This window comes from Saliniferula longa, assembly GCF_050789285.1.
GTDB lineage: Bacteria > Pseudomonadota > Alphaproteobacteria > Rhodobacterales > Rhodobacteraceae > CAVPWP01.
Window position 1 is genome coordinate 947,776 of the sequence record NZ_JBOUVX010000002.1, and the last position, 54,363, is coordinate 1,002,138.

General features: G+C 67.1%; 53 protein-coding genes (1 of these 53 only partly in view). 23 read left to right on the top strand and 30 right to left on the bottom strand.

Annotated elements, in window-relative coordinates; genetic code table 11:
- The 3 genes in view from ACRDNQ_RS11185 to ACRDNQ_RS11195 are tightly spaced (each overlapping or abutting the next) and all read right to left on the bottom strand, a layout consistent with a single transcriptional unit that may run on beyond the window.
- On the bottom strand, positions 1–699 hold the 5' portion of the coding sequence (locus tag ACRDNQ_RS11185) for an iron chelate uptake ABC transporter family permease subunit (protein ID WP_431828723.1). The gene continues 105 nt to the left of window position 1, outside the view; the window shows 699 of its 804 coding nt (coding positions 1–699); the start codon lies at positions 697–699; its stop codon lies off the left edge, out of view.
- Complete coding sequence (locus ACRDNQ_RS11190) at positions 696–1,550, bottom strand: metal ABC transporter ATP-binding protein (protein WP_431828724.1); 855 nt, start codon at positions 1,548–1,550, stop codon at positions 696–698. The genes ACRDNQ_RS11185 and ACRDNQ_RS11190 overlap by 4 nt, the downstream gene beginning before the upstream one ends.
- A complete protein-coding gene (locus ACRDNQ_RS11195; protein ID WP_431828725.1) occupies positions 1,547–2,032 on the bottom strand; it encodes a Fur family transcriptional regulator in 486 nt (161 codons plus the stop codon). Before ACRDNQ_RS11195 ends, ACRDNQ_RS11190 begins: the two co-directional genes overlap by 4 nt.
- A gap of 106 nt (positions 2,033–2,138) precedes the next feature.
- On the opposite strand from ACRDNQ_RS11195, the gene ACRDNQ_RS11200 reads away from it, so the two are divergent.
- Together ACRDNQ_RS11200 and ACRDNQ_RS11205 are read left to right on the top strand one after the other, a co-directional pair.
- A complete protein-coding gene (locus ACRDNQ_RS11200) occupies positions 2,139–3,098 on the top strand; it encodes a zinc ABC transporter substrate-binding protein (protein WP_431828726.1) in 960 nt (319 codons plus the stop codon).
- Positions 3,099–3,678: 580 nt separating this feature from the next.
- Positions 3,679–3,999 carry a hypothetical protein gene (locus ACRDNQ_RS11205; protein WP_431828727.1) on the top strand — a complete coding sequence of 107 codons (321 nt, stop codon included), beginning with the start codon at positions 3,679–3,681 and terminating at the stop codon, positions 3,997–3,999.
- Between the two features lie 118 nt (positions 4,000–4,117).
- Here the strand turns inward: ACRDNQ_RS11205 and ACRDNQ_RS11210 are convergent, their stop codons facing one another.
- Positions 4,118–4,888 carry a hypothetical protein gene (locus ACRDNQ_RS11210; RefSeq protein WP_431828728.1) on the bottom strand — a complete coding sequence of 257 codons (771 nt, stop codon included), beginning with the start codon at positions 4,886–4,888 and terminating at the stop codon, positions 4,118–4,120.
- Positions 4,889–5,133: 245 nt separating this feature from the next.
- Here ACRDNQ_RS11210 and ACRDNQ_RS11215 point away from each other — a divergent pair, with 245 nt between their 5' ends.
- Positions 5,134–6,540, top strand: a complete 1,407-nt coding sequence (locus ACRDNQ_RS11215) for an aldehyde dehydrogenase family protein (RefSeq protein ID WP_431828729.1) — start codon at positions 5,134–5,136, stop codon at positions 6,538–6,540.
- A gap of 27 nt (positions 6,541–6,567) precedes the next feature.
- Here the strand turns inward: ACRDNQ_RS11215 and ACRDNQ_RS11220 are convergent, their stop codons facing one another.
- From ACRDNQ_RS11220 to ACRDNQ_RS11230, 3 genes are read right to left on the bottom strand one after another with little or no spacing between them, the layout of a single operon-like run.
- Positions 6,568–7,569, bottom strand: a complete 1,002-nt coding sequence (locus ACRDNQ_RS11220) for a KpsF/GutQ family sugar-phosphate isomerase (protein ID WP_431828730.1) — start codon at positions 7,567–7,569, stop codon at positions 6,568–6,570.
- On the bottom strand, positions 7,566–8,387 hold the full coding sequence (kdsA, locus tag ACRDNQ_RS11225) for a 3-deoxy-8-phosphooctulonate synthase (protein ID WP_431828731.1): 822 nt from the start codon (positions 8,385–8,387) through the stop codon (positions 7,566–7,568). The genes ACRDNQ_RS11220 and kdsA overlap by 4 nt, the downstream gene beginning before the upstream one ends.
- Positions 8,384–9,199 (bottom strand): 3-deoxy-manno-octulosonate cytidylyltransferase, encoded by an 816-nt coding sequence (locus ACRDNQ_RS11230; RefSeq protein WP_431828732.1) that lies wholly within the window; start codon positions 9,197–9,199, stop codon positions 8,384–8,386. Before ACRDNQ_RS11230 ends, kdsA begins: the two co-directional genes overlap by 4 nt.
- Before the next feature lie 214 nt (positions 9,200–9,413).
- Between ACRDNQ_RS11230 and ACRDNQ_RS11235 the strand changes: the two genes are divergently transcribed.
- On the top strand, positions 9,414–10,091 hold the full coding sequence (locus tag ACRDNQ_RS11235) for an FkbM family methyltransferase (protein ID WP_431828733.1): 678 nt from the start codon (positions 9,414–9,416) through the stop codon (positions 10,089–10,091).
- A 98-nt stretch (positions 10,092–10,189) separates the two neighbouring features.
- Here the strand turns inward: ACRDNQ_RS11235 and ACRDNQ_RS11240 are convergent, their stop codons facing one another.
- The 9 genes from ACRDNQ_RS11240 to ACRDNQ_RS11280 form a co-directional block, all read right to left on the bottom strand.
- Positions 10,190–11,248: a glycosyltransferase family 2 protein gene (locus tag ACRDNQ_RS11240; protein WP_431828734.1), complete on the bottom strand. Its 1,059-nt coding sequence runs from the start codon at positions 11,246–11,248 to the stop codon at positions 10,190–10,192.
- The gene (gene asnB / locus ACRDNQ_RS11245; RefSeq protein ID WP_431828735.1) at positions 11,245–13,104 is read right to left on the bottom strand and encodes an asparagine synthase (glutamine-hydrolyzing); all 1,860 of its coding nucleotides are present in this window, start codon (positions 13,102–13,104) and stop codon (positions 11,245–11,247) included. The genes ACRDNQ_RS11240 and asnB overlap by 4 nt, the downstream gene beginning before the upstream one ends.
- 85 nt (positions 13,105–13,189) lie before the next feature.
- Complete coding sequence (locus ACRDNQ_RS11250; protein WP_431828736.1) at positions 13,190–13,792, bottom strand: hypothetical protein; 603 nt, start codon at positions 13,790–13,792, stop codon at positions 13,190–13,192.
- 467 nt (positions 13,793–14,259) lie between these two features.
- Entirely contained in the window at positions 14,260–14,805 is a 546-nt protein-coding gene (locus ACRDNQ_RS11255) for a GNAT family N-acetyltransferase (RefSeq protein ID WP_431828737.1), read from the bottom strand.
- Between the two features lie 7 nt (positions 14,806–14,812).
- The gene (locus ACRDNQ_RS11260) at positions 14,813–15,916 is read right to left on the bottom strand and encodes a DegT/DnrJ/EryC1/StrS family aminotransferase (RefSeq protein WP_431828738.1); all 1,104 of its coding nucleotides are present in this window, start codon (positions 15,914–15,916) and stop codon (positions 14,813–14,815) included.
- A complete protein-coding gene (locus ACRDNQ_RS11265; RefSeq protein WP_431828739.1) occupies positions 15,913–16,377 on the bottom strand; it encodes a sugar 3,4-ketoisomerase in 465 nt (154 codons plus the stop codon). Before ACRDNQ_RS11265 ends, ACRDNQ_RS11260 begins: the two co-directional genes overlap by 4 nt.
- 164 nt (positions 16,378–16,541) lie before the next feature.
- Entirely contained in the window at positions 16,542–16,784 is a 243-nt protein-coding gene (locus ACRDNQ_RS11270) for a hypothetical protein (RefSeq protein ID WP_431828740.1), read from the bottom strand.
- A 57-nt stretch (positions 16,785–16,841) separates the two neighbouring features.
- Positions 16,842–18,461 (bottom strand): hypothetical protein, encoded by a 1,620-nt coding sequence (locus tag ACRDNQ_RS11275; RefSeq protein WP_431828741.1) that lies wholly within the window; start codon positions 18,459–18,461, stop codon positions 16,842–16,844.
- Between the two features lie 110 nt (positions 18,462–18,571).
- Positions 18,572–19,462, bottom strand: coding sequence for a methyltransferase domain-containing protein (locus tag ACRDNQ_RS11280; protein ID WP_431828742.1), 891 nt, complete (start codon positions 19,460–19,462; stop codon positions 18,572–18,574).
- 246 nt (positions 19,463–19,708) lie between these two features.
- On the opposite strand from ACRDNQ_RS11280, the gene ACRDNQ_RS11285 reads away from it, so the two are divergent.
- Positions 19,709–20,737 (top strand): N-acetylneuraminate synthase family protein, encoded by a 1,029-nt coding sequence (locus ACRDNQ_RS11285; RefSeq protein WP_431828743.1) that lies wholly within the window; start codon positions 19,709–19,711, stop codon positions 20,735–20,737.
- 22 nt (positions 20,738–20,759) lie between these two features.
- A complete protein-coding gene (locus ACRDNQ_RS11290; RefSeq protein WP_431828744.1) occupies positions 20,760–21,527 on the top strand; it encodes a glycosyltransferase family 25 protein in 768 nt (255 codons plus the stop codon).
- Here the strand turns inward: ACRDNQ_RS11290 and ACRDNQ_RS11295 are convergent.
- Positions 21,524–22,276, bottom strand: coding sequence for a hypothetical protein (locus tag ACRDNQ_RS11295; RefSeq protein ID WP_431828745.1), 753 nt, complete (start codon positions 22,274–22,276; stop codon positions 21,524–21,526). The genes ACRDNQ_RS11290 and ACRDNQ_RS11295 overlap by 4 nt on opposite strands.
- 136 nt (positions 22,277–22,412) lie before the next feature.
- On the opposite strand from ACRDNQ_RS11295, the gene ACRDNQ_RS11300 reads away from it, so the two are divergent.
- The 4 genes from ACRDNQ_RS11300 (at position 22,413) to ACRDNQ_RS11315 (ending at position 27,371) form a co-directional block, all read left to right on the top strand.
- The gene (locus ACRDNQ_RS11300) at positions 22,413–23,570 is read left to right on the top strand and encodes a rhamnan synthesis F family protein (RefSeq protein WP_431828746.1); all 1,158 of its coding nucleotides are present in this window, start codon (positions 22,413–22,415) and stop codon (positions 23,568–23,570) included.
- A 93-nt stretch (positions 23,571–23,663) separates the two neighbouring features.
- Positions 23,664–24,794, top strand: a complete 1,131-nt coding sequence (neuC, locus tag ACRDNQ_RS11305) for a UDP-N-acetylglucosamine 2-epimerase (RefSeq protein ID WP_431828747.1) — start codon at positions 23,664–23,666, stop codon at positions 24,792–24,794.
- Entirely contained in the window at positions 24,778–26,058 is a 1,281-nt protein-coding gene (locus tag ACRDNQ_RS11310) for a 3-deoxy-D-manno-octulosonic acid transferase (RefSeq protein ID WP_431828748.1), read from the top strand. The genes neuC and ACRDNQ_RS11310 overlap by 17 nt, the downstream gene beginning before the upstream one ends.
- Complete coding sequence (locus tag ACRDNQ_RS11315) at positions 26,055–27,371, top strand: 3-deoxy-D-manno-octulosonic acid transferase (protein WP_431828749.1); 1,317 nt, start codon at positions 26,055–26,057, stop codon at positions 27,369–27,371. The genes ACRDNQ_RS11310 and ACRDNQ_RS11315 overlap by 4 nt, the downstream gene beginning before the upstream one ends.
- On the opposite strand, the gene ACRDNQ_RS11320 is transcribed toward ACRDNQ_RS11315, so the two are convergent.
- The 3 genes from ACRDNQ_RS11320 to ACRDNQ_RS11330 are packed head-to-tail and all read right to left on the bottom strand — an operon-like array spanning position 27,368 to position 29,806.
- Positions 27,368–28,309 carry a Gfo/Idh/MocA family protein gene (locus ACRDNQ_RS11320; RefSeq protein ID WP_431828750.1) on the bottom strand — a complete coding sequence of 314 codons (942 nt, stop codon included), beginning with the start codon at positions 28,307–28,309 and terminating at the stop codon, positions 27,368–27,370. The genes ACRDNQ_RS11315 and ACRDNQ_RS11320 overlap by 4 nt on opposite strands.
- Positions 28,303–29,094: an SDR family oxidoreductase gene (locus tag ACRDNQ_RS11325; protein ID WP_431828751.1), complete on the bottom strand. Its 792-nt coding sequence runs from the start codon at positions 29,092–29,094 to the stop codon at positions 28,303–28,305. Before ACRDNQ_RS11325 ends, ACRDNQ_RS11320 begins: the two co-directional genes overlap by 7 nt.
- A gap of 7 nt (positions 29,095–29,101) precedes the next feature.
- Positions 29,102–29,806, bottom strand: coding sequence for an acylneuraminate cytidylyltransferase family protein (locus ACRDNQ_RS11330; protein WP_431828752.1), 705 nt, complete (start codon positions 29,804–29,806; stop codon positions 29,102–29,104).
- 216 nt (positions 29,807–30,022) lie between these two features.
- Here ACRDNQ_RS11330 and ACRDNQ_RS11335 point away from each other — a divergent pair, with 216 nt between their 5' ends.
- Positions 30,023–31,258, top strand: coding sequence for a lytic murein transglycosylase (locus tag ACRDNQ_RS11335; protein ID WP_431828753.1), 1,236 nt, complete (start codon positions 30,023–30,025; stop codon positions 31,256–31,258).
- A 3-nt stretch (positions 31,259–31,261) separates the two neighbouring features.
- Here ACRDNQ_RS11335 and iolB read toward each other — a convergent pair whose 3' ends face one another.
- From iolB to ACRDNQ_RS11365, 6 genes are all read right to left on the bottom strand, one after another.
- Positions 31,262–32,074 carry a 5-deoxy-glucuronate isomerase gene (gene iolB, locus ACRDNQ_RS11340; RefSeq protein ID WP_431828754.1) on the bottom strand — a complete coding sequence of 271 codons (813 nt, stop codon included), beginning with the start codon at positions 32,072–32,074 and terminating at the stop codon, positions 31,262–31,264.
- Between the two features lie 15 nt (positions 32,075–32,089).
- On the bottom strand, positions 32,090–33,256 hold the full coding sequence (locus ACRDNQ_RS11345; protein WP_431828755.1) for a phytanoyl-CoA dioxygenase family protein: 1,167 nt from the start codon (positions 33,254–33,256) through the stop codon (positions 32,090–32,092).
- Positions 33,253–33,516: a hypothetical protein gene (locus tag ACRDNQ_RS11350; RefSeq protein WP_431828756.1), complete on the bottom strand. Its 264-nt coding sequence runs from the start codon at positions 33,514–33,516 to the stop codon at positions 33,253–33,255. The genes ACRDNQ_RS11345 and ACRDNQ_RS11350 overlap by 4 nt, the downstream gene beginning before the upstream one ends.
- A gap of 16 nt (positions 33,517–33,532) precedes the next feature.
- Positions 33,533–34,327, bottom strand: coding sequence for an ATP-binding cassette domain-containing protein (locus ACRDNQ_RS11355; protein WP_431828757.1), 795 nt, complete (start codon positions 34,325–34,327; stop codon positions 33,533–33,535).
- A gap of 1 nt (position 34,328) precedes the next feature.
- Positions 34,329–35,453 carry an ABC transporter permease gene (locus ACRDNQ_RS11360; RefSeq protein ID WP_431828758.1) on the bottom strand — a complete coding sequence of 375 codons (1,125 nt, stop codon included), beginning with the start codon at positions 35,451–35,453 and terminating at the stop codon, positions 34,329–34,331.
- Positions 35,454–35,530: 77 nt separating this feature from the next.
- Positions 35,531–36,478, bottom strand: a complete 948-nt coding sequence (locus tag ACRDNQ_RS11365; protein ID WP_431828759.1) for a sugar ABC transporter substrate-binding protein — start codon at positions 36,476–36,478, stop codon at positions 35,531–35,533.
- A 142-nt stretch (positions 36,479–36,620) separates the two neighbouring features.
- On the opposite strand from ACRDNQ_RS11365, the gene ACRDNQ_RS11370 reads away from it, so the two are divergent.
- The gene (locus tag ACRDNQ_RS11370; protein WP_431828760.1) at positions 36,621–37,622 is read left to right on the top strand and encodes a LacI family DNA-binding transcriptional regulator; all 1,002 of its coding nucleotides are present in this window, start codon (positions 36,621–36,623) and stop codon (positions 37,620–37,622) included.
- Between the two features lie 37 nt (positions 37,623–37,659).
- On the opposite strand, the gene ACRDNQ_RS11375 is transcribed toward ACRDNQ_RS11370, so the two are convergent.
- From ACRDNQ_RS11375 to ACRDNQ_RS11385, 3 genes are read right to left on the bottom strand one after another with little or no spacing between them, the layout of a single operon-like run.
- A complete protein-coding gene (locus ACRDNQ_RS11375; RefSeq protein WP_431828761.1) occupies positions 37,660–38,796 on the bottom strand; it encodes a Gfo/Idh/MocA family protein in 1,137 nt (378 codons plus the stop codon).
- Between the two features lie 10 nt (positions 38,797–38,806).
- On the bottom strand, positions 38,807–39,700 hold the full coding sequence (locus ACRDNQ_RS11380) for a sugar phosphate isomerase/epimerase family protein (protein ID WP_431828762.1): 894 nt from the start codon (positions 39,698–39,700) through the stop codon (positions 38,807–38,809).
- Between the two features lie 2 nt (positions 39,701–39,702).
- Entirely contained in the window at positions 39,703–40,812 is a 1,110-nt protein-coding gene (locus tag ACRDNQ_RS11385; protein ID WP_431828763.1) for a Gfo/Idh/MocA family protein, read from the bottom strand.
- A gap of 119 nt (positions 40,813–40,931) precedes the next feature.
- On the opposite strand from ACRDNQ_RS11385, the gene iolD reads away from it, so the two are divergent.
- Genes iolD through iolG form a run of 6 tightly spaced genes read left to right on the top strand, consistent with a single transcriptional unit; the run spans position 40,932 to position 47,597 of the window.
- Positions 40,932–42,797 (top strand): 3D-(3,5/4)-trihydroxycyclohexane-1,2-dione acylhydrolase (decyclizing), encoded by a 1,866-nt coding sequence (gene iolD, locus ACRDNQ_RS11390; protein ID WP_431828764.1) that lies wholly within the window; start codon positions 40,932–40,934, stop codon positions 42,795–42,797.
- The gene (gene iolC / locus ACRDNQ_RS11395) at positions 42,794–43,777 is read left to right on the top strand and encodes a 5-dehydro-2-deoxygluconokinase (RefSeq protein ID WP_431828765.1); all 984 of its coding nucleotides are present in this window, start codon (positions 42,794–42,796) and stop codon (positions 43,775–43,777) included. Before iolD ends, iolC begins: the two co-directional genes overlap by 4 nt.
- Positions 43,778–43,787: 10 nt before the next feature.
- Positions 43,788–44,630 (top strand): 5-deoxy-glucuronate isomerase, encoded by an 843-nt coding sequence (locus tag ACRDNQ_RS11400; protein WP_431828766.1) that lies wholly within the window; start codon positions 43,788–43,790, stop codon positions 44,628–44,630.
- Positions 44,627–45,472, top strand: coding sequence for a class II fructose-bisphosphate aldolase (locus tag ACRDNQ_RS11405; protein ID WP_431828767.1), 846 nt, complete (start codon positions 44,627–44,629; stop codon positions 45,470–45,472). The genes ACRDNQ_RS11400 and ACRDNQ_RS11405 overlap by 4 nt, the downstream gene beginning before the upstream one ends.
- Positions 45,469–46,611 carry a Gfo/Idh/MocA family protein gene (locus ACRDNQ_RS11410; protein WP_431828768.1) on the top strand — a complete coding sequence of 381 codons (1,143 nt, stop codon included), beginning with the start codon at positions 45,469–45,471 and terminating at the stop codon, positions 46,609–46,611. The genes ACRDNQ_RS11405 and ACRDNQ_RS11410 overlap by 4 nt, the downstream gene beginning before the upstream one ends.
- On the top strand, positions 46,608–47,597 hold the full coding sequence (gene iolG, locus ACRDNQ_RS11415) for an inositol 2-dehydrogenase (protein ID WP_431828769.1): 990 nt from the start codon (positions 46,608–46,610) through the stop codon (positions 47,595–47,597). Before ACRDNQ_RS11410 ends, iolG begins: the two co-directional genes overlap by 4 nt.
- 7 nt (positions 47,598–47,604) lie before the next feature.
- On the opposite strand, the gene ACRDNQ_RS11420 is transcribed toward iolG, so the two are convergent.
- On the bottom strand, positions 47,605–49,224 hold the full coding sequence (locus ACRDNQ_RS11420; RefSeq protein ID WP_431828770.1) for an alpha-amylase family glycosyl hydrolase: 1,620 nt from the start codon (positions 49,222–49,224) through the stop codon (positions 47,605–47,607).
- 197 nt (positions 49,225–49,421) lie between these two features.
- Here ACRDNQ_RS11420 and ACRDNQ_RS11425 point away from each other — a divergent pair, with 197 nt between their 5' ends.
- From ACRDNQ_RS11425 to uvrC, 5 genes are all read left to right on the top strand, one after another.
- A complete protein-coding gene (locus ACRDNQ_RS11425) occupies positions 49,422–50,219 on the top strand; it encodes a S49 family peptidase (RefSeq protein WP_431828771.1) in 798 nt (265 codons plus the stop codon).
- Between the two features lie 3 nt (positions 50,220–50,222).
- The gene (locus tag ACRDNQ_RS11430; RefSeq protein WP_431828772.1) at positions 50,223–50,381 is read left to right on the top strand and encodes a hypothetical protein; all 159 of its coding nucleotides are present in this window, start codon (positions 50,223–50,225) and stop codon (positions 50,379–50,381) included.
- A 4-nt stretch (positions 50,382–50,385) separates the two neighbouring features.
- Positions 50,386–51,354: a calcium/sodium antiporter gene (locus ACRDNQ_RS11435; protein ID WP_431828773.1), complete on the top strand. Its 969-nt coding sequence runs from the start codon at positions 50,386–50,388 to the stop codon at positions 51,352–51,354.
- Positions 51,351–52,139, top strand: a complete 789-nt coding sequence (locus ACRDNQ_RS11440; RefSeq protein ID WP_431828774.1) for an SDR family oxidoreductase — start codon at positions 51,351–51,353, stop codon at positions 52,137–52,139. Before ACRDNQ_RS11435 ends, ACRDNQ_RS11440 begins: the two co-directional genes overlap by 4 nt.
- A gap of 305 nt (positions 52,140–52,444) precedes the next feature.
- Positions 52,445–54,361 carry an excinuclease ABC subunit UvrC gene (gene uvrC, locus ACRDNQ_RS11445; protein WP_431828775.1) on the top strand — a complete coding sequence of 639 codons (1,917 nt, stop codon included), beginning with the start codon at positions 52,445–52,447 and terminating at the stop codon, positions 54,359–54,361.
- Positions 54,362–54,363 lie beyond the last annotated feature (2 nt).

Genomic DNA, 54,363 nt, shown 5'->3' on the forward strand with positions numbered 1-54,363 from the left:
AAGCCACAGCCCGCCCAGCGCCGAGGTCGCGCCGATCAGGGCGGCCATGGCGGCCATGCGTTCGGGCGTGTCGGCGAAGGGCCGCGCGGCGGCGGCGGGGATGATCAGCAGGGCCGCGATCAGCAGAACGCCCACCACCTTGATCGCGACGGCGACGACGATCGCCAGCGATACCGTCAGAACCAGTTGCTCGCGCCGCGGGTCGATCCCGGCGGCATGGGCGATCTCGGGGTTGAGCGTCGCGGTCAGAAGCGGCGCCCAGCGCCACCACAGCAGCGCCAGAACCAGGGCCGCCCCGGCCCAGATCACGGCAAGGTCCATGCGGCTGACCGCAAGGATGTCGCCAAAGAGATAGGCCATGAGATCAAGTCGAACGCCTTCTAGGAAGGACACCGCCACAAGTCCGAAGGCCAGGGCCGAATGGGCAAGGACGCCCAGAAGCGTGTCCATGGAATAGCCGCGCCCGCTTAGCGTCGAGACGGTCACAGCCATCAGCAGGGCCACCACCAGAGCGCCCGCGAAGATCGGCACCGACAGCGCCAGCGACAGCGCCACGCCAAGAATCGCGGCGTGCGCGGTCGCGTCGCCGAAATAGGCCATGCGCCGCCAGACGACGAAACAGCCCATCGGAGCCGCAGCAAGCGCGACACCCACGCCCGCGAGCGCCGCGCGCAGAAGGAAGCTGTCGAGAAACGTCATCGTAAAGCCTCGTGCCGCAGCGTCGGAGCATCCGCATGATCATGCGGATGCCCATGCCCATGCCCATGCCCATGCCCATGCGCGTGATCGTGCGCGTGGTCGTGAGAGTGCCCATGCTCATGCCGGTAAAGCGCCAGCGCCCCCTTGGTGCCGGTCCCGAACAGCGCGCGGTATTCCGGCGCCGAGGCGACGTGCTCGGGCTCGCCCTGGCAGCAGATGTGTCCGTTCAGGCAGATCACCCGGTCGCTCGCCGCCATGACGACGTGCAACTCGTGGCTGACCATGACGACCGCGCAGCCAAGCTCGCGCCGCACCTTCTCGATCTGGCGGTAGAAGGCTGCGGATCCCGGCTGGTCGAGGCCCTGTGTCGCCTCGTCGAGGATCAGCAGCTCGGGCCGGCTCAGAAGCGCCCGCGCCAGCAGGACCCGCTGGAACTGCCCGCCCGAAAGCTCGGACATCTGCCGTCTGCCCAGATCGCCCGCTCCGGCTTGGTGCAGGGCGTCCTGCGCGTCGGTATCGCTTACCCGCTGAGGCAGGCTGAGGAACCGCCGCACCGTCATCGGCAGGGTCGGGTCGATGTGCAACTTCTGCGGCACATAGCCGATGCGAAGCCCGGGCTTTTCGACGATCGTGCCCCGCGTTGGCTGCACCGCTCCGATGATGGCCCGCAGCAGCGTCGACTTGCCCGACCCGTTCGGCCCGACGATCGTCACGATTTCGCCCGGCGCGACCCGGAAGTCGACGTCCGCGATGGCGGTGCTGCCGCCATAGGCCACCGTGAGCCCCCGGATGTCGACAAGGGGCTTCAGGGCGATGCCGGGTGCGTGCGCCGGCGTGGTCGCGTGGGTCATGTCCGTGCCGCCTTCTTTCGGCAATTGGGGCAAAGCCCTTCGGCCTCGACAACGGTCCGCTCGATCTCGAAGCCGGCGTCGTCGGCCAGTTGCGCCAGCGTGCCGCGACCGGGCGGTGCCTCGGCCTCGGCGACCGATTCGCAGGTGCGGCAGATCAGGAAGGCGGGGTCATGCGTCTCGGTGGGGTGGGTGCAGGCGATGAAGGCGTTCAGGCGCTCGATCTTGTGGGCGAAGCCGTTCTTCACAAGGAAGTCCAGCGCGCGGTAGGCCACCGGCGGCTGCGAGCCGAAGCCTTCGTCGCGCAGCCGGTCGAGGATCTCGTAAGCGCCAAGGGCGTGGTGCTGCTCAAGCAGGATTTCCAGAACGCGGCGGCGCACGGGCGTGAACTGCAGTCCTTCGGCACGGCAATAGGCTTCGACCGTGGCGACGCTGTCGGCGATGCAGGCGCCGTGATCGTGGTTACGAAATCCGATGCTGTCCATCCGAGGCCTTCCCGGCGCAGACGGCCCTCCGCAGATGGGGCCGTCTATTGCCTCTTGATATGTAATACCATCCGCCATATCAAGCCGGGCAATGTTATAAAATTACATGAGGGTCCCCGTGCGTCATTCGCTACTTGCCGCAATTCCCGCAGCTCTTCTTTGCTCGGCCGCCTGGGCCGAGGTTCCAGCCGTCGCAGCCGATATCGCCCCGATTCACGGCCTTGTGGCACGCGTGATGCAAGGGGTGGGAACACCCGACCTCGTGATCCGCCATGGGGCCTCGCCGCACGACTACAGCCTGCGCCCGTCGGAAGCCGCCGCGCTTGAGCAGGCCGATCTCGTGTTCTGGGTCGGTGCGCCGCTGACGCCATGGCTTGCCGACACGATTGCGACGCTTGCCGGCGATGCGCGCGTCGTCGCGCTGCTCGAGGCGCCGGGCACGATCACCCTGACCTATCGCGAAGGCGCGACCTTCGAAGACCACGATCACGCAGACCACGCGGATCACGGTGGTCACGACGACCACGGGCACGGCGACCACGCCCATGATCATCTGGGCGTCGATCCTCATGCCTGGCTCGATCCCGAGAACGCGCGGATCTGGCTGGACGTGATTGCGGCGGAACTTTCATCGCGCGACCCGGACAACGCCGCGATCTATGCGGCGAACGCCGCCGCCGGCCATGCCGAGATCGACGCGGCCGCCGCCGAGGTCGCCGCCGCCGTCGCCCCTCTGGCGGAGGCGGGCTTCGTCGTCTTCCACGATGCCTACCACTATTTCGAGGCCCGCTTCGGACTTGCCGCCGCCGGGGCCATCACGCTCGGCGATGCCACCGATCCCAGTCCGGCCCGCGTCGCCGAAATTCGTGACGCCATTGCTGAAACTGGGGTGGCTTGTGTCTTTTCCGAGCCGCAGTTCGATCCGGGACTTGTTGCCGCCGTCCTCGAAGGGGCCTCTGCGAAGACGGCGGTCATCGATCCGCTGGGCGCAGAACTGACCCCGGGGCCTGGTTTCTATCCCGCTCTTCTGACGGCGCTTGGCGCCAGCATGGCGGGCTGCCTCTGAGGCGCCGAGGCATCGCTGTGTTCCGGCACACCCCCGACGGACACGGGCCTGACTGTTTCCAGCTTGTTCATCCTCTGTTTCCCGCCATGCGCGCGGTCTTGTGCTGCACCGCAGAGCGCGGCGAAATTTTGAAACCAATACAGTCGACTAGAAGTTCTTTTCTTGTTTCTGCGCCGCCGCATCCTGGCAGACGAGGCTTCCGCCGCATCCGACGGCGTGCTTGACAGAAAGAATTAAGATCGGCTTAAGTTGTATTAGGACGAGTGATCTTGGTTTTTGTCATGTGTTCGTGACGTTGTAGTGGGTGTTCTGGTACTGATCACGTCCTCCTCGGTAGGGTCCAAGCGCGGGCCAACGATCTAGGGTGGGGGACTAGGGGGCCGCTCGGGGAGCGGCCCCTTTGCCGTTTCTGGCGGCCTTCGATCGTCGTGCAGATCGGTCGGTGCCCGCTGGCGCGGCCCACGCCGGCGCCGAGAACCGGGGAAACGGCGCTGGGCCTTCCGGGTTTATCGCCGGTTCACGTCAGATCGGGCAGGCTGTGTGTGTGGACGGCCGGCGCCCGGGTGAAGCGCCCATGTAAATGGTGAAGGTGGACGGAGACGATCCGTTCAATGTCGGTATGAGTGCGAATGTCGTCTATCTGGAGGGGCGTGGCCGCCTTCACGAACCGGCGGATGGCCGGGGCGGAAGCAGATCGCGCAGGCGCAGCGCCGCCGCCTTTCCCGAGCTTCTTGCGCAGAAGGACATCGACGCGGACGGCCGCAGGCGGCAGACATGGTTGGCAGCCCGCATTGAGGCAGGATCCCGGGTTCTGGCCGGGACTGCCCGCCGGCACGCGGTTCTTCTTCAGATGATCGGCACGATTGTGGCCGTGCTGGTGCTTGTTCTGACGATCTATTGACGGTCCACATGGCGACGCATGCCGCCGCACAAGCGTCCGGCATGGTCCCTGCGTCTTCGTCAGGAACCACCGCCGCCCGACGTCGACGCGGCCGTTGGCGCAGCCTGCCGCGCCCCGGTCAGAAGCGCGCGGTGATCCCGACCAGCGGGCCGAACTGGTCCAATTCGATGGTCGCGTTCTCAAGGTCCTTGTCGATCGACAAGTAGCGGTACCCGAACTCGACCGCCCAGGTCGAATTGATCAGGTACCCCGCGCCGGCATAAAGTTGCCAGCTGAGGTTCGAGGCATCGCCGATGCCGAAACCGCCGACATCGGCGTACCCCTTGGCGAACCAGCGGTCGGAGATCGGCCCGGCCAGGCGAACCCCGACAAGCGGATCGACCCAGTTTTCGGACGTGGAATTGTTCTGGTCGGGCACGCCGACGGTACTTCCCGTCAGCGACGTGTCGATGCTCAGGTCGTAATACCTCAGGCCGCCCCCCAAATCGACCCGCAGTTCGGGGCGGTCGACCACGGCATAGCCGCCAAAGGCCGACAGGATGGTCAGCGTCGTGTCGACCTGGGCCGCCGCAAAGACCGGCCCGGGGGTGGCGAGGGTCGTCTGCAGGTCGGAATAGTTGATGTCGCCAAGAAGGACCCATGGCCCGTTTTCCGCCTCGAACTTGGCGAAGAACGCGAATTCGAGGTCGTCGAGGACATCACCGAACGACAACTCGGTCTCGACGCGGCCGAACGGAGTGTCGAGCGCGGTAGCAAGCCCGCTCATCCACATATAGACCGACGCGCTGTAGTCCCACGACTGGGCCTGCGCCGCCATCGGAACGGCGGCCGCGAAGACGAGGCCGGCCAGGGCCGTGCCACATCTCGAGACAGGTGATCTGGCTGCCATGTCATCGCTCCTTTGCTGCGCGACCCGGTCACGTCCGTGGCCGGTTCGAAACATCATGATGCCACGGCGCCGCACCCTTGAACAGTCTGGTGCTGTTCCACGGATGTCTTGGCGGTTCGGGCCAGTGCGGACCACGTCAAATGACCGGAAGTCGTGCCGCCCGGTCTGACGCGACGTTCGCCTGCGCGCCTCTGGCAAAGCGGGCCGATCTGCCCTAGGTCGCGCGCCGGACGGAGGATGGGCCAATGGACGGCGGCGTCGACACCCTTGCGATCGAACGGGCCTTCGCCGTGCAGAAGGCCGGAGTCGAGGCGCGGCGCACGGGGTTCGGGGTGCCCGAACGGCGCGCGGCGCTGTCCCGTCTTGCCCGGGCGATCAGACGCGAAGAGGCGGCGATCGTCGCAGCGCTTCGGGCCGACTTCGGCAAGCCCGAGGTCGAGACGATCCTGACCGAGATCCTGCCCGTGCAGGAAGAGATCCGCCATGCCCGCCGCCACCTGCGCCGCTGGGCGCGGACGCGCCGGGTCGCGCCGACGCTGGCCACCTTCGGCACATCGGCCCGTATCCGGCCCGAGGCGCGCGGCGTCTGCCTGATCATCTCGCCGTGGAACTACCCGCTGAACCTTGCGCTTGCGCCGCTCGTGTCCTGCCTTGCAGCCGGCAACAGCGCGATCCTCAAACCTTCGGAACTGACGCCCGCTACCTCGGGCCTGATCGCACGGATGATCGCCGAGACCTTCCCGCCCGAGCTTGTGACCGTCGTCGAGGGCGGCAAGGAAACGGCCCAGACGCTTCTGGCGCTGCCCTTCGATCACATCTTCTTCACCGGCAGCCCCGAGGTCGGTCGTGTGGTGATGGCTGCGGCGGCGCGGACCCTGGCCTCTGTCACGCTCGAGCTTGGGGGCAAGTCGCCCAGCATCATCGCCGCCGACGCGGACATCGAGAATGCCGCGCGCTGGATCGCCTTCGGGAAGTTCGCGAACGCCGGCCAGACCTGCATCGCACCCGACCACGTCTTCGTCCACGCCTCGGTCCGTGACCGGTTCCTTCAGGCGCTCCGCGCGCGGATCGCCGCGACCTGTACGGCCGGCGCACGCGACCCGCGCCTTGCCCGGATCGTCAGCGATCACCACGCGGCGCGGCTGAAGAGCCTGACCGCCGACGCCCTGTCGAAAGGCGCGCGGCTGGTCCATGATGGTGGGGCAGAGGGCCGTGCGCACGGACCCAGCCTGATCGAGGCAGTGACGCCCGAGATGGCGATCGACCGGGAAGAGATTTTCGGGCCGATCCTGCCGATCATCCCCTACGAGGACGAGGCCGAGGTCATCGCCCGGATCAACGCCCGGCCGAAGCCGCTTGCGCTTTACATCTTCGGCCGCGACCGCGCGCGGACCGACCGGATCATCGCCGCGACAAGTTCGGGCGGGGTTTGCGTGAACCTCACCATGCTGCACTATTCCCACGCGGGCCTGCCGTTCGGCGGCGTGAACGGCTCGGGGATGGGCGCGGCGCATGGCGAACATGGCTTTCGCGCCTTCAGCCACGACCGCGCGATCCTGACCAACCGCTTCTCTCCGCTTCCGCTGGTCTTTCCGCCCTACGAGGGGCGCCCGCAGCGCCTGGTCGCATTGCTGCGACGCATCTTCGGCTGATCTCCGGGCGGGGATGCGCCCCGGGGCTCAGCCGACGCCGGCCTGCAGAAGCTGAAGCGTGGTGATAACGCCCGCGGGCTTGCTGTCGTCCAGGATGAACGCGGCCGAGATCCGACGGTTCTGCAGGATGTTCAGCGCCTGCGCGGCCAGGATGCCCGGGGCAAGCGCGACGGGGTCGCGGGTCATGATCGCCTCGGCCCGCGTCTCGTGCAGGGCCTCGCGCATCGATCGGTCCGAGCTGCGCCCGAGATAGCGGCGGATATCGCCGTCGGTGATGACGCCGGCCAGCCGGCCGCCCGCATCGACCACGCCCACGATGCCCAGGCTTTTGGCCGAGAGTTCGTCGACGACGCCGCTGACCGAGGTGTCGCCCGCCACGATCGGCATCGCCGTGCCCGTCGCCATGATCCGGTCGATCGAGGTCAGGCCCGCGCCCAGCCTCCCGCCCGGATGGAAATCGCGGAACGAAGTCTCCGAGAAGCCGCGCAGGTGCAGAAGCGTGACCGCGATCGCGTCGCCCACCGCCATCTGCATCAGGGTCGAGGTCGTGGGCGCAAGGTTCAGCGGGCAGGCCTCTCGCACCTTGGGCAGTTCAAGACAGATGTCCGCCTCGCGCGCGACCCGGCCCGCGCCATTCCCGGTGATCGCGATCAGTGGGATGCCGAACCGGCGCGTATAGCCGACGATGTCAGTCATCTCCTGCGTGGTGCCCGACCACGTCAGGATCAGCACCACGTCGCCGTCCTGGATCACGCCAAGGTCGCCGTGGCTCGCTTCGGCGCCGTGGACGAAGTAGCTGGGCGTTCCGGTGGAGGCAAAGGTGGCGGCCAGCTTGCGCCCGACATGCCCGCTCTTGCCGAGACCCGACACGACAAGGCGGCCCTTCAGCCCCAGCAGAAGCTCGACCGTTCGCGCCAGCGCGTCGCGCAGCGGAGGCTCGGCCATCGCCGCGCGCAGGGCGGAAAGCCCTTCGACGTCGATCGACAGCGCCCGGTCCAGGTGGGCGGCGATATCGCGGGCCTCGCTCATGGCGCTTTCGCGACCGTGTCCAGCGCCTTCAGCTTCGCCAGAAGCGCGCCCATCGCGTCAAGCCGCACCATGTTGGGCCCGTCGCTGGGCGAGCGTGCGGGGTCTTCATGCGTTTCGATGAAGACGGCGGCCACCCCAGTCGCCACTGCGGCGCGGGCAAGCGGCGGCACGAATTCGGCTTGCCCCCCAGACGAGGATCCAAGTCCACCCGGAAGCTGGACCGAATGGGTCGCGTCGAACACCACCGGATAGCCGGTGCGCGCCATGATCGGCAGGCTGCGCATGTCCGAGACCAGCATGTTGTAGCCGAAGGTCGCCCCGCGCTCGGTCAGAAGGATGCGCCGGTTGCCGGTGCTTTCGATCTTTGCGGCCACGTTCTGCATGTCCCACGGCGCAAGGAACTGCCCCTTCTTGACGTTGACCGCGCGCCCCGTCTCGCCCGCGGCCAGCAGAAGGTCGGTCTGCCGGCACAGGAATGCGGGGATCTGAAGGATGTCCACGGCCTCGGCCACGCGGGCGCATTGGTCGGGCCCGTGGACGTCGGTCAGCACGGGGCAACCTACGCGGTCGCGGACCGTGGCAAGGATCTCAAGACCCTTCTCCATCCCCAGACCGCGCACGCCTGTCAGGCTGGACCGGTTCGCCTTGTCATAGCTGGCCTTGAACACGTAGCCGATCCCGAGATCGGCGCAGAGGCCGGCCAGCGTCTCGGCCAGCATCAGCGCATGGTCCAGACTTTCAAGCTGGCAGGGCCCCGAGATCAGGCACAGCGGGCCATCGTTGACGAAGGTGACGGGTCCGATTGCGACGGGCGTCATTCGATCCCCTCCCTGCGCATGATCTCTTCGATGATCGGGATATCGCCGGGGTTGTTCAACTCCCAGAAGGCACGGCCTTTCGGGGCGACCTCGACACAGCGCACCGGGATGCCGGCCTCGAGGAACCGCAGCTGTTCAAGCCCCTCGAGCGCCTCGAGCGTGCCCACGGGCAGCGCGGCGTATCGCGCCAAGGCCGCGGGCGTGTAGGCGTAGACACCGACATGGTGCAGGACCGGGGTGATCTCGTCGGGGGCATGGTCCCGGCCGGTGAAGGGGATCACCTCTTTCGAGAAATAAAGGGCGTTGCCGTCGGCCGCGCGCACCGCCGTCGTCCCGCCCACCCGCCCTTGCGCCCGATCCGCCCGAAGCCGGGCAAGATGCGCCCCCGAGGTTTCCAGCACCGGCGTCGCCACAGCCACGCCGTCGGGCGCGTCCATGCCCGCGATTCCCCCGATCAGCGCTTCGACATAGTCAGGCGGCGTCAGCGGTGCGTCGCCCTGGACGTTGACGACGATGCCGGGTTCGGAGGGCAGAAGCTTCAGGGCCTCGGCGCAGCGTTCGGTACCGTTCCGGCACTCGGTCGAGGTCATCAGAACCTCGGCCCCGAACCCCCGCGCCGCGTCGGCGATGCGGTCGTCATCGGTCGCGACATAGACGGCATCGACCCCGCGCACCCGGCAGGCGGCGGCCCAGCTGCGATGGATGAGCGAACGCGCGATGCCCGTCGCACCGGTCAGCACCGCGAGCGGCTTGCCCGGAAACCGCACCGACGGATAGCGCGCGGGGACGATGATCACGGTGGGTCTGGTCATGCGCCTATGCATTTGCGTTTTTGCGGTCCGCCGCAACCGGTTTTCGCCGGAGGGGGCGGCGAGGGCTGTCATGCCGGCGCGGGTATCGCAGGCCCCCTGATCCATCGGGCGTTCGTCGCCGAGGGAGTGCCCGCGGACTGCCAGAGTTGATACCGGCCGGCGAACACGGGTATAGCGGGGCGGAACGCAGGGCAGAATTCGGGGCGGGCCGACGATGAGTGCATGGAAACGCTTCAAGTACAGGACCCTGCGCCATCTTCCAGGACGCGTTGGACGCAAGTACGAGACCAAGTACGCCGCGCGCTCGACGCCCTGGCGGTTCGAGGACGCGCTTCTTGCCACGCGAGGCATGGTAGCCATCGATCTTGGCGCCAACATTGGCGAGTACTCGCAAAAGCTCGCGAAGAGCGCCGGACGTGTCTATGCGTTCGAGCCCGACCCATGGGCGCTTGAGCAGCTGCGCGCGAACACGCGCCACCTGTCGAACGTCGAGATCATCGAAGCCGCCGCCGGCCCGAGGCCAGGAAAGGTCAGGCTCTATCGGCACCCCGGTTTCGAGGACGATCCGATCCTGAACTCGCAATCCAGCTCCATCATGGAGACCAAGAACAACATCTCGACGGACGACTACTTCGAAGTCGAACAGGTAGACGTCATTCAGTTCATCCGCGATCTCGACGAACCCGTGGGTATCCTCAAGGTCGATATCGAGGGCGCCGAGGTGGACCTGTTCGAGGCGCTCTTCGACCAGCCGGATGTCCTGAATAAGATCCACTTCATCTTCGCCGAGACGCATGAAACCAAGATCCCGGGGCACGAACCGCGCGTGGCCGCGCTGCGCGAACGGGCAAAACGCATCGCACGGCCCGAGATCGACCTGAACTGGCACTAGCCGTTAGCCCGCGCGTCGGGATGGAACGTGGCTGCGATCCCGCGTCCCCCCGCGCTGCGCGTGGGTCACGACGACGTCCGTCGGGGTCCCAAGACGGCTCAAAGCCCGATCGCGACACCGGCCTTTCTCAGATCGTCGAAACCATTGAGAAGACGGGAATTCCGATAGAGGAACGTTGCGTCCGGCTGCGCCTGCATCTGCTGAAGCAGATCCGACAGCAGGTGGTGATCGCGCGACCCGGCGCTGTAGGAGTTTTCGCGGATCGCCATGTCGATCTTGGCGTAAAGCGCCCCCGTGAAGCGGTAATGCTGAAACGGCAGGAGAAACCGGTCGCTCGCGTCAATCGAGGTGTTGTGGGAACTGGTGAAATAGGCGCCGTCGGGCCACTTCGCCATGACCGGCTTGTGGATGGTGTTGTAGGCCGGGATCTTGGTGCCGAACCGGGTGCGTCGCATCCGCTTGAGCCAGGTCCGATACACCGGCACGGGAACGCCCAGTTTCTGGTAAAGGCGCGTCGTTCCGAAGGTCTTGTACAGCCGGGCGCGCGCCCCGGGGTGAAGCGTCCTGGGCAATTCGCCCGCCCTCAGTTCCAGATGCGGCTCGGCGTCGAAGTACCACTTCGCGCCCGGATCGATCTGCTTCTGATCCGCCATCGCTGCCAGATCGGACAGGGTTTCGGGATAGACATCCAGCATGACGCCATAGGCGACACTGGCCCCGCTGTCGTCCAGTCTGCGGGCGACGTCCTGAAAGGAAGCGCCCGGGGGAAGATGAATGAATTCGTCGAGATCGGTCTGCACCGCCCACCGCGTCTTGGCGAAGCGGGCGTAGAAGATCGTTCTCCAGATGTAGAGGATCCGACCATTGGGCATCTTGTCGACCATGTCGGCGGGCAGGTCGACCTCGTCGCCATAGCGATACCTGCTTTCAAACACCACGACATCGGGCTGCGCGAGCAGGTATTCGGTCGTGCCATCGGTCGACCGGTCGTTCAGGATGGCGAACTGCTCGATCCCGAGTTTCCGGTAATGCTCCAGAAAGGCGGGCAGGAAATACATTTCGTTGCGCCCCACGGCGCATAATGTCATCGCCTCGGGGTCGGGCTGGCGGGACGAGACGACCTTGAGATCGTCGAGTGCGGTGAAGGGATGGGTCATGTCTTCAGAAGGCCCGGAAGAGGTGCGGTCCCTTGCGCCTGCCAAAGCGCCAGAAACAGCAAGGTATCCAGTTTGTATACCCGTTTCTCGACCTGTTCGTGAACGATCGCTTCCCAGTCGGGCCTCAGGCCAAGCGGTTGCATGGCGCCGGAAATCGTATCGCGGACCTGTCTGGCGTCAGGTCCGGTGCCCAGCTTCAGGCTGAAGCCGCGCTTGGGCTCGTCCAGCAGGAAGCCCAGGCCCCGGTCGCGCAGGATTGCGCGCAGCGGGGCTTTCGGGACGCCATCGAAGTCGTCGGTGACCGGATGCGAAAGCCCCCATTCGATCACCCGGTGGTCCAGAAGCGGTGGGCGGGCCTCTACGCTGTAGGCCATCCCGGCGCGATCGACCTTGGGCAGCACGACGTCCTGGCAGAAGGTGTAAAGATCGATCCGTTGCATCCGCCGCTTCCAGTCCAGACGCGGCGCATCGTGCCGGGACAGCGCATCCTGCAATAGTTCCGTGCATCGCGCCTCGGTGAGATCGCCCATCAAGGCGGCGACATGATCGGGACGCAGGGCGGGGAACAGGCGGAAGGCGTGCAGCGTGAGGTCGGATATCCCGCGGAAGGCCTGCCCGCGCGCGGCGTCGCGGAATGCCCTTTTCTTGCGGGGACTGAACGATTTGAGGTAGCCCCGCAGACCTGCCGCCCGCTGCGGGGCGAAATCGGCCAGGTCAGCGGGGTCGTACCAGCGGTATCCGCCGAACACCTCGTCTCCGCCATCACCGCTGATGACGCATTTCAGACCGGTTTGCGCCGCTAGCTGGGAAATGGCCGACTGGCTGACGATGGCGTTGTAGGCCAAGGGTTCGTCAAGGCTGGCTGACGCCATGTCGTATCCGTGATCCGACGCAGAGGTCAGCGGCAGTTCGGTCAGCCGCAGTCCCAGCGCCTCGGCGGTTCGTCGGGCCACCGGCGCCTCGTCGGAGGCGGCCTGGCCGGGGTAGGCCACGGTCAGCGCCGACACGTTCCGTGCAAGATCGGGGCCCAGTCCCGCGATCGAGGCGGCGATCACGCTGCTGTCGATCCCCCCCGACAGGAAAAGCCCCAGCGGCACGTCGGACAGTAGGTGCTCCTCGACCACGGTATCGACAAGATCGGCAAGGGGCACGCGCGCGCCCTCGTAATCGCTGTCCGTCGGTGCCGACCAGTAGGTGTGCTGCGACACCCGGCCATCTGCCGCCCAGCGCAATGTCGTGCCGGCGTCGAGTTTTTCGATGCCTGCGTGGATGGCGCGCGGGGCGGGAACGTAGCCCAGCATCAGGTAGAGGGCGAGCGCCTCGCGATCGATCCCGTTGCCGAACCCAAGCGCCCGGAGGGCGCGCGCATCCGAGGCGCAGGCCAGCACCCCGCCGACCTGCGCGACGTAGAGCGGCTTGACCCCGATCCTGTCGCGCGCCAGGAATGCCGTGTTGGCATGCCGGTCCCAGATCGCGAAGGCGAACATGCCATTCAGGCGGTCGACAACGGCAGGCCCCCAAAGCTCATAGCCTTCAAGGATCAATTCGGTGTCGGACGTGGTCCGGCAGTCCACCCCGTGTTGCCGTAGGGCCTGCCGAAGGGACGCGGTGTTGTAGACTTCGCCATTGTAGACGATGGAACAGCGCCCGGAGGCCGACGTCATCGGTTGATCCGCCGCCAGGCTGAGATCCTGGATCGACAGCCGTCGATGCGCCAGGAACAGGGTCCTTCCGGCTGCGTCGCGGTCCTCCAGCGTCGCCGACGCATCGGGCCCGCGCTGCGCCATAAGGTCCCTTGCCGCATCGACATGCCACGCCTTGATGGCGGCATCTTCCGGCAGTCCGAAAATGGCCAAGAGCCCGCACATTTCTCAACAAATCCATAGATCCGGGCGCACGCCAGTGCCGCCGACTTATGGCCCTTCCCGGCGCTGTCCGCAATCAGGCATTCGGCGACTGCGCGTTCCGCATGGCCAACAGCCGCCTGATCGTACGGCGCTCCTTCCGGTAGCGGAGGCCAGCGAGCGTCCAGGCCGGCGGCTTGCGCATGTCGCGGGTATGCGAAGAACTGGCTCGTTGTGACGGCTGAAAGACCGGCCAGTCCGCGACCTCGGACAAGGGGAACGAAAGCCGTGTAGCAGGCTGCCCGGAAAGATGCTCGGCCAGTTGGATGGTCAGTTGATCCCGCCTTGCGTGGACAAGGAACAACTCCCACCAAAGGTCCAGCATGGCTTCGGTGCGCGGGTTGCCAAGGCGATGGATCATCACCGCGTTGTGGGTCAGGTCCAGTGTCGCCGGTATCCCGGTATCGCGGTAGAGGTCGTGCAAGCGCCGCCATTGGTCCGTGTCGACATGTCCAAGCGCCAGACACACGTCAAGCTCGTCCGCCGGGCGGTCGCGTTCGGGGTGCCGGAAGACGTAAAGCCCGGGATCCGCTTCGGCTCCTGTCGCCGCGACGATTTGCGTCGGGTCCGTCGTCAGCCTTGCCCTGTTGTCCACGTAGATGGCCCAGTCGTAGTCGGCGAACCATTGATGGGGCCGCATCTTTGCGCGCCGCGATTCGAGGGCGGGGCCCAGTCCGCGACTGTCGCATCTCACGATCCGAAGGCCCGGTGCGGACACATCATCGCGGTCCGTGAACAAGACGCGGTCATAGCCCTCTCCTGCTCCTAGGGCGCTCGCGTTGTACGGTTCGGGATCGCCAAAGAAGCAGGAGTACGCGACGATGCGCGGCGTCGATGCGATCATTCTGGCCTGGCTGCAAAAACTCGTGGCCCTCGTGTTAACATTGACGATCGGATCTGTCACGCAACCGCCCGCCCACGTCGGCTGACGAGACCCGCGATCTTGCCAGCACCGCCCGCGTGGCCGGCGTGGCTGTGTGGTCAGCCTATGGTTAGTGCGTGGGCGCGGCAGATGACTCTGCGTTCGACAGGCACGCCACCGAAGATCCCCACGCCGATCGACCAGTGGCCTTGCCCGATCGGGCGCCCCCATCCCCGGGCAGGACTTCAGCCATCGAGGGATGCCGAAAGCGAGGGCGCAAGGCGCGCGAAGTCGGCGGCATCGAGCCGGAAGTAGCGGTTGACGTCATCGGCCCCCGTCTCGACGGCGCCAAAGCGTCGATAGAGCGCGAGCGCGTGCGAGTTCGCCTTGCGTACGTCGAACAGCGCCCGGGGCAGTCGGAGCGTCTCGAAGATGATCTCGTGAACCATCATTAGGGCCTCAAGCGCCGCCTTCTCGGGTTTGTTCGCGTCCAGGATGAAGCTGCCCCAGGTCGCGTCGCCGGGGCTGATATCGTAGATCCGCATGGTTCCGCACGCGGCGTCGTCATCGCGCCGCTCGATCAAGAAGTAGTATTCCTGTCCCGCGGCCTCGCGCGCCTTGTAGGCCTCGATCCAGGCGCGCTGGGCCGCGACCGATGGGGCAGGGGGCGACAGGAAGCGGCCGTAGTCGGGCGAGGTGCGCAGGCTCTGGATATAGGCGGCGTCGTCGGGGGTTAGGGGGCGAAAGCGCAGCCGCCTGCCCTCGATCGTGCCGGGATGCGGGCCGGACATGTCGCGGCTAAGCCCGCGTGGTCGCGCGCTCAAGCGCGCGGCGCACCGCCTCGGGCGCTTCAGGCGGCACCTGCGGCCCCATCGGCATGCTGAAGACCTCGACCGCGATCTGGCGGGACAGGGGAAAGTCCTCGGGCGCATAACCCAGACCGGCGTAGGTTCCCTGCATGTGCGGCGGGATGGGATAGTGGATCTGGCTGCCGATCCCGGCGTCGGCCAGAAGGCCCATCAGGCGGTCGCGTTCGGGGCTGCGCACGACGTAAAGATGCCAGACCGGCTGATTGCCCTCGGCCACCCGCGGCAGGATCAGGCCGCTGTCCTTCAGCGCGTCGCCATAGGCCGCGGCAAGGGCGCGACGCCGGTCGGCCCAGTCGTCGAGATGACGCAGCTTGACGCGCAGAACCGCCGCCTGGATCGGATCGAGGCGCGAGTTCACGCCGGCGACCTCGTGCACGTACTTGCGGCGCGAGCCGTAGTTGCGCAGCAGGCGCACCTTCTCGGCCAGATCGGCGCGATCCGTGGTGATCCCGCCCGCATCGCCCATCGCGCCAAGGTTCTTGCCGGGATAGAAGCTCCAGCAGACGATGTCGCCGTGCGCGCCGATGCGCCGGCCCTTGTAGCGCGCGCCGTGGGCCTGCGCGGCATCCTCGACCACCGCAAGGCCACGGGGCCGGGCCAGCGCTAGGATTGGGTCAAGGTCGGCGGGCTGGCCGTAAAGGTGCACGGGCACGATAGCCCGCGTCCGGTCGGTCATCGCGGCTTCGATCCGCCAGGGGTCGATGTTGAAGGTCACGGGGTCCGGCTCGACGGGCACCGGGCGCGCCCCCACCGCCGAAACCGCAAGCCAGGTCGCGACGAAGGTATGCGCGGGCACGATGACCTCGTCGCCCGCGCCGATGTCAAGCGCGCGCAGTGCCAGCACCAGCGCGTCAAGACCGTTGGCCACCCCAACGGCATGCGACGCGCCGCAATAGGCCGCCCATTCGGCTTCGAAGGCCTCGACTTCGTCGCCCATGATGTACCAACCGCCGTCCAGCACCCGCAGCACCGCGGCGTCGATGTCGCCCTTGAGTTCGAGGTAGGCGTCGCGAAGATCGAGGAAGGGGATCACGGCGCGCCCTTCACCGCTTGCAGGAACGCGTCGTAATCGCGGTAGTAGTCCGCCTCGTCATAGGGCTGGGAGGCCAGGACCATGCAGACCGCGCCCTGGCTGAACAGGTCCATCTCGCGCCAGATCAGACGGTTGATGTAAAGCCCCCGCCGCGGATCGCGCAGCAGGTATTCCGACCGCGTGCGCCCGTCGTCCACCGTGACGCGGAAGCTGCCCGACAGGGCGAAGACCACCTGTTCGAGTTCGCGATGCGCGTGTCCGCCGCGCTCGGAATCCACCGGGACGTTGTACAAGTAATAGACGCGCCGGATCTCGAAGGGCAGGTGGCGGCCACCCTCGACAAAGGTCAGGTCGCCGCGTGGATCGGTGATCACGGGAAGTTCGATCAGGCGCACGCTTCCGGCCGTCGGGATGGCTCCCACCGACAGGCGGTGCGCACCGTTTGCGTCGTGATCTGGCACTTCCGCTCTCCCGCAGGTTCGTCCCGATGCCGCGATCCGCGCCCTAGGCCGGTTCGGTGCGAAGAATACGCCGCAAGGGCGCGTATGCAAGGCGCGCGGCGGGCGGCTTTCGTCCCTCGACGATCCGGCCGCGCGGCTTTGCCCCGGTCCTTCGGTCGCCCGTATCACGCGATCAGCGAACGCCCAAGGACGCACAGCGTGGCGCTTCGGCTGCTGCGAAGGAAGGAATACAGGCGTCTGGCCAGCGACCGCCGCGACAGGATGGTGGCGATCGTCCGATTCACGAAACCCGACCGGCCCGGCACCAGGGAAGGCAGGTGCATGCAGTCCGGGCCGAAATAGCACTGGCCCAAGTTCTCTGCGATCATACATTTGTTCAGATCAAAGTCCGCCGCGCGCACGTCCATCACCAAAGGGTGGTGGGTGCAGGCGTCGATCAGTTCGACGGCCGCGGCAGCCTTCCTTCAGGGTCGCGTTACCGGGATGCGGAATTCGTCTCGCCTGTCCTCACGAAGCGCGATCCCTCCGTCTTGCGCGCGGATGCAAACCGATCTGACGCGGTAGAGGTAGTGCGAGATCTCCGATTTCGGAAGTGCCGCGAATTCCTTGAACATGAACGGGTTAGACCAGATGTGGTGCGGGAACAGATCGTAGGCGTAGCGTCCCGTCGCCGCCTCGCGTTGAAGCGCATAGGCGTGGATCAGGCGCACGATCCGCGCGATCTCTTCTTCGGTGCGCGGATACTGCCATCGCTCGACCGCGAACCGGCAATCCGCGGCGGCCTCTCGGAAGACTGCCTCTTCCTGTGTCGTTCCCCAGGTCACGGTCGGGTAGTGTCCGGGATCGGGCCGGCCCATGCGGGACTGCGCGGCCGTGACCGAGACGGTGCCGAAATAGTTGGACGGCACGGTCCACTCGCGTCCGTCTTCGGTGACGGCGACGACCTCGGAAAGGACGACAGCAGGCGAGTCATACCAGCCAAGCCTCACGATGTTGAAGGCCTGCGGCGCGAAAAGCACCGCAAGCACGCCGGCCACGACGACGCTTCGGCTTTCGACCCACCCCGGCAATCGGCGCATGCCGGCGACGAGCGCGAGGTTCATGATGATCCATTTCCAGAAGAAAATCCCGCTGACGAGGAAGATCACCGCATGTGTCAGATCGTAGAAAAGCGTCACGCCGATCATGGAATACCGGCGCGCGATGCACACCAGGGCGGCGAGTTGACCCAGAAGGATCGTGACATTGATGAAGGGTTCCAGAAACGTCGCGGACTGAAGCGTAAGGTCTCGAACCCCGGGCCAGTGCGCCACGGGCAGGAACCCGCCCACCGCAGCGTTGAGCGCAAGCTGATGGGTGGGGTTGTCGGTTACCCAAAGCACGGGGCCGCCCTCCAGAACGACCTTCTGAAGTCCCGAGTAGAAGTAGTTGCTGAAATGAAAGCCGACGGCGAGGACGAACAGGACCGTGGAGGCGCGCATGACGTCAAGGGTTTCGAAACGCTTCACCAGCCCGCGCATCCGCGCAGCCAATCCTTCGCCAAGAAGGCTGTGTGCCACCCCAAGGAAAAGCGCGCATTCGACGACCGGAATATAGTCGGTCTGTGATATGCCGATCCCGAAAGCCTCTGCCCCGATGGCCTTTCCTGCCAGCACGACGCAAGCTGGCACGGTCGCGAAGGCGGGGCGCCAGAACACCACGACCGCCGCAACAAGGCCTAGCCCGGCCAGCCAACGCAGGACGGTCGCGGCGGTGTCGATCTCTGGCGTGACGCCGACCGGATAGCTGAGCGGTGCGGCAAACGCGTAAATCGCCAGCAAAGGCGCCACCACGCGCAGCAGGATATTGCTGGCGGGCGATGCGTCCACGGACCTTGGACCGGGCAATACAAGGCAGACCCCAAGGGCGACCAGGGGGATTGCAAGCGGTCCGAAGGGGCCCATCGCCTTGATCGCCACGACCGCGTCGTAGAAGATCGCAAACGCGACGACCGCGCCAAGGGCGAGCAGCATCTCCGGCTGAAGGAACAGGTCCTTCAGCGCACGCAGGCCGCTCCGGTCAGCGTTCCCGGTTTCGATCTTCAAGCTGGTGCCCTCCGGTCCTGCGACCGCCTTGCGCGGGTTCGGAGGATTGGGTCCGTCCCGCCATCGCCCCCTCATCACCCGCCTTCGTTCCCTTGGCGGTTATCGTTTCCTTACCGCGACCTGCGCTTCGCGCGCCGTTTCCGGTTCCATGTCCGGATCGGTGAGGCAAGCTTGCGCAGGCGGGCTTTCGCTATGGTCCCGAATCCGACATCGCCCGGCGTTATCCGTTCAACCAAAGCTCGCCGCGCCAGAGCGTTCCGCCGGGCCTGAAGCGTCTGCGCGTCGATGGTGTCCGCCCCGGTCGAACGCCTGAGCCGGACGAAGAATTCCGTCCCCTTGGTGGGTACGACGGCGACGAGGTCAAGGTCGATCAGCCCCAGCGCCCGGGCCTCGAGGATCAGAAGCTCGAAGGCGGCGGGCGTGACCACCGTGCAATGGGTGTCGATATAGGCGCGGGACTCACCGTCCTTCGGCCAGCCATCGAAGATCTCCTGCAGTCCGCCATAGATCGCCACCTCCTGGACCGAGCCGGGCTGCGTGAAACCGGATGACTTGCGCCCGTCCTCGGACGGCGGCGAGGCAAGACGCGATTTGCAGTCGAAGACCTGCCGGGGGCGGGGGTGCCGGCGTCCTTCGAAGCGGGCCTCGATCCAGTCGCCTAGGGTGGTGACGGGGCGGAAGAAGTCGAAACAGCCGCGCGCGTCGGGAATCGCCATCACAAGCAGGCCGCCCGGCTTCAACAGGCGTGCGGCGCCGTCGAGGAACTTCAGCGGATCGGGCAGATGCTCGAAGTTGTGCGAGCTCAGGATGTAGTCGAGACTGCCGTGCATCTCGGACGGAACCAGTTCGGCGATGTCGCAGGCGCTGCCCACGAAATCGACCGGTTCGATCCGGTCGACGCCCCCGGGGGCGATGGAAGCCATGCCGCGGGCCCGGGTGCGGAGTTCGTCCTGATCAAGAATATCGAGGATCTGGACATTCCAGCCCTCGGCCTTTGACACGATTGGGGAATGAAAGGGCGCGATCTCAAGTCCCCTGTCGCCCTTCCCCAAACCGGCGCGGAGCACGTCCAATCGATCCAAACCGGTTCTTCCCACGTGTGAGCCTCCGGTGCGATGCTGCCCTGCCCGGCAGTCCTTGGCAACCCGTTTGGCCCTGATTGGACCCGCGCCGATCGCCGGATGGAACCCTGCGCGATCATGCGATAAGACCAGCGCAGATGGCCCAACGACATGCCCGGAGACCCCATGAAGATCAAGGACCGCGAGATCGGCCCAGCCGCGCCTCCACTGGTGATCGCCGAGATCGGCATCAATCACGGCGGGTCGCTTGAGGTCGCAAAGGAAATGGTGCGCCTGGCGGCCGCGTCGGGGTGCGAGTGCATCAAGCACCAGACCCACATCCTTGAAGACGAGATGACGGACGAGGCAAAGTCGATCTTCCCGCCGAACGCGGACGTGTCGATCTGGGACGTGATGGCCCAATGCGCGCTGTCGACCGACGACGAGGCCGAGCTCAAGCGGTTCACCGAAGGGCTGGGCCTGATCTACCTGTCCACGCCGTTTTCCCGCGCGGCGGCCGATTTCCTGGACGACCTCGGCGTTCCCGCCTTCAAGATCGGCTCGGGCGAGGCCGACAACCTGCCGCTGATCCGGCATATCGCGCGCAAGGGCAAGCCGGTGATCATGTCGACCGGGATGCAGTCGATCGATTCGATCCGCGCCAGCGTCGACATCCTGCGCGCGGCGGGCATCGACTTCGCCCTGCTCGAATGCACGAACCTGTATCCCTCGCCGCCCGAGATCGTGTCGCTGCGCGGGGTAAGCGACCTGAGGGCGGCTTTCCCCGACGCCGTGGTGGGCTTCTCGGATCATTCCATTGGCCCCGAGATGGCGCTGGCCTCGGTGGCACTCGGCGCCTGCATCCTCGAGCGGCACTATACCGACACGCGCTATCGCAAGGGGCCCGACATCATCAATTCGATGGATCCGTCCGAGTTGCGCCACCTGATCGACCGCTCGCGCGAGATCTGGATCGCCGCGAACAACCCCAAGGAGCGGACCGCCGCCGAAGAACCGGTCTATCGCTTTGCGCGCGCCAGCGTGGTCGCCGACCGTGATCTGCAGGAAGGCCATGTCATCTCTGAAGCCGACATCTGGGCGCGCCGTCCCGGTTCGGGCGAAATCGCCGGCTACGATTTCGACAAGGTCGTCGGTCGCCGGCTTGCCCGCGCGGTGACGCGCAACACTCAGCTCAAGTGGAGCGATCTGGCGTGATGATGCCCGGCGAGACGCGATCATGACCCCGGACGATCTGCCGATCTTCGTCATCTCTCTGGCACGGGCGAAGGACCGGCGCGCGCGTGTCGGGACGCAGTTCGAAAAGGCCGGGCTGGCCTACAGCATCTTCGACGGCGTCGACGGGCGCCAGCGCGAGGCCGAGCTGCTGCAGAAGACCGACGTCGCCGGGTGGAAGCGCCACATGGGGGCGCCGATCAACATCGGCCACCTTGGGTGCTATGCCTCGCACGTCGCGCTGTGGGAGGCCATCGGCCAGGGACCGGACGAGATCGTGCTGATCTGCGAGGACGACGTCGTTCTGCACGACGATTTCCGCGCGGCGCTGGCGGCGGCGCTGAGCTGCCGCGGCGGATGGGACATCTGCCGCTTCGCCAAGGTCCGCGCCAAGGGCCCCCTGACCCAGCGCGCGGTCGGCCCCTATCGCCTGAACGCCTACTGGGGGCCGTTCACCGGGAACGCCTGCTACCTCATCAGGAAAGAGGTCGCGGCCCGGCTGGCGGGGCAGTTCTGGCCCATCAGCCGCGCCCACGATCACGAACTCAACCGCTTCTTCGCCCATGACGTTCGGCTGATGGGGCTCGAACCCTTCGCCGCACATGCCGAGGACAAGGGCGAAAGCTTCATCACCGGGCGGGCCATGTCCGAGTCCGCGAAATTCCCCTGGTGGAAGCGGTTGCCCTACTACGCCCAGAAGGCCGCCAACTATATCCGGCGCCTGGGGTGGCTGGCCCGGCACGGGATGCTGCGGTCGTCCCGCAACGGCTAGATCCGGCCCCCGTTCGCCACCCAGTAGTCCCGCGCCCAGCCGACATGGGCGCCGATGTGATGGGGAAACACGTCGCGGTTGCCCGTGCCTGCGCGGATCAGGTCCATAGGCCGGGGGTTTCCGTGGAAGATCACGGCCTTCACGTCCGGACCCGGGGTCCGCGGCGGCAGGAGGCGGTCGACGATCACCGGCCGGCGAAGGTGACGCTTGAAGCTGACCAGCCACGCCCTGGGCCAGTAACCGATGCCGTCGACGGCGTGGTGGATGTAGTTCTGTTCAAGCCCGTAACGCCCGGCGATCTCGTCCCGCCGGTTCCGGAGATCGTCGACCAGATAGCCCAGCGACCCCAGGTCGAAAGCGAAGATCGAGCTCATCGTCGACGGCCCGCCGCCGGTCCAGGCGCCCTCGTCGATCGCGACGAGGCCCTCGCCGTAGGTAAAGAACTCGGACAGGTCGCCCCAGACGATGGTGTCGAGATCGATGAAGAGCGCGCGCCCGCGAAGGCCGTGCAGATCCTTCGAGAAGACCGAGATCTTGGGCCAGGCCCCGATCCGGGTCAGATCCTCGCGCAGCCCCATGTCGGGGATCGGCAGACACTCGACATCGTCCTGGATTCCGTCGGCATCGTCGGTCAAGCAGACGAACCTGTGGTCCCCGGGCAGATGCCGCCGAACGGCGTTGCGAAGGACGTTCACGTAATCGGGGCCATAGACGCGGCCCCATTTCATGCAGATCACGACACGGTTCATGACGTCCCCCTTTTCGCCCTTCTACAACCGGTGTCCGGCAAGCGGAAGGACGCGGAAGCAGGGCTTTACGCCGCCCTGCCGCGTCTGTAGAGCTACGGAGCCCGTCGAGACCACCCCTCGCGTTTCAGGAGGGACGATGATACCAGCCTGGAAACTTCGCCGCGAAGTGCGGCGTGTCGTGCAGCAGATCGCGACCCTTCCAAGCACGATCGTCCAGTTGCCCAATCGCCTTGGCGAACCGCGCCGCAGGCGTCTGCATGACGCCCGTTTCCGCGAAACCGTGCGTCTGCGCGACGGCACGATCTCTCCCGGGTCGCAGATCGGTATCTTCTTGATCTATCAGCCCCACGGCATCGCGCCGTCGGTTCTGGCGACCTGCGACTGGCTCGTCGCGAACGGCTTTGCGCCTCTGGTCGTGTCGAACTGCCCCGTCACGGACGCCGATTTCGCGAAACTCGCCCCTCGCTGCTGGCAGACGATGGAGCGGCCGAACTTCGGTTACGACTTCGGGGGCTACCGCGACGCGATCCGCCATATCAACGGGCAGGGGCTGTCGCCTGGGCGGCTGATCATCATGAACGACAGCGTCTGGTTTCCCATGCGCAGCGACGTGATGGAGCGGCTTGTCGCGCTGCCGCAGGACATCGTCGGGCTTCTTCAGGACGAGAAGGTCGCCCACGACCGGCAAGGCGGCATGCCCACCGACCGCATGCATCTGGAATCCTATTTCTTCCTGATCCGGGAACGCGCCTTGTCGTCCGAGGTCTTCCGGCACTTCTGGCGGGACTACCGCATGACGGATTTCAAGCCCAACACGATCAAGTTCGGCGAAATCGGCTTTTCAAAGGCGATGGCGGCGGGGGGGCTGAGCCTTGGGGCGCTGACCGACCGGAGCCGCTTTCTTGCCGGCCTGCGCGGCCACGACGCGGCGGGGCTTCGCCGGATCCTGAGCTATGCGGCTTATGCCGATCGCGACATTGCCGCCGACGCCGACCGCGTGCTGGCGGAATACGCGCCGACCGAGGCGTGGCGCGAGCGCGCCTTCGCCCACATCACGCGAGCGGTCAACCGCAAGCGGTTCAACGCCAGCTTCCCGCTTGCGACCGACGAGGTCTTCGGCATCCACTTCCTCAAGAAAAGCCGCGAGCCGATCTTCTCCAACATGAGACGGGCCTACGTGCGCCTTCTGGACGACAATCTGGTGCAGCCGCCGCCCCCCGAGATCGAGGCCGAGGTTCGCAAGGCCGTGGCGCGGGATTTTCCGGAACAAACAGGATCGCCAAGGGTTGCCTAGCGCCCGCGCCGTCCGACCGGGGGTTGAAGCTTGTCTCTGTCCCACGCGGCCCTTAAGACGATCGGCGATCCCAGCGAGGCGACCGCCCCGATCATGACCCGCACGCTTCTTTTCGTCACCGGCACCCGCGCGGATTTCGGCAAGCTCGAACCGCTTGCCGTGGCCGCACGGGACGCGGGCCTCGCGGTGCGGTTCTTCGTGACCGGGATGCACATGCTCGACCGATACGGGCTAACCAAGCTCGAGGTGCATCGCCTTTCGGGCGTCTCGGTCCACGAGTTCCTCAACCAGCGCCCGGGCGATCCACAGGACGTGATCCTGGCCAAGACGGTCAGTGGGTTCTCGGACTATGTGGCCGAGAACCGGCCCGACCTGATCGTGCTGCACGGCGACCGGGTCGAGGCGCTGGCCTGCGCGCTGGTGGCCGCGACGAACTACATCCGCTCGGCCCATATCGAGGGTGGCGAGGTGTCGGGCACCATCGACGAGGTCTTCCGCCACTGCATCTCGAAGCTTGCGACCCACCATTTCGTCAGTTCCGAGGCCGCCGCGCAGCGGGTGATGCGGCTGGGCGAACCGGCCGACAGCGTCTTTCTCATCGGCTCGCCCGAGCTTGACAGCCACGCCGCCCCCTCGGACGTGACGCTGGACGAGGTGCGGCGTCGCTATGCGATCCCGTTCGACGACTACGGCATCGCCACCTTCCACCCCGTGACGTCCGAAGCGGACACGATGGATGCGCAGGCGCGCGCTCTTTTCGGCGCGCTCGCGGCCTCGGGCCGGGAGTTCGTTGTCATCGCGCCGAACAACGATCCGGGCTCCGAGGCGATCTTCGAGGTCATCGAAGGCCTGCCTCGGGACCGCTTCCGCCTGATCCCGTCGATGCGGTTCTCGCATTTCTCGGTCCTGATGAAGAACGCCGCCTGCATGGTCGGCAATTCCTCGGCCTGCGTGCGCGAGGCGCCGTTCCTTGGCATCCCGTCGCTCGATATCGGCACGCGGCAGCGAAACCGGGCGCTGTCGCCGGCGATCTCGTCCGCCGATGCCACCGACAAGGACCGGATCCTCGCGTTCCTCGCCACCGAATGGGGCAAGCGTTATCCCCGCGACACGGGCTTCGGCGAAGGCCGGGCGGCCGCACGTTTTGCCGAGATCCTTCAGGACGATGCCTTCTGGACGCGCGGGCTTCAGAAGGTCTTTCACGACCATGCCCCCGGCGGGTGATCCTGCGCGACGCGGGCCTGCCTTGCGTCTTTACCTTGCCGCAAGCCGCGTCATTCCCCTGGTCGCCCCGGCTGTCCTTCGGCGCCGCCTTGCGCGGGGAAAGGAAGACCCGCAACGCTGGCAGGAAAAGCTGGGCCGCCCGACAATGCCCCGGCCCGACGGACCTCTGGTCTGGTTGCATGCCGTTGGCCTGGGCGAGGTGCTGGCCCTGCGCGGCCTGATCGCGGCGGTGGCGCGCCAGCGGGATGGGCTGTCGTTCCTGATCACCTCGACTGCGCGGTCCTCGGCCGGGGTCGTCGCCGCCAATCTGCCGCCGCGCACCAGCCACCAGTTCTTGCCGCTCGATGCGCCGCGCTACCTTGCGCCCTTCCTCGACCACTGGCGGCCCGACCTTGCCATCTGGTCCGAACAGGACCTCTGGCCCGGGGCGGTCGCCGCCGCCCAGGCACGCGGCATCCCGCTGGCCTATGTCAACGTGCGCATCACCGCCGAAAGCGCCCGTCGCCGCGCCTTTGCCGCTGCGGTCTACCGTGACACGCTGTCCTGCTTTGCGCTGATCGCCGCGCAGGAGGAAGGCACGGCCGCGCGGCTCAGGTCGCTTGGGGCTGGAGAGGTGCGCGTGACGGGCTCGCTCAAGTCGGCGGCGCCGCCGCTTGCGGCGGACCCTGACAGCCTTGACCGCTTGCGCGCGCTTCTCGCGGGCAGGCGGCCCTGGGTCGCGGCCTCGACCCATCCCGGCGACGAAGAGGCGGCGATCGCGGCCGCCGTTGCCTTGCGCGACGACCCGGCCGACCTGCTGATCCTCGTGCCGCGCGATCCCGGTCGCGCTGATGCGATTGCCGCCAGACTGGGGAAGGCGGGTTTGCAGTCTGCCCGACGCAGCGCCGGCGAGGTTCCCGCGTCCGACACACGCGTCTGGCTTGCGGATACTTACGGCGAGCTTGGGCTTTGGTACCGCCTTGCCGACCGCGCGCTGATCGGCGGCGGGTTCGACGCGATCGGCGGCCACAACCCTTGGGAGGCCGCCTGCCTTGATACCGCGATCCTGCACGGCCCGGACGTTGCGAACTTCGCCGCCGACTATGCCGCGCTTCACGCGGCGGGGGCTGCGCGCGAGGTGCGGTCAGACGGGCTTGCCACGGCGCTTGAGGCCGAAGACCTGCCGGCCCTGGCCGCGCGCGCCCGCGCGCTGGTCGAGGGCGCGCGCGGTGCGCTCGACCCGCTGGCGGTCGACCTTCTGGCGCTGATGGACCCTCCAGGATGAGCGTGCGGATGCGCCTTTTTCTGGGGCTATGGTCCTTTCTCTGGACGGTGGGAATGCCGTTTGTCCTGCTTTACCTGCGTCGGCGCGGGCGCAAGGATGAGCTTTACGCCGCGCATCTCGACGAACGCTTCGGCCGCTACGATCAGACTTTGCCAGGGGCCGTCTGGGTTCACGCGGTGTCTTTGGGCGAGATGCGTTCGGCCGTGCCACTGATCCGCGCGCTTCTTGATCGGGGCGAGCGGGTGGTCGTCACGCTTTTCACCCCCGCCGGCAGGCGCGAGGCCGAACGGGTCTTCGCCGCCGATATCGACACGGGCCGCCTTGCCGCCGTCTGGGTTCCGTTCGAGACAGGCGCAGCCTACCGGCGCTTCCTGGACGCCTTCCGCCCGCAGTATGGCCTTGTGATGGAGATAGAGATCTGGCCGCGCATGGTCCAAGCGGCGAGGGCGGCGGGCGTGCCGCTTTTCATGTGCAACGCCCAGTATCCCACGAAGTCGATCGCCCGCGACAGCCGTTGGCCGCGCCTGAGGCAAGAGGTCATGCGGGGCTTCGCCGGGGCCTTCGTAAAGTCCGATCTTCAGGCCGAACGCTTCGCCGCGATCGGCGTGCCGAACATCCACGTCACGGGCGAGTTGCGTTTCGACCAGCCGATCCCGCCCGTCTTGCTGGACGCTGGCCGCGCGGCGCGCGACTGGATCGGGGCGCGCGACCGCCGCGTGATCACCATCGCCAGCGCCGTGGAAGGCGAGGACCCCGTCTATCTCGACATGATCCGCGCCTTGCGCGACGGCGGCGGCGTGCCGCCGCTGTTCATCTATGTGCCCCGCCGCCCCGAGCGTTTCGACGAGGTGGCCGGGTTCCTGGAAGCTGCCGGCCTGTCGGTCCTGCGGCGGTCACGCGCGCTGGGCGAAACGCTGGGCGTCCCCATCGACGCGCCAGCCCCGGTCGCCGTGCCGGACATCTTCCTGGGCGACAGTCTGGGCGAGATGTATTTCTACCTCGCCATGGCCGATGCCGTGGTCGTGGGCGGCGGCTTCACCCCGCACGGCGCGCACAACATCATCGAGCCGCTCGCGGTCGGCAAACCCGTGGTGACCGGACCCGAGGTCGGGACGATCGAGTATCCGTTCGTCGAGGCCGAGGCCGCCGGCGTCGCGTGGCGGGTGCGGGACGCGGCCGACCTGGCCGGGGCGGTGCGCGGCCTCAGCCCGGACACGCAGGCGATCGAGCGCTTTCTTGCGGACCACGCGGGCGGCGTGCGTCGGCTGCTTGCGGCGCTCCCCGATGCGCTTGCCACAGCGCGCGGCGCTTAGACCAGATCGAAGTCCACCGTCCCGACGAACCGCCGCGCGGCCCAGGCCGCGGCGATGAAGGCGGTGCTGTCCGACATGCGATCGAAGCGCGGCATCAGCGGGTTGCCCGAGGTCTGCGTCCCCGCCACCAGCGCCAGGAAGTCGCGCATCGCACCCAGGAACATGTCGTTGCGCTCGAACGTGTAGGTCGTCGTCTCGGCCGCCCCGGGCGTGACCACGGTCAGGGCCGGCGTCAGGAAGTCGACCTCGACATGGTGATCGAGCCCGCGCAGCAGGGTCCGCCGCATCGACACCGGCGACAGGTAGTCCATCGCGATCCGTCCGACCGGCCCTCCAGGGGCCGCCGCCTGCACGAAGCTTGCCATGTCGACGCCCGGGAACCCGTCGTGCCCCAGCGCGTCGCAGCGCGTCACCGCCAGCCCCGGGAAAAGCGCGCAGGCCATGTCAAGCTCGTGCGACAGGTCCAGAAGGACGCCGCCGCCTTCGGCCTGCGAGGCATAGCTGTCGGCAAAGCGCCAGTTCGCGCGCCACTGCCGCACGTCGTGGCCGATCTCCATCGAGAAGCCGTAAATGTCCGAAGGGTCGCGCGCGGCCAGATCGCGCAGCGCTGGGTGATAGCGCATCATGAAGCCCACCATCGAGCGCTCGGCCACTGGTGCGGCCGCGGCGGCGATCGCGCGCGCCTCGTCCGGTGACCAGGTCAGCGGCTTTTCGGCATAGAAGGGCAGGCCCCGCTCGGCGCAAAGTGCGATCAGCGCGCGCCGGATCGGCGTGGCCGTCGCGATCACCACGCCGTCGAGGCCGGCATTGAGCGCTTCGGGCCGGAAATCGCGCCACGGGATGTGCAGAACATCCACGCCCAGCGTGCGCAGGTTGCCCGCGTGCCGCGTCCCGATCGACCCGGCTCCGATGACGGCGATGCGCAGGCCGCCTACCACCCCGAGAAACCGCCGTCGACGTTGACAAGCTGGCCGGTCATGTAGCCCGCCTGCGGGCTGCACAGGAACAGCATCACGTCCGCGATCTCGTCCGGGGCGGCCATGCGGTTCATCATGATCAGCTCGCCCACACGGCGCTGGAATTCCTCGGAATGGCCGTTGAAGACGGCCCCGGGCGCGATGGTGTTGACGGTGGCATCCCGACCCGCCCAATAGCCCGCCAGCCACAGCGTCAGTCCGTGGATACCCGCCTTCGTCGTCGAATAGGCCGAGAAGCTTTTGAACGGCATGCCTTCGTAGATCCGGTGGTGCGGGCCGTTCAGCGCATACATCGAGGCCACGTTGATCAGCGTGGCGGGATATCGCCCGACGATGTCGCGGTCCATCTGCCGGGCGATCATGAAGGCGCCGGTCAGGTTGGTGCGCAGCGTGCGTTCCCAATCGGACACCGAGGTGTCGGCGAAGGAGGGAAAGCTTTTCCCCGCGCCCATCAGCAACTCGCCCGTGATCGCGGCGTTGTTCAGCACCACGTTCGGGCTCCAACCGTCGACCATGACCCGCCGGAAGATGCCGGTCACCTGCTCTTCATCGCCGACGTCGAGCTCGTGGAAGCGGAAATTCGGACTTTCGCCATGCGCGGCGATCAGCGCCTCGGCCCGTGCGCCGGGCAGGTCCGTAGCGATCACCCGCGCGCCCGCGTCGAGCATCCGGCGCACGTAGGTCGCGCCCAGCACCCCGCCCGAGCCGGTGATGAATATGGTGCGGTCGGAAAGGTCTGCGGTCATGGGGCCCTCAGCCGGTTGCGGCAAGCCGGTCCCGCATGAGGAACTCGACCAGCCGGAAATCGAAGTCGCTGTCGATGTCGATACACCGCTCGGGCGGCATTTCGAAGGGGATGACGCGACCCTCATAGATGCTTGACGCCCGCCGCAGGTAGTCGGGGTCGACGACATAGGTCGAGGCCGCGTGTTCATAGACCCTCGGCGCGGTCTGGCGCGACCAGACCCCGCCCGGAAGCGGCTTCGAGACATGCAGAGCGCCGGTCTCGTCCGGTTCGACAAGGTTGAAATAGGGGTTCTTGCGCGCCTCGCAGACCGACATCACCATGTCGGGCCGTTGGGCCTGGAACAGGTCGAGCGCGCCGTCGATGTCGGCGGGGTCGCGCAGCGGCGCGGTCGCGTCGAGATCGAGGAAGGCCGTCACGGGCTGCCCAGCCGCCGCTTCGCCCGCCGCGAGCGAGTGCTGCCAGACGCCCCATTTCGGCGCGGTATCGGTGGCCAGGTCGTCGGGCCGCAATCCGATGTCGAGCGCGCCCTTCGCGATCACGTGGTCACGGATCACCGGATCGTCGGTCGACACGACGACCGCGCCGACCCGTGGGTTCGCAAGAAGCTGATCCAGCGACCAGTCGATCAGGGGCTTGCCGCACAGCGACTTGAAGTTCTTGCCGGGGACCCCCTTCGATCCCTTGCGCACCCCGATGTGACCCAAGATCATCGCTGCCCGCCTTTCGCGCTTCCGCCGCGCCGTGACTGCCGCCAGGCTGCGCAGGCGCCGGCGTGGCGCGCGCTCCTTCGGCCTTGCCCATGGGTTATCGGCAGGCAGGCGCCTTAGCAACCGCCTTCCCGACTGCACCCTTTTCCCCCATCCCGCGACGGGCTAAGTTCACCCCGAGGCGACCCACAGAACCGACCACAGAACGGGCAGGGCAGAATGATCCTATCGCGGCGAACCACCCTTCTTGGACTTGCGGCCGGCGCGCTGTCGGCCTGCACCGGCGGGTCGGCCCCTTCGGCCGTCTCGCGCGCCGCGCCGCCCCGGCCGGTGCCCAACGCCGCCTACGACACCTGGGTCGCCGGATTTCAGGCCCGTGCGGCGGGCCAGGGGATCGCCCCCGCCACCATCGACCGCGCGTTCCGCGGCGCGGGCTATCTGCCGGACGTGGTCGAGCGCGACCGCAACCAGACGGAATTCACCCGCTCGATCGAGGATTACCTGGCCATCGCCGCCTCGGACGAGCGCGTCTCGAAGGGCAGGGCGCAGCGCAGCCGGCAGTCCGGCACGCTGTCGGCGATCGAGACCCGCTACGGTGTCCCCCCCGAGGTGGTCACAGCCGTCTGGGGTCTTGAAAGCATGTATGGCGAGCGCATGGGCGACATTCCCGTCGTCTCGTCCACATCGACGCTGGCCTTCGACGGGCGGCGCGGAGCGTTCTTCGAGGGACAGCTTGTCGCGGCCCTGCGCATCCTTCAGCGCGGCGACATCACGCCCGAGCGGATGACCGGAAGCTGGGCGGGCGCGATGGGCCACACCCAGTTCATCCCGACCTCGTTTCTGGCCTATGCCGTTGACTTCACCGGCGACGGCCGCGCCGACATCTGGTCGGACAACCCAGCGGACGCGCTTGCCTCGACCGCGGCCTATCTGCAGCGGTCGGGCTGGCGGCCGGGACAGCCCTGGGGGATGGAGGTGCGCCTGCCCGCAGGGTTCAACGCGGGCCTTGCCGGACGAGGCAACCGCCGCGACGCCGGCGCCTGGTCGGCGATGGGCGTCACCGACATGTCGGGACGCCCGCTGCCGGGCGTCGGGCCGACCGCGATCCTGCTGCCAGCGGGGCCGAACGGCCCGGCCTTTGCGGTCTTCCGCAACTTCGACGCGATCCTGCGCTACAACAACGCCGAAAGCTATGGGCTTGGGGTCGGCCATCTGTCGGACCGCATCGCCGGCCGCCCGCCGATCCAGACGTCGTTCCCGCCAGATGCGACCGGCCTTACCATCGACGACCGCAAGGAGCTTCAGCGCCGCCTGACCGCGGCCGGCTTCGACACCGGCGGGGCGGACGGTGTGATCGGGTCGAACACCACGGCCGCGATCAGCGCCTATCAGGCGCAGGCGGGTCTGCCGGTCACGGGGCAGCCGTCGCCCGCGCTGCTTCAGCGGCTGCGCTGATCGTCAGTCCTGCGCGTCGCGCTGGACGATCCAGTCGTGATCGGGGTGGGTCCTGAACCGCCATTTGCGAAGCGGCCCGGCCATGACGTTGAGATAATACATCTCGTAGCCGTAGGGCGCTGCGCAGGGGTGATGGCCCCGCGGCACCAGCACGACGTCGTGGTCGGCCACCGCCATGGTCTCGTCCAGGCTGCCATCCTCGGTGAAGACGCGCTGGATGCCGAACCCCTGTGGCGGGTTCAGGCGGTGGTAATAAGTCTCTTCGAGGTAGGTCATGTCGGGATAGGCGTCCTCGTCGTGCCGGTGTGGCGGATAAGACGACCAGTGCCCCGCGGGCGTATAGACTTCGGTCACCAGAAGGCTGTCGGCGACGTCGCGGCCTTCCATCGCGATGTTGTGGATGTAGCGCGCGTTGGTGCCCTTGCCGCGTTCCTCCAGGGCGATGCCCGCAGGCCCGATGATCTGTGCCGGGTGCCCGCCGTGGCCGGGCGCGGTGCAGACCGCAAGCGTGCATTCGGTCGTGGCGGTCGCTGCCCAGGCCGATCCGTTCGGCACGTAGACGCAATGCGGCGGCGTCTTCTCGAAGACCTGCATCCGGTCGCCCAGGTCCCCGAAATCGCGGTCGTCCGCTTCGATCCGGGCCCTGCCTTCGACAAGGACAAGGATCGCCTCGCGGTCGCCCGTGCTGTCGGCCGCGCGGTCGCCCGCCCGCAGACGATACAGATCGAAGCCGACATAGGACCAGCCTGCGCTTTCGGGCGTGATCCAGTGGACACGTCCATGCCCGGCGCCGGGGGAGATCTTCAGCTTCGCCATCGTCCCCGTCCGCGCTCAGGCCACGCGCCGCGCGTCGCGGCGCAGCAGTTCGGCGTCGAAGGCTTCGGGCGTCATGCCGTCGTCCAGGGCGCGCAGGAAGAACGTGGCCTGCGTTTCGGGCGCAAGCCCGCCGGTCGGCGAGTCCGTGTCCAGGTTCGTGGGGAAGGCATAGCCCTCGGCCGCGGCGCGGACCGCGGCACGCGCCGCGGCCCATCCGATGCGGCCGTCCGCCAGAAGCCCCTGAAGCGCGGGGTAAAGCCGCCGGCACATCCCGGTGCGGTCGATGCTTTCCATTGCCCTGCCGAAGGCCGAGGACACCTGCAGAAGGTTGGCCATGCGGTGGATGTCGGCGGTGCAGTTCGTCCCGGCGGCATGGAACAGGGCGGGGTTGAAGAAGACCGCGTCACCCTTCGACAGCGGCACCTGTATGCAGCGCGCCTCGAACAGGTCCCGGAATTCGGGCAGCCGATAGGCAAGGTAGCCCGGGCGATAGAGTTGCGAGAACGGCAGAAGCTTCGTCGGCCCGCTTTCGACGGGCATGTCGCAATGCGCGACCGCGCCCTGAAGCGTCATCACCGGCGACAGGTCGTGGACGTGGGCGGGATAGGCGGCGGCCGCCTCGGCGGTCTGGAAGCCCAGGTGATAGTCGCGGTGCGCCTCTTGCGCCGCGCCGCCCGGATGCACCAGGTTCACCTGCGCTGTCATCTGGTAGCCCGGGCCAAGCCAGGCCTCGGAGACCGCATCGATCGCCGTGTTTCCGAAGTAAAGCGCAAAAAGCTCGGCATCCGCGTCGCAGAGCTTCTGCAGGGAATTCCACAGACGGTCGTTCGCCCCGGCCGCCGCGAAGTGGTCGGCGCCGCCCGCGCCCGCGGCCTTCTCGCGCGCGATCAGCTCGAGATAGGCGTCGGTGGCCCGGTCGATCACGGCCGTGTCCCGGGCCGCGCCCTCGAGGGCCAGAACCCCCGGGCCTTCGCCCAGCACCCAGGCCCATTCGGCAAGCAGCCTGCGGCGGCCTGGAGCGTCGGCCAGAACCGGGTCAAGATGCGCCATCCGGTAGACCGGCACCTCTTTCTCGATCCGGTCCGCCATCGGGACCCGGGCGGGATCGAGCCGCCGGTCGATCAGGTCACGGAACGCGTCGATGCGGCAGTCCGCGGTATCGAAGTATCCGGTTGCGATCATGAGCCCTTCTCCTTCTCTCCGGCCTCGTAGTCCCGCGGGTCGAAGACGATGAAGAACTCGTAGATGGTGTAGATGCCGATCCCGCCCGCCAGAACCGCCCAGTAGGGGTTGCCGCCCCAAAGCTCCATCGCCGTCCAGCCGGCGATCACCGCGACTGTCGCGATGCGTCGCCAGAGCGGCCGGAAGAACGGCAGGCGCACGTCCAGCGCCGCATGGCGTCGGCGTCGGCGCGGGGTCGTCTGTTCGCTGTCACCATCCACCTTCGGCAGCTCCCGATCAGACCGTGCCGCCAAGCGAATCCTCGAGCGCCACAAGCTCCTGTCCGCCCGCCATCATGTCCTGAAGCTCGTCCGGGGTGATCTGGCCGCGCTGCGCCGTGCCAAGTGTCCGTCCGCGGTTGAGAACCGTGAACCGGTCGCCCACCGCAAGCGCGTGCCGCACGTTGTGGGTGATGAACACGACCGCGATGTTGCGCTTGCGCACCTTGTCGATGGTTGCCAGCACGTTCGCCGTCTGCCGCACGCCCAGAGCCGAGGTCGGTTCGTCGAGGATCAGCACCTTCGCGCCAAAATGGACGGCGCGCGCGATCGCGACGGTCTGGCGTTCGCCGCCCGAAAGGGTGCCGACCGCCTGGTCGGGACCGCGCAGGTTGATGCCCATCTTGCGCATCTCATCCATCGTGACGCGATCGGCATGGGCCTTGTCGTAGAACGGCATACCCGCGATCTTCTTCACCGGCTCGTTGCCCATGAAGAAGTTGCGGCTGACGCTCATCAGCGGGATCATCGCGAGGTCCTGATAGACCGTGGCGATCCCGGCCTCGATGGCGTCGCGCGGATCGTCGAAGTGCATGGGCCTGCCTTCAAAGAAGATCTCGCCCCGCGTCGGCTTGTGGACGCCGGACATCGTCTTGATGAAGGTGGACTTGCCCGCGCCGTTGTCGCCTAGAAGGCAATGGCATTCGCCGGGAAAGACGTCGACCGACACTCCGGCAAGGGCGATCACCCGTCCGAAGTGCTTTTCGATATTCTTCATCTGGATGATCGGCTCGTGCGTGGTTCGCGCGTTCATTTCAGCGTTCCCCCGTGATCATGCGGCGGATGTAGGTGTTCAGGATCACCGCGCAAAGCAGGATAACCCCCAGGAACACCCGGAACAGACTCGACTCGACGCCGGCGAAGAACAGGCCCTGCTGGACGACGCCAAAGATCAGCGCGCCAAGCGCGGCCCCGATGACCGACCCGTAGCCCCCCGTCAACAGCGCCCCGCCGATCACCACTGCGATGATCGCCTCGAACTCTTTCAGAAGGCCGCGATCCGCCCCGGCTGAGCCGAACTCCATCACCTGGCAGGTGGCGAAGACGGTCGCGCAGAAGGCGGTGAACATGAACATCAGGATCTTCACCCGGTTCACCGGCACGCCCACATAGCGCGCCGCCTGCGCATCGCCGCCGGCCGCGAAGATCCAGTTCCCGAACCGCGTCCGTGTGAGCAGGATGTGACCGAAGATCACAAGCAGGATCGCCCAGACGATCAGCATCGGGATGCCGTCGACGACCGGCTGTCCGGCCCGGTTGCCGCGGTCGAAGACCTGGATCAGGCCGGCTTCCCCCATCCAGGTGAAGAACCCGGTCAGGATCTTTCCGCCGAAGACCGGCGCCAGCCAGTCCCCCTGCGCCACGTCCGAGACGCCGCCGATGATCGTCTTCCGCTCGATCGTTTGCGGCAGATAGATGGTGAAGCCACGCAGGATGAACAGGAAGGCCAGTGTCACGATGAAGCTGGGCAGGCCTGTGCGGATCACGATGAAACCGTTGAGCGCCCCGATCGCGATCGCCAGCGCGAAGGTCACGAGGATGGCCATCCAGACCGGCCAACCCAGCGTGACCGAGAAGATCGCGATCATCATGCCGGAAAAACCGATCATCGAACCGACGGACAGGTCGAATTCGCCCGCGATCATCAGCAGGCAGGCCCCGACCGCGATGATCATGAACTGCGCCGAGACGACCGACCAGTTCAGGACACCCTGCGCGCTGAACATGCCACTGTCGGCGGCGAAGATCAGAAAGAAGACAAAGACCGCTACGGTTCCGACGATCCCGCCAAGTTCGGGCCGGATCAGCGCCTTGCGCCAGCCCGCGATCTCCTTGATGCGTTCGTCGGCTACAGGTGTGGGCTGCGCTGTCTCGGACATCGCGACGCTCTCCCCCCGGTTTTCGAGTGATCAGGATCGAAGGGCGGCCCCCGGTGTGGGGCCGCCCCTGTCGTGGATCAGCGGTATTCGCCCGCGAACTTCTCGACCATCTCGAGTGCGTCCTTCGTCACGAAGCCCGGGCCCGAGTTGATGTTGTTGCCCGGCAGGACGCCGAAGCGGTGGTAGTTGGCGAGAACGATCACCGGCAGGTAGGCCTGCAGGAACGGCTGCTGGTCGATGCCCCACTTGATGACGTCGGCCTGGATCGCCTTCACGATCTCGGTGCCAAGGTCGAAGGTGCCGAAGTAGATGTCGCCGGCCATGCCGTTCTCTTCCAGCGCGAGGATCGTCGGATCGGCCGAGGTCGGTCCAAGCGTCAGAACGGCATCGGTGTCGGGGTTCGAGTTCAGGTAGGCAAGTACGCGGTTCTTGATCTCGGCCGGGTCCTGGCCGCTGTCGATCATCTGGTTGCCGAGTTCCACGCCAAGACCGTCAGCGAAGCCCTGGCACCGCTCGGTCGAGGAGGGCGACGAGATGTAGTGGTTCACGCAGAGGAACGATCCCACGCCATCCGACTTCGCGCGAAGGCCTGCGGCGTAGCCCGCATCGTATTCGGGCTGGCCCACGTACATCAGCGCACCGACCTCGCGCGCCTGCTCGGGTGTGCCCGAGTTGATGATGATGACATCCACGCCCGAGGCCACGGCATCCCGGATCGGGCCGGAGAGCACGTCGAAATCGGCCAGCGTCGTGATGATCCCGTCCGGGCCGCTTGCCGCCGCCTGTTCGATGATCCGCGCCATGTCGGCAAGGTCGCCGGTCGGCGGGTTCCGGTATTCGACCGTGACCCCCATCTGCTCGCCGCCAAGGGCGATGCCGTTCTTGATGGTGTTCCACCAGCTGTCGCTGTCGGGCGCGTGGCTGACGAGCACGTAGTTGAGCGATTCATGGCCCTCGGCAAGGGCGGCGACGGGCGCGGTGATCACGCCCGCTGCAATCGCGATGGATGCAACAACTGACTTCATTTGATCCTCCCAGATGTGGTGCGTCAGGAATGCCGGGCGGTTTGCCCGCCTCTCCGATTCTCAGGAAACCACAAGTCCAGAAATTTTGCAACCGGTTGCAAACGCTATTGCCAAAAGCCCTGCTTCGCCCCACTCTCTGTCCATGTCTGTGACGCTGAAGGATGTGGCCGAACTGGCGGGCGTTTCACGCTCGGCGGTGTCGCGCACCTTCACCGAAGGGGCCTCGGTTTCCGAGAAGACCCGCCGCAAGGTCGAGAAGGCGGCGCTGGCGCTGGGCTACCATCCGAACGCGCTTGCATCGAGCCTGACGACCGGACGCACCAAGCTGATCGGCCTCGTCGCCAACAACTTTCACAACCCGTTCTTCCTTGAGGTCTTCGACCTGTTCACCCGTGGCCTGCAGGACAGGGGGCTTCGGCCGTTGTTGGTGAACCTGACCGATGAGACCGACCCGCAGAATTCCGTGCGGCTTCTGCGGCAGTATTCGGTCGACGGGGTGATCGTGGCCTCGTCGACATTGTCGCCCGACTTCGCCCACGCCTTCCGCCGGGCGGGGGTGCCGGTCGTGCATTCGTTCGGCCGGTTCGACAGCGCGCCCCATGCCCATGTCGTGGGCATCGACAACATGGAATGCGGGCGGATGGCGGCGCAGACGCTTCTGGCGCGCGGCTACCGCCGCATCGCCTTCCTGGGCGGCCCCGAGACAGCCACCTCGACCCAGGACCGCATCGCCGGCTTCCTCGAGGTCGCGACCGCCCGGCCGGGGGTCACGGTCAGCCACAGCTTTGCCTCGGCCTACACCTTCGACGCCGGCCGGGTCGAGATGACGAAGCTCATGATGACAGACCCCGCCGAGGCCTATTTCTGCGGCGACGATGTCATCGCGATCGGCGCGCTCAGCGCGATCCAGTCGGCAGGTCTGAAGGTGCCCGGCGATATCGGGCTGATCGGGCTGAACGACATGGAGATGTCGCGTTGGGACAACATCGACCTGACCACGATCCGCCAGCCGATCCCGCAGATCATCGCAAGTTCCATCGACCTCGTGGTTTCGATGCTGACCGAGCCCGACCGCCTGCCGGAGGCGCGGCTTTTCCCCTGCTCGATCGTCGAACGCGGCACACTGCGTCCGCTTCCTGCCTGAGGCCGCCCGGACCCGGCCGGACGGCCTCGGGCAGGGCCTAGCGGAACATCGGCGGGCGCGCGTCGACCCAGGCGCCCTGTGCGCCGGCCGAGGCGACGGCGGCGTGAACCGCCGCCATCGACCGCAACCCATCCTCGGCCGAAGGCAGCGCGCCCGTCGCCTCGCCCCGGATCGCGGCGGCGAGATCGACGTAGATGTTCGCAACCGCCAGCGGGAAGCCTTCGGGGTGGGCGATCGCCACGCGCGACAGGCGCGCGGCTTCGGGGAAAATGCCGGCCTCGCCCTTCTCGATGATTTCGACGCGCCCGCCAAGCCTGTGATAATAGACCTGGTTCGGCTGTTCGGATGCCCATCGAAGTCCGCCCGTCTCGCCGAAGATCTGGATGTCGAGCCCGTGCTGGCGCCCCAGCGCGATGGTCGAGGTCCAAAGCCGGCCGACCGTGCCGCGCGAAGTGCGGAAGCTGACCATCGCGTCGTCCTCCAGCACGCGTCCCGGCACGGTCGAGGCGAAATCGGCCGACAGCCTTTCGACCTCGTCGCCAAGGATGAACGACGCCAGATGCAGGGCGTGGATGCCGCAATCGGCCATCTGGCCCGAAACGCCCGCCTGCGCCGGGTCATAGCGCCAGCGCACGCGCGGGTTCTCGGCGTCGTCGCCGGCGGCGTGGTGTCCGTGGCTGAAGTTCGCGACCACGCAGCGGATCGCGCCAAGATCGCCGGCCGCGACCATCGCGCGCATCTGCCGGATCATCGGGTAGGCGGAATAGCAGTAGTTCACCGCGCAGACCTTCCCGCTTTTGCGCGCGACGCGCACGATCTCTTCGCCTTCCTCGACGGTCATCGTCATCGGCTTTTCGCAAAGCACGTTGAAGCCTGCCTCGAGGAAGCCCTTGGTGATCTCGAAATGCGTCGCGTTCGGGGTGGCCACCGTCACCAGGTCGATGCGGTTGTCGCGCCCGCGTTCGCCCGCCAGCATCTCGCGCCAGTCGCCATAGGCACGGTCGGGCGCGATGCCCAGCGATCGCGCATAAGCGCGGCCCTTTTCGGGGTCGGCGTCAAGCGCGCCGGCGACAAAGGCATAAAGCCCGTCGGCCTGCGCGCCAAGCCGATGCGCGGGGCCGATCTGGCTGCCTTCGCCGCCGCCGACCATGCCCCAGGAAAGTCGTTGTGCCATTGATGCCCCCTCAGAAGCCGATCGAGGCCAGGTAGGCCCGGTTGATCCGCGCGTCGCGCAGCGGATCGGTGTCGGGCAGGGTCGGGTCGCAGTCCTGTTCGACGGTGCACCAGCCGTCGAAGCCGGCATCGAGCAGGATCTGCCGCACCCGCGGGAAATCCACGTCACCGTCGCCCAGGTTGCAGAAGATGCCCTGTCCGCAGGCCTCGTAGAAGCCTGTGCCCTTCGCGATCGCGTCGGCTTTCACGGCCGGGTCGATGTCCTTGAAATGCATGTAGCTGATGCGCCCGATGTGCCGCTCCATGAAGGCCACCGGATCGAAGCCGGCATAGGAATGGTGCCCGGTGTCGAAGCAGATCTTGAGAATGCGGTCGTCCACCTCGTCCAGCAGCCGCTCGAGCTCGGGTTCGAAATCCATGAACCCAGCGGCATGGGCGTGGATGCCCACGGTCAGGCCATAGTCCTCGGCCCCCATGCGGGCGACATGGGCGATGCGGTCGCGGAACGCGGCCCACTCGGCGGCGTCCATCCGTTCGGCCGCGTCATACCGGCCAGCGGTCGGTGCGCGGCGAGGCGATATCGAATCGATCAGCACAAGGTGCTGCGCCCCGTGCGCCTGCAGCGCCTTGCAGGTCCGCACCGACCCGTCGAGAACGTCGTCCCACTGCGCGGGGTCGTGGAAGGCGCGGAACACGACGCCGCCGATCAGCTCCAGCCCGTTTTCGGCCAGGGCTTCGGCCACTTGGGGCGGGTCCTCGGGCATGAAGCCCACCGGCCCAAGTTCGATGCCGGCATAACCGGCTTCGGCGCAGTCCCGCAGGACGTCGCGCCAGTCCGGGTTGCGCGGATCGCCCGCAAATTCCACCCCCCACGAGCAGGGCGCGTTGCCGATCTTGATGGTCATGGTCACTCCTGAAAAGACCGCAGGTCCGTCCAGGCCCGTGCGGCATGTGAACTGCGGGCCGCGGCGACGATCTCGGACACGGCAAGTCCGTCCTCGAAAGTCGGCCAGATGGCCTTGCCCGAGGCGATGGCGGCAAGGAAATCGCGGGCCTCGATGATGATCTGGTCCTGATAGCCGGTGCCATGCCCCGGCCCCTGGCAGAAGGCCGCGTAGTCGGGATGCGCGGGACCGGTCAGGATCTTGGTGAAGCCCCGTCCGGCCTCGGGCCCCTCGGCGCGGTAAAGCCAGAGCGCGTTCTGGTCTTCCTGATCGAAGCGGATCGCGCCCTTCGTTCCGGTGATCTCATAGGCATAGCCCATCTTCCGGCCATGGGCGACACGGCTGAAGAAGAGGTGCCCCGAGGCGCCCGACGCGAAGCGGCACATCATCTGCGCCTGGTCATCGTTGGTCACGGCGACGCCGCCCCGATCGGTGTGAACCGTATCGATCTGCGCCATGACCGATGTGATCGGGCCGGCAAGCGCCAGCGCTGCGTTGATCATGTGGGGGGCAAGGTCGCCCATGGTTCCGTTCGCCTCGCCTTCGGTTCGCCACGAGGCGGGCGCGGCGGGATCGGCGTAGAAGTCTTCCGTGTGTTCGCCCCGGAACCAGACCAGATCGCCGATCTCGCCCCCGGCGATCAGCCTGCGGGCGAACTGCGTGGCCGGGGTGCGGACATAGTTGAAGCCCACCATGTTGACGCAGCCGCTGTCACGCGCCGCCGCCACCATGGCCCGGGCATCGGAAAGCGAGGCGCCAAGCGGCTTTTCGCAGAACACGGGCTTGCCCAGGGCGAAGGCGGCCTCGGCGATCGGACGGTGCGTGGCCTGGGGCGAGGCGATCACCACCGCCTCGACTTCGGGCGCGGCGACAAGGTCGCGCCAGTCGGCCGTGCCCTGGCGGAATCCAAAGGCATCGCGGTAGCGCGCGGCACTTTCCGGAGTGGACGCCGCGACCATTTCAAGCACTGGCCGCAAGGGCGTGTCGAAGACCGCGCCGACAGCCGACATCGCCACGGCATGGGCCTTTCCCATGTAGCCGCCGCCGACGATTCCGATCCCGATCCGCTTCATGTGGGCATCGCCTGAAAGTGTTTGCAACCGGTTGCAATTCGAGTATCGTCAAAAGCGCGCCACGGTCAATGACCAATCACGGGTGCAGTTCGTTTGCAGCGGAACGGAGGGAGGCCGCAATGCCGGGCGAAACCATTCGACTGACCACGGCCCAGGCGATCGTCAGGTATCTTGCCGCCCAGTTCATCGAGATCGACGGGGTCCGGACACGCCTGTGCGGCGGGGGATTCGGGATCTTCGGTCATGGCAACGTGACCTGCCTCGGCGAGGCGCTTTACGGCCGGCAGGACGCGCTACCGCTGTACCGGGGCCAGAACGAACAAAGCATGGGCTTCGCTGCCGCCGCCTATGCGAAATACCATCTGCGCCGCCGGTTCATGTTCTGCACCGCCTCGGCGGGGCCGGGCACCGCGAATTTGCTGACGGCCTCGGCGCTGGCCCATGCCAACCGCCTGCCGATGCTCATGCTGTGCGGCGACACCTTTCTGACCCGTCTGCCCGACCCCGTGCTTCAGCAGCTTGAACACTTCGGCAATCCGACCCTGGGCGTGAACGACGCCTTCAAGGCCGTGACTCGCTATTGGGACCGGATCACCCATCCCGCGCAGGTCATCCAGTCGCTGCCCGCCGCGCTGGCGGTGATGCTTGACCCCGCAGACTGCGGGCCGGCCTTCCTGGGGCTGCCGCAGGACGTGCAGGGCTGGACCTACGACTATCCGGCATCGTTCTTCGACGAGCGTGTGCACCGCATCCGCCGGCAGGCCCCCGACACTGGCGAGGTCGCCGAGGCGGCGGTGGCGCTGGCCGGCGCGAAACGGCCCGTCCTCATCGCGGGCGGCGGTGTCCAGTATTCCGGAGCGGTGGCCGAACTGACTGCCTTCGCCGAGGCGCATGGCATCCCCGTGGTCGAAACCATCGCCGGGCGCGCGAACCTGCTGGCGACGCATCCGCTGAACGCCGGGCCCATCGGCGTCACCGGGTCCGACAGCGCCAATGCAGTGGCCGAGGCAGCCGACGTGGTGCTGGCGGTCGGAACCCGCCTGCAGGACTTCACCACGGGGTCCTGGACGGCCTTCGCGCAGGACGCGCGCCTTGTCTCGATCAACGCGGCGCGGCACGATGCCGGCAAGCATCTGTCGCTTCCGGTGGTGGGCGACGCCAAGCTGGGGCTGACGGCGCTAGGTGCCGCGCTTGGCGGCTATCGCGCGCCCGAGACCTGGACCGAATTCGCCCGGGACGAACGCCGCAAATGGGACGCCTACGTGGCCGAGAACGTGCGCCCCGGCAACCGCCCCAATTCCTATGCCCAGGCGATCGGCGTCGTGAACGACCTGTGCGGTTCGCGCGACCGCGTGGTGGCGGCCGCCGGCGGCCTTCCGGCCGAGGTGACCGCGAACTGGCGGACGCTTGGCGTCGGCACGGTCGACGTGGAGTTCGGCTTTTCCTGCATGGGCTACGAGATCGCCGGCGGCTGGGGCGCGCGCATCGCTCAGGCCGAGGCCGAACCCGACGCCGACACCATCGTCTTCGTCGGTGACGGGTCGTATCTTCTGATGAACTCCGACATCTATTCGTCGGTGCTGACGGGCAAGAAGCTGATCATCCTTGTCCTCGACAACGGCGGTTTCGCTGTCATCAACAAGCTTCAGAACAACACCGGCAACGAAAGCTTCAACAACCTGATCGCGGATTGCCCGACCGTCCCCGAACCCTTCGCCGTCGATTTCGCGGCGCATGCCGCCGCTATGGGCGCGCGGTCCGAAGTGGTGGCGAACCCCTCCGAACTGGCCGAGGCGTTCCGGCGCGCGAAGGCCGCCGACCGCACCAGCGTGATCGTGATGAGCGTCGATGCCTATGACGGCTGGACGACCCAGGGCCACGCCTGGTGGGAAGTCGGCACCCCGGCCGTGTCCGACAGCGCAAAGGTGCGCGCCGCCCATGCCGACGTCGAGGCCGCCCGCGTCCGGCAGAGGAGGGGGGTATGACCACCACGCTCGACGGGATCGCGCGCAATCGCTTCGCCGTCTTCGGCCGCGTGGGGATGGACCTCTTTCCCGATCCGCCGGGCACGCGCACCCGCGACGCGATACGCTTCGACTGCGGGCTTGGCGGGTCGTCGGCGAACATCGCCGCGGGCCTGTGCAAGTTCGGCGGCCATGCCGCGCTGATCACGTCCGTCTCGGACGACGCGGTCGGCTGGTTCTGCCTGAAGCAGTTGGGAGATTACGGTGTCGACACGCGCTATGTGAAGCGCATCAGGGGCGAATACCGCACCTCGCTGGCGATCTACGAAAGCCGGGTCGAGGATCACCAGACCGTGTTGTATCGCAACGGCGCCGCCGATTTCCAGGTGACGGCCGAGGATGTCGACCGCGTCGATTTCACCGACTACGGCGCCTTCATCACGGCCGGCACCGTCTTTGCCGCCGAACCGTCGCGCGGGTCCGCCTTCCATGCGTTCGAAAGGGCGCGGGCGTGCGGTCTGCCGGTGATCTTCGACGTGGACTACCGCCCCTATTCGTGGCCCTCGGCCGACGTCGCGGCCGAGGTGCTGTCGCGCGCCGGGGCCGCCAGCGACATCATCGTGGGCAATGACGAAGAGTTTGGCTTCATGGCGGGCGACATGGCGAAGGGGCTTCAGAAGGCGCAGGATCTTGCGTCGTCGACGGCCGAGATCGTCGTCTACAAGATGGGCGAGAAGGGCGCGATCACCTTTGCCGGCGGCCGCGAGATCCGCACCGGCATCTATCCCGTCACCGCGCTCAAGCCGACGGGCGCGGGCGACAGCTTCATGGCGGGTCTCTTGTCGGGACTGGCCGCCGGGCAGGACCTGCGGGACGCGGTTCTTCGCGGCTCGGCCTGCGCGGCGATCGTCGTGGCGCGGCCCGGATGCGCCCCGGCGATGCCCAACGAGGCGCAACTCAGCGCCTTCCTCGCCGGACATTCCGGCCCCACCGCCGCCTGAGCGAGGCCAAATGCACATCGAACCCTACGACAACGCGAACGAACCGATCGTCGCCGCCGGCGACGCCACGGTGCCGCTCAACTACTTCAACATCGTGTGCCTGACCCGCGGCGACAGCTTCACCTATGCGGTGCCGGGCTACGAGACCTGCATCGTTCCCGCAACGGGAACGATCGACGTGCGCGTCGGCGCATTCTCGGCCGAGGCCATCGGCAGGCGCGGCACCGACGTCTGGGACGGCGAGCCCGAGGGCGTCTATGTGCCAAGCGGGCAGGAGGCCACGATTACCTGCCGGTCGGACAGCGCCGAGGTCTTCGTGGCCGGGGCGAAGTTCGACGAGGTGCTTGCGCCATTCGCGGTCCGCGCCGACGAGATCGACCTTGTGCAATATGGCTCGGACGACACCAAGACGCACCGCAAGATCAAGCACATCCTCGGGCAGAAGCAGGCCGGGCGGGTCGGCCGCCTGCTGGTGAGCGAGCTTTACACCGTGGGCAAGGGCGGCTGGTCCGGCTTTCCCAGCCACAAGCACGACACCGACCGCCTGCCGGACGAGACGCGGCACGACGAGACCTACAATTTCCGCTTCCGGCCGAAGCACGGCTCGGGGCTGCAACTTCTGCAGCGCGAGGATGGCGGGGTCGGCGAGGCCTATCACATCGTCGACGGATCGACCGTCTGCATCGACCGCGGCTATCATCCCTGCGTGGTCATGCCGGGCTACGAGATGTATTACTTCACCATCCTCGGCGGCCTCTCGCAGCGGTCGCTGGTGCAGTATTTCCAGCCCACCCACGCCGATCAGGTGAAGACTATTCCCGGCATCCTCGACATGGTGGCGAAGTTCAAATGACGCTGGCGACGCTTCGCGACGTGCTTCAACCCGCCTTGGCCGGGGGATACGCCGTCGGCGGCCTTGTCTGTCTGGGGTGGGAGGACATGCGCGCCTATGTCCGCGCCGCCGAGGCCGAGGGCCTGCCCGTCATCCTTCAGGCCGGCCCGTCTTGTCGCAAGCATACGCCGCTGCCGGTTCTGGGGGCGATGTTCCGGGCGCTTGCGGACAGCGTGTCCGTGCCCGTCGTCGCGCACCTCGACCACGGCTACACCGCCGAGGAATGCCGGATCGCGATCGACAGCGGCTTCACCTCAGTGATGTTCGACGGCTCGCGCACACCGCTGGCCCAGAACATCGAGGACACCGGACGCATCGCCGAAATCGCCCATGTCGCCGGCGTCTCGTGCGAGGGTGAGATCGGCTTTGTCGGCTATTCCGAGGGCGAATCCTCGCGCGGGACCGATCCCGACGAGGCGGCCGCGTTCGCCGCGGCGACCGGGGTGGACGCCATGGCGATCTCGGTCGGCAACGTCCACCTTCAGCAGAACCACGAGGGCGGCCTCGACGAAGACAGGATCCGCGCGATCGAGGCGGTGACGACGGTGCCGCTGGTGATTCACGGCGGCTCGGGCGTGCCCATAGCGCAGCGTCGCGCGCTGGCGCATGGCAGCCGCATCTGCAAGTTCAACATCGGGACCGAACTGCGGATGGTCTTCGGGGCCGCGCTGCGCGAGGCGCTGGCGTCGGACCCGCAGGTCTTCGACCGCGTCGCGATCCTGAGCCAGGTCGAGGCCCCGATCGAGGCCGCCGCGCGCGCGGCCCTGCGTGCGATCGGGCCAGAAGGAGGGGTCGCCAGATGACCGGCCCCCGCGCCCTTGGCGTCGGCCTGATCGGAACGGGCTTCATGGGCAAGGCGCATGCCCTGGCGTGGCGCAGCGCCGGGGCGATCTTCGGCGACCTGCCCGAGGTGCGCCTGGAATGTCTGTGCGACACGCCCGCCGACAAGGCCGCGGAATTCGCCCGGCAATTCGGGTTCGCCCGCGCGACCGATGACTGGCGCGTGCTTGTGACGGACCCGGCGGTCGACGTCGTGTCGATCACCACGCCGAACAGCCTGCACAAGGAGATGGCCCTTGCCGCCCTTGCCGCGGGCAAGCACGTCTGGTGCGAAAAGCCGATGGCGCTGACGCTGGCCGACGCCGCCGACATGGCGCGGGCCGCCCGTGCCGGGGGAACCCGGACGCAGGTCGGCTACAACTACGTCGCCAACCCGGCCTTCACCCACGCCCAGCGCCTGATCGAGGGCGGCACCATCGGCCGGATCGTTCACGTCCGCGGCTGGGTCGACGAAGATTACCAGGCCGACCCGCAGCTTGCCTGGACCTGGCGCGCCCGCATCGCCGACGCTGGGCTGGGAACGCTTGGCGATCTTGGCTGCCACCTAGTGTCGCTGCTGTGCGGTCTGGCCGGGCCGGTCGACAGCGTCCTGGCCGAGATCCAGACCGTTTATCCCCGCCGCCCGCTGCCCGACGGCGAAGGCTATGGCGAAGTCGAGAACGAGGATGTCGCCTCGGCACTTCTGCGCTTTGCCTCGGGCGTCCGTGGCGTCTTCATGAGCTCGCGCTCGGCCTGGGGCCGGAAGAACTCGCTTGGGTTCGAGGTCCATGGAACGAAGGGCATGATCGTCTTCGAGCAGGAGCGGATGAACGAGCTTCGGCTTTACGTCAACGAAGGTCCGAGGGCCGAACAGGGCTTTCGGACCATCCTGACCGGACCCGAGCATCCGCCCTTCGGCGCCTTCGTGCCGGCGCCGGGCCACCAGCTTGGCTTCAACGACCTCAAGGCGATCGAGCTTGCCGGCTTCCTTCGGGCCATCGCCGGCGGACCGCGCAATCACCCCGATTTCGAGGCGGCCCTCGAGTTCGAGAAGGTCATCCATGCCATCGCGCGGGCGTCCCACGAGGGCCGCCGCGTCACCATCGCGGAGATCGACACATGACGCTGAACATCGCAATCCTCGGGGCCGGCCGCATCGGGCAGGTCCATGCCCGCGCCGTGGGCGGCAACCGCGACGCCCGCCTCGTCGCCGTGGCGGATGCCATGCCCGAAGCCGCGCAGGCGCTGTCCGCGGCCTATGGCGCCCGGGTCGACACGATCGACGCGATCGCGCGCGATCCCGGGGTGGACGCGGTCGTGATCTGCACGCCGACCGATACGCACGCCGACCTGATCGAGCAGTTCGCCCGCGCCGGAAAGGCGATCTTCTGCGAAAAGCCCATCGACCTCGACATCGGGCGGGTCAAGCAGTGCCTCAAGGTGGTCGCGGACACGGGCACGGTGCTGATGGTCGGGTTCAACCGCCGCTTCGATCCGCATTTCCGCGCGCTGAAGGGTGCGATCGACGCCGGCCGCGTGGGTCGGGTCGAGCAGGTCGTGATCACCAGCCGCGACCCCGCCCCGCCGCCGCATGCCTACATCGAACGGTCGGGCGGCATCTTCCGTGACATGATGATCCACGATTTCGACATGGCGCGCTTCCTGCTTGGCGAACCCATCGCCCGCGTCGCCGCCGTCGCCTCGGCCTTGGTCGATCCGGGGATCGGGCGTCTGGGCGACTACGACACCGCGATCGTGACGATGGAGGCCGAAAGCGGGGCGCAGATCGTCATCACCAACTCGCGCCGGGCGAGCTATGGCTACGACCAGAGGATCGAGGTCGCGGGCTCGCTGGGGATGGCGCAGGCGGAAAACCAGCGTGCCGCCGACATCGTGGTGGCCGATGCGTCAGGCTTCGCCAAGCCCGTCCTTCTCGACTTCTTCATGACCCGCTACCTCGAGGCCTACGCCGCCGAGATCGCCGCCTTCATCGCGGCGGTCACCGAAGGCATCCCGCCCGAGGTGACGGGCGCGGACGGGCTTGCCGCGCTCGAACTTGCGGACGCGGCGGCGCGGGCCGCCAAGTCGGGGTCCTGGGTCAGCCTCTGACCGTCGGTCAGGCGGCCACCGACACGCCGTCGCCGGCGTCAAGAAAGACAAAGCCGTTGGGGCCGAAGGTGATGGCCCCGGCCCCCACCTCGACGGACTGCGACGGGCCGACCGGGGCGGCCCCGCCCGACAGTCGCAGCCGCGCGCGGTCGGGCGACAGGTTGAACAGACACAGCAGCCGCGCCCCGTCCTTCGCCCGCTCGATCCCCAGCACGGTCGACCCGAGGTCGAGAAAACGCGTCGTGCCGAACATCAGCTCGGGGCGCGACTTTCGAAAGGCAAGCTGCGCGCGGTAGGCGGCAAGCACCGACTGCGGATGGCTTTCCTGCCGGTCGACCGCGCGCGCGGCCTGCGGCGGCTTCACCGGCAGCCAGGGCCTGGCGGACGAAAAGCCCGCGTTGGGCGCGTCGGCCTCCCACACCATCGGGGTGCGGCAGCCGTCACGGCCCTTGTTCTCGGGCCAGAAGCGCAGGCCGGGCGGGTCGGTCAGTTCGTCATAGGTCAGCTCTGTCTCGGTCTGCCCAAGCTCTTCGCCCTGATAGATGCCCAGCGTCCCGGGGAAGCTGGTCAGAAGCGCGATCGCCTGCTTGGCCAGCGCATCCGCGTCGCGGGCATGTGCCGCCCAGCGCGTGACGTGCCTCACCACGTCGTGGTTCGAGAAACTCCAGCTTGGCCAGCCATCGGGGGCGCCGGTCAGGAATTCCCCGATCACGCGCCGGAAATGCGCGGGCGAGAAGCGCGGGCCCAGCATGTCGAAGCTGTAGGCCATGTGCAGCCGGTCGTTGCCGCGCGTGTAGTCGGCCATGACCTGCACCGCACGGTCGGATTCGCCCACCTCGCCGATCAGCATCCGGTCCGGATACCGGTCGGTCAGCGCGCGCAGGCGCTGCAGGAAGGCGATGTTCTCGGGCCGGGTCTTGTCGTGGATGTGGTCCTGCATGGCATAGGTGCCCGAAGCCATCTCGTGCTCGCCCTGCGGCAAGACCGGATTGTCGCGCAGAAGCGGGTCGTGAAAGTAGTAGTTCACCGTGTCCAGCCGGAACCCGTCGACCCCGCGCTCGAGCCAGAAGCGCACGGCATCGAGGATCGCCTCCTGAACTTCGGGATTGTGGAAGTTCAGGTCGGGCTGCTTCGACAGGAAGTTGTGCATGTAGTACTGGCCGCGCCGGGGCTCGTATTCCCAGGACGGTCCGCCGAAATGCGACAGCCAGTTGTTCGGGGCCGTGCCGTCCGCCCGGGGCGCCGCCCAGACGTACCAGTCGGCCTTGGGATTGCTGCGCGAGGCGCGGCTTTCGATGAACCAGGGGTGCTTGTCGGACGTGTGCGACAGCACCTGGTCGATGATGACCTTCAGGCCCAGGTCGTGGGCGCGGCCGACAAGCGCGTCGAAGTCCGAAAGCGTCCCGAAGAGCGGATCGACACCTTTGTAGTCCGACACGTCGTAGCCCATGTCGGCCTGGGGCGAGGCGAAGAAGGGCGACAGCCAGATCGCGTCGACGCCAAGCGAGGCGACATGACCCAGCCTTCGGGTGATGCCGGGAAGGTCGCCAATGCCGTTTCCGGTCGTGTCCTGAAAGGACCGCGGATAGATCTGATAGACCGTCGCGCCCCGCCACCATTCCGCCATCGCCCGTTCCCTTCGATCACGCCTGCCGCACTGGGTGGCCCGCAGCCGCAGGCCTGCGGCACCCTATCCACGACCGCGGCGAATTCAATTCGTTTCGCGTCTTGGCGTGCGCTGCGCGCGGGGCGCATACGCAACACTTCGGACGGAATTCAAGCCTTGCCTTGCTGGCCCCCGGGGCGCCGCCTACATGACCGCCCATGAGGCGCTTCATCCCCTTTCTCAAGACCGGGCCCCGGGTGGCCGTCCTGCGCCTGCAGGGCGTGATCGCCGCCGTCGGCCGCGGCGGTGCCCTGAACGACGCGGGGCTTGCCCCGGTGATCGAGAAGGCCTTTCGCAAGGGCAAGCCCGACGCCGTCGCGCTGGTGCTGAACTCGCCCGGCGGAAGCCCCGCGCAATCCTCGCTCATCGCCGCGCGGATCCGCCGACTGGCCGACGAAAAGGACGTGCCGGTCTATGCCTTCGTCGAGGATGTGGCCGCCTCGGGCGGTTACTGGATCGCCGCCGCCGCGGACGAGATCTGGGTCGACGCGAACTCGATCGTCGGGTCGATCGGCGTCATCTCCGCCGGCTTCGGCTTTACCGATTTCATCGCCCGTCACGGGGTCGAGCGCCGGGTCTATACCGCCGGCGCCTCTAAGAGCATGCTTGACCCGTTCCAGCCCGAAAAACCCGAGGACGTGAAGCGCCTGAAGGACCTGCAAGAACAGATCCACCAGGGCTTCATCGCCCATGTGAAGGACCGCCGCGGTGCGAAACTTGCCGAAGGCGATCTGTTCACCGGCGAGGTCTGGGTGGGCGGCAAATCGTGCGACGTCGGGCTGAGCGACGGCGTCGGCCATCTTGTTCCGAAGATGAAGGAAGTCTTCGGCGACAAGGTGCGCTTCATGGTCTACCAGCAGCGCCGGCCGATCTTCGCGCGCTTCGGCTCGACCCTTCTGGCCGAGGCCATGGCCCAGGTCGAGGAACGCGCGCTTTATGCCCGCTTCGGCCTCTGACGCATGATCCAGGCGGTCGTCCTTTTCCTTGTCGCGATGCTTGCGCTCGCCGTCTACGGCAAGCTGAAGCGTGGCAATCCGAAGATATCGTCGGGCAAATGCCCGCGCTGCGGCCGCCATCGCATCGGCAAGGGCCCCTGCGCCTGCGGAAAGGGGGCCTGAGCGGATGGATTTCATCCTTGCCGCGCTCGGCCTCGTGATCCTTCTGCTTGCCGGCGACTCCCTTGTGCGGGGCGCGGTCAACGTCTCGCTTCGGCTTGGCGTGCCCGCACTTCTGGTCAGCCTGACGATCGTCGCCTTCGGCACCTCGGCGCCCGAGCTTCTGATTTCGATCAAGGCGGTCCTGCAGAACTCGCCCGGGATCGCGCTGGGCAACGTGGTCGGGTCGAACACTGCGAACATCCTTCTGGTGCTGGGCATTCCCGCGATCATCTCGGGCCTTGCCACCAGCCGCAGCGCGCCGATCAAGAGCTATCTGACGATGCTTGGGGCGTCGGTCCTTTTCATCGGCGTCTGCTTCATCGGTCCGATCACGTGGGTCCACGGGCTGGTCATGCTGGCGGTCCTCGCCGCGATCCTGGTCGATCAGGGGCGCGAGGCGCTGGCCCACCGCCGCAACGGCACAGCAAACGACGCGGCCGAAGGCGATGACGGGGATGACGACCTCGAAGGTGCGGACCCTGACATGCCGTGGTGGAAGATCCTCGTCTTTCTCGGGCTTGGCCTCGTGGGTCTGCCGCTTGGTGCCGATCTTCTGGTCGACAGCTCGATCAACATCGCCCGCGCGATCGGGGTCAGCGAAACGGCGATCGGGCTGACGCTTGTCGCCATCGGCACCTCGCTGCCCGAACTTGCGACCACGGTCATGGCCGCCATTCGCCGCCAGGCCGACGTGGCCCTTGGCAACGTGATCGGGTCGAACATGTTCAACCTGATGGGGATCATCGGGGTGGCGTCGTTGTTCGGCGCGATCGCCGTGCCGCCGGAATTCCTGCGCTTCGACCTTTGGGTGATGCTGGGGGTTTCGGTTCTGATTGCGCCTTTCGTCTTTTCGAGGAGCCTCGACATGACTCGACTGTGGGGTGTGGCCTTCATCGCGATTTACGCGGTCTATCTTTGGCTGGTGGTGGCATGACCGGCGGGCGGGCCCTTGTGACCGGCGCCGGCACGCGGCTTGGCCGGGCCATGGCGCTGCGTCTGGCCGCGCGCGGGCAGGCGGTCGCGGTGCATTACAACGCCTCGCGCGCTGCCGCAGAAGAGGTGGTGGACGCGATCCGCGCCGCCGGCGGCATCGCCCATGCCCTTCAGGCCGACCTGCTGGACGAGGCCGCGACCCAGGCGCTTGTCCCGGCCGCGGCCGAGGCCCTGGGTGGCCCGCTTACCGTCTTGATCAACAACGCTTCGATCTTCGAACATGACGACATCCGCAGCGGCACGCGGGAAAGCTGGGACCGGCACATGGAATCGAACCTGCGCGCGCCGGTGGTCCTGACCCAGCGCTTCGCAGAGGCAGCACCCGACCCGCTGATCGAGGCCCCGCGCGAGGAACCGCTTGCCCAGGCCCTGGTCGTCAACATGATCGACCAGCGGGTGCGCAAGCTCACGCCCGAGTTCATGAGCTACACGATCGCGAAGATGGGCCTGTGGGCCTTCACCCGCACCGCGGCCCAGGCGCTGGCGCCGCGCGTGCGCGTCAATGCCATCGGCCCCGGTCCGACGATGCGCGGCGCGCGCCAGAGCGAACAGCATTTCACCGATCAGCGCCGCGCGACGGTGTTGCAGCGCGGGTCCTCGCCCGAGGACATCGTTCACGCCCTCGACTACTTCCTCGATGCGCGGGCCGTGACCGGTCAGCTGCTGTGCATCGACGGCGGGCAGCATCTGGGGTGGCGGACCCCGGATGTGCTTGGAGTCGAGTGATTTTTCGGCTGTTTGCAGGGCTTGCCGCTTGACTTGTTCACCCTGGCGGGGGCCTTCACAATGCCGTTACGAATCCTTTAATGTTTTCAGGTATTTGCTGGCCAGTCAGAATTCTTTTATGAGATTTCAATGGCTTATGCCGGCGCCCAAAAAATAGGCAAGCCGACGAAGCGGCCCGAATTCAACGGATTTTTCGGCCGCCCCAAAGGTTTTCCGCAGAGTTTTCCACAGATTTGGGGGACAGCTTTCCTCTTGCCCCCACAGCCATAAGATTGCAGCCAGAAGCGGGAATCAGACAGGCAGAAATGACTGCAGACCAAGACAACCCAAAGGAGAGCGAACGTCCTGCCGATACAACCGGGGGAAATGGCCGCGCCCCGGTCACTGGGCACGAGCGCATCCGTGCCTACCTGCGACGGCTCGAGGCCAGTCCCGGCGTGTACCGGATGCTCGATGCCAAGGGCGCGGTCCTTTACGTGGGCAAGGCGCGAAACCTGAAGGCCCGGGTCTCGAACTACGCGCGCCCCGCGGGCCACAGCCCCCGGATTGCGCGCATGATCGCGGAAACCGCGTCGATGATGTTCCTCACGACACGGACCGAAACCGAGGCGCTGCTGCTCGAGCAAAACCTGATCAAGCAGTTGAAGCCGCGCTACAACGTGCTGCTGCGAGACGACAAGTCGTTTCCGAACATCCTGGTTTCGAAGGCGCACGCGTTTCCCCAGATCAAGAAGCACCGTGGGCGCAAGTCCGAACCGGGCAGCTACTATGGCCCCTTTGCCAGCGCGGGCGCGGTCAACCGGACGCTGAACCAGCTTCAGAAGGTCTTTCTGCTGCGCAACTGCTCGGACGCGACCTTCGAAAGCCGCACGCGGCCCTGCCTGCTGTATCAGATCAAGCGCTGCAGCGCGCCCTGTGTCGGCTACATCGACAAGGCGGGCTATGCCGCCCTCGTCGCCGACGCCGAGGCGTTCCTGCAAGGCAAAAGCACCCGCATCCAGGGCGACCTCGCGCACCAGATGCAAGAGGCGTCCGAGGCGATGGAATTCGAACGCGCCGCCGCGCTGCGCGACCGCATCCGGGCCCTGACCCAGGTGCAGGCCACGCAGGGCATCAATCCGCGGGGCGTGGCCGAGGCCGACGTGATCGCGCTTCACATGGAAGGCGGGCAGGCCTGCGTTCAGGTCTTCTTCATCCGTGCCAACCAAAGCTGGGGCAACCGCGATTACTACCCGCGCACCGGGTCCGGGGCCGAGGCCGCCGAGGTGCTGCAGGCCTTCATCGGCCAGTTCTACGACGACCGCGACCCGCCCCGGCAACTCCTGCTGTCCGACGATATCGAGGATCGCGACCTCGTGGCCGAAGCGCTGTCGCAGAAAGCCGGGCGCAAGGTCGAGGTTCTGGTGCCGCAGAGGGGCGAGAAGCACGAGCTTGTCGCCAACGCCCTGCGCAACGCCCGCGAAAGCCTGGCCCGCCGTATGGCCGAGTCCGCGACCCAGACACGGCTGCTCGACGGTCTGGCCGAAGCCTTCGGCCTTGACGGTTCGCCGCGCCGGATCGAGGTCTTCGACAACTCGCACATCCAGGGCACCGACGCGGTCGGCGCGATGATCGTGGCTGGTCCCGACGGATTCCAGAAGGGCCAGTATCGCAAGTTCAACATCCGGGGCGAAGAACTGACCCCCGGCGACGACTTTGGCATGATGAAGGAGGTGCTGACGCGGCGCTTCAAGCGTCTTCTCAAGGAAGACCCCGACCGCGACAGCGATGCCTGGCCCGATCTTCTTCTGATCGACGGCGGGGCAGGGCAGGTGGGCGCCGTGCACGAGATCATGGTCGAACTGGGGGTCGAGGACATCGCCATGGTCGGCGTCGCCAAGGGCGTCGACCGCGATGCGGGGAAAGAGGAATTCCATCGCCCCGGTCAGCGCCCCTTCGCACTGCGCCACAACGACCCCGTGCTCTATTTCGTGCAGCGGATGCGCGACGAGGCGCACCGCTTCGCCATCGGCGCGCATCGCGCGAAGCGCGCCAAGGCCGTCGGCGCGACACCGCTTGACGAGGTGCCCGGCGTCGGCGCCGCGCGCAAGCGCGCGCTTCTGGCGCACTTCGGCAGCGCCAAGGCGGTAAGCCGGGCCAGCCTGAAGGACCTGACCGCGGTCGAGGGAATTTCCGACGCCATGGCCGAGGCCATCTACGACCACTTTCACGACAAGGGCTGACG

Bases quoted from the DNA above. Each gene is read 5' to 3' on its own strand.
- ACRDNQ_RS11190 (WP_431828724.1), bottom strand. From the start codon at position 1,550: ATGACCCACGCGACCACGCCGGCGCACGCACCCGGCATCGCCCTGAAG.
- ACRDNQ_RS11195 (WP_431828725.1), bottom strand. From the start codon at position 2,032: ATGGACAGCATCGGATTTCGTAACCACGATCACGGCGCCTGCATCGCC.
- ACRDNQ_RS11200 (WP_431828726.1), top strand. From the start codon at position 2,139: ATGAGGGTCCCCGTGCGTCATTCGCTACTTGCCGCAATTCCCGCAGCT.
- ACRDNQ_RS11205 (WP_431828727.1), top strand. From the start codon at position 3,679: ATGGTGAAGGTGGACGGAGACGATCCGTTCAATGTCGGTATGAGTGCG.
- ACRDNQ_RS11210 (WP_431828728.1), bottom strand. From the start codon at position 4,888: ATGGCAGCCAGATCACCTGTCTCGAGATGTGGCACGGCCCTGGCCGGC.
- ACRDNQ_RS11215 (WP_431828729.1), top strand. From the start codon at position 5,134: ATGGACGGCGGCGTCGACACCCTTGCGATCGAACGGGCCTTCGCCGTG.
- ACRDNQ_RS11220 (WP_431828730.1), bottom strand. From the start codon at position 7,569: ATGAGCGAGGCCCGCGATATCGCCGCCCACCTGGACCGGGCGCTGTCG.
- kdsA (WP_431828731.1), bottom strand. From the start codon at position 8,387: ATGACGCCCGTCGCAATCGGACCCGTCACCTTCGTCAACGATGGCCCG.
- ACRDNQ_RS11230 (WP_431828732.1), bottom strand. From the start codon at position 9,199: ATGACCAGACCCACCGTGATCATCGTCCCCGCGCGCTATCCGTCGGTG.
- ACRDNQ_RS11235 (WP_431828733.1), top strand. From the start codon at position 9,414: ATGAGTGCATGGAAACGCTTCAAGTACAGGACCCTGCGCCATCTTCCA.
- ACRDNQ_RS11240 (WP_431828734.1), bottom strand. From the start codon at position 11,248: ATGACCCATCCCTTCACCGCACTCGACGATCTCAAGGTCGTCTCGTCC.
- ACRDNQ_RS11250 (WP_431828736.1), bottom strand. From the start codon at position 13,792: ATGCGGCCCCATCAATGGTTCGCCGACTACGACTGGGCCATCTACGTG.
- ACRDNQ_RS11255 (WP_431828737.1), bottom strand. From the start codon at position 14,805: ATGTCCGGCCCGCATCCCGGCACGATCGAGGGCAGGCGGCTGCGCTTT.
- ACRDNQ_RS11270 (WP_431828740.1), bottom strand. From the start codon at position 16,784: ATGGACGTGCGCGCGGCGGACTTTGATCTGAACAAATGTATGATCGCA.
- ACRDNQ_RS11285 (WP_431828743.1), top strand. From the start codon at position 19,709: ATGAAGATCAAGGACCGCGAGATCGGCCCAGCCGCGCCTCCACTGGTG.
- ACRDNQ_RS11290 (WP_431828744.1), top strand. From the start codon at position 20,760: ATGACCCCGGACGATCTGCCGATCTTCGTCATCTCTCTGGCACGGGCG.
- ACRDNQ_RS11295 (WP_431828745.1), bottom strand. From the start codon at position 22,276: ATGAACCGTGTCGTGATCTGCATGAAATGGGGCCGCGTCTATGGCCCC.
- ACRDNQ_RS11300 (WP_431828746.1), top strand. From the start codon at position 22,413: ATGATACCAGCCTGGAAACTTCGCCGCGAAGTGCGGCGTGTCGTGCAG.
- neuC (WP_431828747.1), top strand. From the start codon at position 23,664: ATGACCCGCACGCTTCTTTTCGTCACCGGCACCCGCGCGGATTTCGGC.
- ACRDNQ_RS11310 (WP_431828748.1), top strand. From the start codon at position 24,778: ATGCCCCCGGCGGGTGATCCTGCGCGACGCGGGCCTGCCTTGCGTCTT.
- ACRDNQ_RS11315 (WP_431828749.1), top strand. From the start codon at position 26,055: ATGAGCGTGCGGATGCGCCTTTTTCTGGGGCTATGGTCCTTTCTCTGG.
- ACRDNQ_RS11325 (WP_431828751.1), bottom strand. From the start codon at position 29,094: ATGACCGCAGACCTTTCCGACCGCACCATATTCATCACCGGCTCGGGC.
- ACRDNQ_RS11330 (WP_431828752.1), bottom strand. From the start codon at position 29,806: ATGATCTTGGGTCACATCGGGGTGCGCAAGGGATCGAAGGGGGTCCCC.
- ACRDNQ_RS11335 (WP_431828753.1), top strand. From the start codon at position 30,023: ATGATCCTATCGCGGCGAACCACCCTTCTTGGACTTGCGGCCGGCGCG.
- iolB (WP_431828754.1), bottom strand. From the start codon at position 32,074: ATGGCGAAGCTGAAGATCTCCCCCGGCGCCGGGCATGGACGTGTCCAC.
- ACRDNQ_RS11345 (WP_431828755.1), bottom strand. From the start codon at position 33,256: ATGATCGCAACCGGATACTTCGATACCGCGGACTGCCGCATCGACGCG.
- ACRDNQ_RS11355 (WP_431828757.1), bottom strand. From the start codon at position 34,327: ATGAACGCGCGAACCACGCACGAGCCGATCATCCAGATGAAGAATATC.
- ACRDNQ_RS11360 (WP_431828758.1), bottom strand. From the start codon at position 35,453: ATGTCCGAGACAGCGCAGCCCACACCTGTAGCCGACGAACGCATCAAG.
- ACRDNQ_RS11365 (WP_431828759.1), bottom strand. From the start codon at position 36,478: ATGAAGTCAGTTGTTGCATCCATCGCGATTGCAGCGGGCGTGATCACC.
- ACRDNQ_RS11370 (WP_431828760.1), top strand. From the start codon at position 36,621: ATGTCTGTGACGCTGAAGGATGTGGCCGAACTGGCGGGCGTTTCACGC.
- ACRDNQ_RS11375 (WP_431828761.1), bottom strand. From the start codon at position 38,796: ATGGCACAACGACTTTCCTGGGGCATGGTCGGCGGCGGCGAAGGCAGC.
- ACRDNQ_RS11380 (WP_431828762.1), bottom strand. From the start codon at position 39,700: ATGACCATCAAGATCGGCAACGCGCCCTGCTCGTGGGGGGTGGAATTT.
- ACRDNQ_RS11385 (WP_431828763.1), bottom strand. From the start codon at position 40,812: ATGAAGCGGATCGGGATCGGAATCGTCGGCGGCGGCTACATGGGAAAG.
- iolD (WP_431828764.1), top strand. From the start codon at position 40,932: ATGCCGGGCGAAACCATTCGACTGACCACGGCCCAGGCGATCGTCAGG.
- iolC (WP_431828765.1), top strand. From the start codon at position 42,794: ATGACCACCACGCTCGACGGGATCGCGCGCAATCGCTTCGCCGTCTTC.
- ACRDNQ_RS11400 (WP_431828766.1), top strand. From the start codon at position 43,788: ATGCACATCGAACCCTACGACAACGCGAACGAACCGATCGTCGCCGCC.
- ACRDNQ_RS11405 (WP_431828767.1), top strand. From the start codon at position 44,627: ATGACGCTGGCGACGCTTCGCGACGTGCTTCAACCCGCCTTGGCCGGG.
- ACRDNQ_RS11410 (WP_431828768.1), top strand. From the start codon at position 45,469: ATGACCGGCCCCCGCGCCCTTGGCGTCGGCCTGATCGGAACGGGCTTC.
- iolG (WP_431828769.1), top strand. From the start codon at position 46,608: ATGACGCTGAACATCGCAATCCTCGGGGCCGGCCGCATCGGGCAGGTC.
- ACRDNQ_RS11420 (WP_431828770.1), bottom strand. From the start codon at position 49,224: ATGGCGGAATGGTGGCGGGGCGCGACGGTCTATCAGATCTATCCGCGG.
- ACRDNQ_RS11425 (WP_431828771.1), top strand. From the start codon at position 49,422: ATGAGGCGCTTCATCCCCTTTCTCAAGACCGGGCCCCGGGTGGCCGTC.
- ACRDNQ_RS11430 (WP_431828772.1), top strand. From the start codon at position 50,223: ATGATCCAGGCGGTCGTCCTTTTCCTTGTCGCGATGCTTGCGCTCGCC.
- ACRDNQ_RS11435 (WP_431828773.1), top strand. From the start codon at position 50,386: ATGGATTTCATCCTTGCCGCGCTCGGCCTCGTGATCCTTCTGCTTGCC.
- ACRDNQ_RS11440 (WP_431828774.1), top strand. From the start codon at position 51,351: ATGACCGGCGGGCGGGCCCTTGTGACCGGCGCCGGCACGCGGCTTGGC.
- uvrC (WP_431828775.1), top strand. From the start codon at position 52,445: ATGACTGCAGACCAAGACAACCCAAAGGAGAGCGAACGTCCTGCCGAT.